Here is a 56,370-nt window from a genome sequence, read left to right as displayed (position 1 = left end):
GCTATTCGATGAGTCAATTGTATAGAATTTACCGCTTTCATCAACCCCAAAATAAAAGGGTTTTAATAATTTCCTGTATCAAGTTGTATATTTTTGTTTGAGGTTTTTTAGAAATCTCTTCCGAACAGTGAAACGCACGAACAGCGGAGCGCACGAACAACGAATTACGAGTAACGTGGTTGGGTTTTATGTTACATTTGTCGCATCACTAATTTCGAACCCAATTCATGTCTAAAGTTACCTCACAATTTCAAGCTGATGGCGTGCTGGCGCGCACCTTGCAGGGCTTTCGACCACGAGCGGCGCAGAGCGAGATGGCAGCGGCTGTCGAGCGTGCCTTAGTCAAAAAATCGCAACTCGTTGTCGAAGCGGAAACGGGAACCGGCAAAACCTTTGCGTATTTGGTGCCAGTATTACTGAATGATGGCAAAGCCATTATTTCCACGGGAACCAAAGCCTTGCAAGAACAGTTGTATCACCGTGATTTGCCGGCGTTGCGTGATGCTTTAGCGCCGAAAAAAATGGTCGCACTATTGAAAGGTCGCGCGAACTATTTATGTTTGCATCGGATGAATCAAGCTGTAGCGCACAGCGGTGAAATGAGTAAAGAGCTGCAAGGTCAGTTAGTCGAAATCCGAAAATGGGCGCAACGTACTGATGATGGTGATGTGGGGACAATTAATATTCTGCAAGAAGACGCACCAATTCTGCCAACTGTAACGAGTACGGTCGACAATTGTTTGGGTCGTGATTGTCCCGATTATGAAGATTGCTATCTTGTGAAGGCGAGAAAGCGCGCGATGGATGCCGATTTAGTGGTGGTGAACCATCATTTGTTTTTTGCCGATATGGCGCTTAAGGATGTTGGTTTCGGAGAGCTGGTACCGCAAGCTGATGCCGTCATTTTTGATGAAGCGCACCAGTTGCCTGATATTGCTAGCCAGTATTTTGGTGAGGCGGTTTCGAGTCGACAACTACAAGAATTAGCCCATGAGCTAAAAGTGCTGTACTTAACTGAATTAAAAGACTTGCGGCAATTAGATAAAGCCGCTGATAAGGTACTTGGTAGTTTAAATGACTGGCGTTTGGTGTTTCCCAAAGATCCGATGCGCGGTAATTGGCGTCAGTTTTCGCAACAGCCCGCAGTGCGATTGGCCGCTGATGTCGTGGCGGAGCATCTCACATTTTTGCGTGAGGTTTGTAAGAGTGCACTTGGGCGCAATCAAGATCTTGATAATGCTTATGAGCGCTGTGTGCAGTTTTTACATAAATGGGAACAACTGCAGGATGTAAGTCGCACGGGTTATAGTTTCTGGTTTGAAACCACGGCTCGACAAGTGACCTTGCATCAAACGCCATTAAGTGTCGCTGAAAAATTTGGTGGCTATCTTGAACGTAGCGAGATGGCGTGGGTATTCACCTCGGCAACGCTAGCAGTTGGTGAAGATTTTCGTCATTTTACTGAACAACTTGGTATTAACCATGCGGAAACGCTGTGTTTAGCAAGCCCGTTTAACTTCGCTGAACAGGCTTTACTGTGCCTACCGCGTTATTTACCGCAGCCGCACGAACGCGAAATGCCGGCAGCGCTACTCGATATTGTTGAACAAGTGATTGACCACAATCAAAGCGGTGGCACTTTTGTGTTATTCACGAGCCACCGTATGCTACAGCTGATTGCAAAACAATTAGAAAATAAAACGGATCGGCCTCTTTTTGTACAAGGAAGCACTAGTAAACGTGAATTATTACAACAGTTTATCGCCGCTGGCAATGGCGTACTGCTTGGTACTGCATCGTTTTGGGAAGGCGTGGACGTACGCGGCGATGCACTGCGTTGCGTTATCATTGATAAATTGCCATTTGCGAGCCCCGACGATCCGTTATTGCAGGCCCGTGTGGAAGACTGTCGGTTACGTGGAGTTGACCCGTTTGCTCAGGTACAATTGCCGCAAGCTATTATCGCACTGAAGCAGGGCGCAGGACGCCTAATAAGGGATGCGGATGATCGCGGGGTATTGATTGTTTGTGATCAGCGATTAGTAACCAAGCCATATGGCGGGGTGTTCTTACAAAGCCTACCAACCATGCGCCGCACACGCGATTTAACGGTAGCGCTTGATTTTTTAGATACGTTGGAGAATTCAGAGTGAATTTGAATGCAGTGCTAGCACTTGATACTTCGACTGAGCAATGCTCGGTTGCGCTTAAGGTGGGCGACGTGATTGTCACCCGTGCCGCAGTGACTCCCCGAGAGCATTCACAGCGCATTTTAGGCTTCGTGCAAGAAGTGCTAGAAGAACAGCAAATTACACTTGCTGACCTTGATGCTTTGGTGGTTGGTAACGGTCCTGGCAGCTTTACTGGCGTGCGTATTGGTGTTTCTGTCGCTCAAGGTTTGGCGTTTAGTCACACTTTACCGATTTTTCCCGTCAGTACATTAACGGCACTTGCGCAGCAAGCTATCCGCAATCATGACGCTCAAGTTGTGATAAGTGCGATTGATGCAAGAATGCAGGAAATTTATGTCGCGCCGTTTCGCAATAATCAGGGTATGGCAGAACAATTAGCGCCTGAGCAAATGGCACCATTAGCGGATATTACGATGCAGTCGTGGTGGCCAGAGATTGCTGTTGGCAATTCGGTTATAGGGGCAGGAACCGGCTGGCAGGCCTATGGTGATGCGCTGAATTCGCAGGGCCTAGTGACGGTGCTTGATGACGTTACGTTACCACTTGCAGAGGATATGCTGCGCTGGGCATTGGTTCACGGTAAACCTGTTGACGCTGCCGATCTGGAGCCGTTGTATGTACGTAATGAAGTTGCTTGGAAAAAGTTACCAGGACGTGAATAAAACGCCGGAACTTACTGAGCAGAAGCTCAATCAAAGTGCTATAACTAACACAGACTTTGCGAGTTTTTAGAAAGTTACTCGTATCCAGTTTGGATGTAGTTAGCATGATTAGAAAAGTCAGTGAGGTACCGATTATGAAACGTATAGTTCCCATTTTTGCAGCGCTGTTATTGACCGCTTGTTCATCAGTACCGGATGCACTACAAGTAGCTGACGAGGACGCTTTAGTTCCGTATAGTGCTGCACTTGAACAACCACAATCAGCGGTTGGCAAGACTGCTCGTTGGGGTGGGGTTGTGGCTGAAGTTCGCAACTCGGATAACGGTACTGTCATTGAAGTAGTGAACTTCGATTTGCACCGTTGGGGACGTCCTTTGACAAGTGATCAAAGCCAAGGCCGTTTTCGCGCAAAATTAAGTGGCTTTGTTGATCCAATGGTATGGAAGCAAGGTAGCTCTGTTACTTTCGTCGGCACCGTAGCCGAACCAGAAACCGGTACAATTGATGAATATACCTACTTGTTTCCGGTATTAAATGTCTCGAGCAAATACCTATGGCCGGTTCGTAAAGAGCCGACTCGTGTAGAAGTGAATTATGATGCGCTATGGTATCGCCATTATTGGTACACGCGCCCAGCCTATCCACGCCCGATTTATTACCCAGGCCCAGTGATGGAAAAAGGCTCTAAGCAGAATAAAGATAACTAAACAGAAGCTGTACGATTCAATGACTGAACAAACATTGGTATATCAACAGGCTCGGCAAGTTGCTGAGCCTGTTTCTTTTGAGTTGCCGTGGGGCGCGGTGCGCGGGCTCTGTTGGGGAAACCCAAAGGGTGAACCGTTACTAGCGCTGCATGGATGGTTAGATAATGCGCATAGTTTTCTGCCACTAGCCGAGGCCTTTTTACAAAGCCCTCTTGCCGAAAACTATCATCTCATTGCGCTCGACTGGGCAGGGCATGGACACAGTGATCATCGTCCGGCAGGCAACTATTACCCATTTATGGATTACGTTTATGACCTTTGGCACATTTGTGAGCAACAACAGTGGCAACGTGTCAGTATTGTCGCTCACTCGATGGGCGCTTATGTCGCCAATATGTTTGCTGGCATTGCACCAGCAAAGGTTTCCTGGCTAGTAGCGATAGAAGCCTTTGGTTTGCTTGCTTCTAAAGCCAGCGACACTACTACCGATTTACGTCAAGGCTTTGAAAGTCGTTGGCAGCAACAATTCAAACATCGCCCACATTACCGTGATCTGCAAACCGCAATCATGGCGCGCAAACATGCTGGTGACTTTAGCCGTGACTTGGCGGCGATATTGGTCGAGCGCGGCATTGAGCAGCTTGGTGACAATGACTTTCGGTTTCGCGCCGATGGACAATTACGTCTAAAATCGCCAGTACGGCTGACTGCCGAACAAATTGCAGATGTACTAAAACATATCCAATGCCCGTTTACAGTCATTCTAGGAAGTACCGGTCATCAACGTCTGAAACAAGCGCTCGAGCAGTGGCAGGCGTTTGTTCCGCAACTTGAAGTTGCAGAAGTTGAAGGCGGTCATCACGTACATATGGAGCAACCAGCTGCGATTATTGGTGCATTATCACAGATGGTTCGTGCACACAACGGCTAGGCAACACTGGTCGGATATGCGATGATTGCGAGTTATTAACATATAAAAATGACATAAATTGTTCAGGAGCATGAAGCGCGTGGATAAAATTTGGCTTAAACGTTATCCAGCTGGCGTACCGGAGACTATTGATCCGGACCACTTTAATTCGCTGGTCGACATTTTCGAGCAAAGTATCCAAAACTATGGTGACAAAGTTGCCTATGTGAATATGGATACAGAACTAACTTTCAACGAACTTGACGTACTTTCTCGTCAATTCGCTGCATATTTGCAACAACAGGGCCTTAAAAAGGGCGATGCATTGGCAATTATGATGCCAAACTTGTTGCAGTATCCGATTGCGTTATTTGGTGCTTTGCGCGCAGGTCTTGTGGTTGTTAACGTAAACCCGCTTTATACGCCGCGTGAATTAAAGCATCAGCTATCTGATTCAAATGCAAAAGCAATTGTTATTCTCGATAACTTCGCACATACACTTGAAAAAGTTGAAGCTGACGTGCCGGTTGAGAAAGTTATCTTAACCGCTATTGGTGACATGCTGCCGGCACCGAAACGTTGGATTGTGAATGCTGTCGTCAAATATGTGAAGAAAATGGTACCGAGCTATACGCTCAAAAATACCGTGAACTTCCGTAGTGCATTGAGTCAAGGCGAGAAGGCAAATTATGAACGTCCACAGCTCAACGGCGACGATCTTGCGTTTTTACAATACACCGGCGGCACCACTGGTTTAGCCAAAGGCGCGATGTTGTCGCACCGCAACATGGTGGCGAACTTAGAGATGGTTTCAGCAATTGTTGCACCGTTGGTGAACGACGGCGAAGAGACCATAGTTACAGCACTTCCGCTCTATCATATCTTTGCCTTAACGGCGAATTGCTTAACCTTCATGAAGCACGGTGGTCGTAATATTTTGATCACGAATCCGCGTGACATGAAAGGGTTCGTCAAAGAACTGCAGAAGTACCCGTTCTCAATGATCTCTGGTGTGAATACCCTGTTTAACGGTTTACTTCATGCCGAGGGCTTTAAAGACTTAGATTTCTCGCACCTAAAAATTGCTCTTGGTGGCGGTATGGCGGTGCAGCGCTCAGTGGCTGAACAGTGGGAGCGCGTGACGAAATCACGTCTGCTAGAAGGTTACGGATTAACTGAATGTTCGCCGGTTGTTACGGTGAATCCAACGGACATCGAGCATTACAATGGCACCATAGGTATTCCGTTACCGTCTACTGATGTTCGTATTGTTGATACCGAAACCGGTGAAGAAGTTGCTCAAGGTGAACCGGGTGAAATTCAGGTTCGCGGGCCGCAAGTCATGGTCGGCTATTTGAACCGTCCTGAAGAAACCGAGAAAGTGATGAAAGAAGGCGGTTGGTTCGCGACTGGTGATATCGGTGTGATGGATGAAAATGGCTTTTTCAAAATTGTCGATCGTAAAAAAGACATGATTTTGGTTTCGGGCTTTAACGTATATCCAAATGAAATTGAAGATGTGATTGCCGATCATCCAAAAGTTCTCGAAGTTGCTGCCATTGGCGTACCTCATGAAGCATCAGGTGAGCAGGTTAAGGTATTTGTCGTGCGTAAAGACAACAGCTTAAGCGAAAAAGAGCTGATTAATTATGCGCGAGAAAATATGACTGGCTACAAAGTTCCTAAGTTAGTTGAGTTTCGTGACGAATTGCCAAAAAGTAACGTCGGCAAAATACTCCGTCGCGAGCTTCGCGACGAAGAAGAGGCAAAGTCGAACTAACACATGCTGCCATTTCAGCTTATTACTCGCCATGCTGACTTGCTTGCTTTTTGCGAGCAAGCTCGGCAAGCACCGTATCTAGCTCTTGATACTGAATTCGTTCGTACGCGTACTTATTATGCCCGTTTGGGTTTACTGCAGGTGCGCGCGGCCGATCAGTTAGTGCTGATTGATCCTACTTCAGGCGTAGATTTGGAGCCTTTTTGGCAATTGCTAAAAGATCCCAATGTTCATGTTGTCATACATGCTGGCGGTGAAGATTACGAAATCTTAGCGCAAAACATGGGGCAAATTCCTACCCATATTTTCGATACCCAGATTGCTTTAGCTTTTGCGGGGCATGGTGAGGCGATGGGGTATGCGGCGATGGTGAAACATTACAACGATGTTGAACTGGATAAATCACAATCGCGAACGGATTGGTTGCAGCGACCATTGTCTGCAGAACAACTTGATTATGCCGCAGCTGACGTTTTCTATTTGCATGATATCTATCCGCGCTTACGAGCTGAACTCAGCGATGAGAAGATTGCGCTAGTGGAAGCAGAAAGTGCTGAGCAAGTGATTCGTCGCGCGCAGCCGGTGCCACCGCAATGGCTGTATCTATTTTTTGGTAATGCTTGGCAATGTAATCAACAGCAACTTGCTGTATTACGTGAGTTAATGGCGTGGCGATTAGAACGTGCGAAGAAATCGGATATTCCGCTTGGTTTCGTGGCGAAAGATCATACGTTACTTGAGCTGGCGCGTCGTATGCCACAAAATCTTGGGCAATTACGAGGTATTATCGATTTATCGCCAGTAACGATTCGTTATGCCGGTGAATCATTGCTGACGGCCATTCGAGCTGGACAGGCAGCAGATAGCTTACCAGCGCCACTTGAGCGTTTGACTGATATGCGTGGTTATAAGCCGGTATTCAATGCGATTAAACAAGCGGTAGCGGCCCTAGCCAAAGAGTTAGGTGTCGAGCCTGGATTAATTGCATCGCGACGCCAAATCAATGATGTGATTCATTGGGCGTGGCAAGTACCTGAGGCAGCCAAGTCAGACCTGTCACTCCCTGACTTGTACCGAAGCTGGCGAGGGGCTAAGCTGAGAGCATCTTTGGAAGCGATATTACAGCGAGATCGTTAATCATGTTGTGTGCGATTTATCGCAGCCCGCGACGGGCTGATACCTATCTTTACATGCCGCATCCGGCGGACTTTACAAAAATCCCTGAACCTTTGCAGAAAAGCTTTGGTCAACCTATACACGTGATGACAATTGCGCTTAAAGCAGATCGCAAGTTAGCACGGTTAAGTGTTGAGGAGTTGACCAAGCACCTCAATGAAGCGGGATTTTATTTGCAGATGCCACCGAAAGAAGAAAATTTATTGGCTACGCATAAGCAACAACACCAGGAGTCTGCGTCATGATTCAAGTCGTCCGTAATCTAACTTTAGCGGTAATATTTATGGCGGTGCCCGGGATAGCAGTAGCTGAAGAAAAGGGCGAAGAGGGTTTTGCTACCTATGTTGAGCAGCTCAAGCAAGAGGCACTTGCTGATGGTTACAGCCAACAAACCTTAGAAACGGCATTTGCCAACGTTCAGTTTTACCAACGCTCAGTGAAAGCTGATCGTAATCAACCTGAATTCAAACTGACGCTTGATACCTATTTGCCGCGAGCAGTACCAGAGTGGAAGGCTAAAAAAGCAGTAGGAATGTACGAGCAGCATCGAGATTTACTCGAAAAGATTGGTGCCGAATACGGCGTGCAACCACGTTTTATTGTGGCGCTGTGGGGTATTGAAACGAATTTTGGTGCCTTTACAGGTGGTATGGATGTTATCTCTGCCTTAACTACCATGGCTTATGAAGGTCGTCGCGAGGAGTTTTTCAAGAAAGAACTTTGGCACGCACTGACGATTGTTGAAGAAGGTCATATTCCGATTGAGCAAATGAAGGGATCTTGGGCTGGCGCAATGGGGCAAGCGCAGTTTATGCCGAGTTCATTTATGTCATATGCGGTTGATTACGATGGCGACGGTCGTAAAGATATTTGGGGTTCGCAAGGCGACGTATTTGCCTCAGCGGCAAATTACCTGAAATCGGTTGGCTGGCGTGACGACGTTACTTGGGGCCGCCAGGTACAACTGCCTGAAGAATTTGATACTGAATTAGCTTCGTTGAAGGTGAAAAAGTCGTTGTCAGAATGGCAGGAACTCGGTGTCCGTCGCTACGATGGCGGCGATTTACCCAAGCGCGACGACATTGAAGCATCGGTGGTGATACCCGATGATAAACAAGGCCGTGTATTTTTAGCGTACAACAACTACGATGCGTTGATGCGTTGGAACCGCTCGCATTATTTTGTGGCGGCGGTAGGGTATTTGTCCGACCGTATTCGTTTCCCGAGGTAATCACGTATGGGATTACAACCGCCAAGTAAAATTGTCTGTGTAGGCCGTAACTATGTTGACCATGCCGCTGAACTAAATAATCCCGTGCCGACTCGGCCATTGTTATTTATGAAGCCGCCATCATCAATTACCCGCCTTCCTGAAGTGCGCATTCCAACCGACCAAGGCGAATGCCAACATGAAATTGAATTGGCTGTTTATATTGGCATTCCATTACGTAAAGCGACGCCAGAACAAGCAATAAAAGCCGTTGCAGGTTACGGTGTCGCGCTTGATTTAACGTTACGCCAAGTGCAAAGCGAACTAAAAGCACAAGGGCAACCGTGGGAGCGGGCGAAGGCATTCGATGGCTCATGTGTGCTCGGACCGATGGTTGAGCGTGTTGAATTTAATGCCGATGCAGATTTTGATATTGCGTTGTCGGTGAATGGTGAACTTCGACAGCACGGCAAATCAAGCGAAATGATTTTTGCTATTGCCGATTTGCTGGCGGATATTTCACAACAGTTTACGTTAGTGCCGGGTGATGTCGTTTTGACTGGAACGCCGGCTGGCGTCGCCGCGCTGGGTTTAGGCGATAAGCTTGAGTTAACCCTTAAAAATGACGGGCAGCAGTGGCGATGGTCTGGTGATGTGCGAGCAGCCGAGTAAACTGTGAGCGGTCAATTTTGGAAAGATAAAGCGTTAAACGAATTAACCCACGAGGAGTGGGAAAGTCTTTGTGATGGGTGCGGTAAGTGTTGCTTGCATAAGCTCATTGACGAATCTGACAACGACGAAGTGATTCACTATACCGATGTCAGTTGTCGATTACTCAATACCAAAACGGCGCAATGCTCAGATTACGCTAACCGTAAGCAGCATGTGCCGGACTGTGTTGTCATTACGCCAGACAACGTTTATGACTTAGACTACATGCCGACCAGCTGTGCTTATCGTCGTTTAGCCGAGGGGCGTGGGTTGGCCTCTTGGCACCCGTTGTATCATGCCGGTTCAAGGGTGCCAATGATTGCCGCTGGTATGAGCGCAGCAGGCTTAGTCGACAGCGAAGATGCAGTGGAAGAAGATCTCGAACTTCGTATTGTGACTTGGCCGCTACGCGATACCAATTAAACGGTTTTGAATTTCACCAAGCGCGCAAGAATAACGGCAATGGCGATAATCGTATAGGTTGCAAAGATCACCTGCATCCAGCCGGGCATACTTAAACCGGCAAATTGCCAGTCAATTTCCCCACATTGCCCAGGGGCAGCAAAGAAATTTGGAAACCATTCATGCAACGGCATCCAGCTAGGGAAGTTAGGGAAGGTGTCGCAAACAATAAACCACGAGTTTTCTGAATTTTGAATTTCGAGATGTTCACGGGCAATTAGCCAACCCCAAATAGCGGCAACTAGCCATCCGGCAAAACCCAGTAAACGAGTCACTAGGAGCTGCGGCGCGAACAGTGGAATTAATGCGGCTATACCAATGCCAAGTATGGCGGTGCGCTGATAAATACATTTCACACAGGGCTCTAAGCCAAGCTGGTATTGGAAAAACAACGCCGCTGCTAACAATGCAAAGCAGGATGCAGAAAGAATTGCCCAAGCGTTACGCTGTGCTGGAAGTTTGGCCAAAAAAGTTAGCATAAAATCACCGCCTTATAATTATTTGCCAAGAACCATACCTGAGCCTAAATTGATTGTCGATAAGATTGGGTTAAGAAGCTTTACAAAACTTGTCCGACCATTGAAAAGACTGATAGAATCAGGCAATGGATTATAACAAATAGTAACCCTACATTAGGTAACGTTATTCAAAATACAGGCCACTTCATGATTATTAAGGCACAAAGTCCAGCAGGTTTTGCCGAGGAATACATCGTAAAATCAATCTGGAACGGGCATTTTGCACCCGGCACTATCTTACCAGCAGAGCGTGAGTTGTCCGAGCTGATTGGTGTTACCCGTACGACCTTGCGCGAAGTGTTGCAGCGTTTGGCCCGTGATGGTTGGTTGACTATCCAGCATGGCAAGCCAACGCGGGTCAATAATTTTTGGGAAACGTCGGGGCTTAATATCCTTGAGACGCTAGCGCGACTTGATGAAGATGGCATGCCTGAGTTAGTCGATCAGTTACTATCTGCTCGCACCAACATTAGTGCTATCTATATTCGCCAAGCAGTTCGCAATGCACCAGAAAAGGTTGTCGAACTATTAAAAGAAGCTGAGTCGCTTGAAGATTCAGCTGAAGCCTTTAGCCAATATGATTATCGTTTGAATCATGATCTTGCGATGGCATCTGGCAATCCAATTTACGTATTGGTATTGAATGGCTTTAAAGGATTATATTCACGCATTGGTAATTTCTATTTCTCAAACGATGATGCACGTAAGTTGGCTCGCAAGTACTACGCTGACTTAAGAGAAATGGCGGCTGACTCGCGCCGTGATGACGCGGTCTTACTGGTTCGTGAATATGGTTACCAATCAGGCCGTATCTGGCACAGCATGCGTGGTGATATCCCAGATAATCTAGTCGAATAAAGATGTTGTCGAGTAACCGCTGTTACTCGACAAAGCTTCAGTCTGATTTACTCGACGCCTTGCTCGGCGCGCCATTTCCACTCGTTCTCTAACGTGGCCTTTGGCAATAACATTTGAAAATCTAGATCCACCAATGTATCACCTGCTTTAAAACGCTCTGGGAAGTCTGGGTTCGCTAATGCTTTTTTACCTAAGGCAAGTAAAGCATTTGGGAATTTCGCGGCATAGTCCGCGTAATTCGTCTCATCAATTCCGCCATTGATTATCAAACCAACGTTCGTTTCAGCCGCAACAATGTCAGCCAGTGTTTTGTCACTGCCATCAGCAAAAGGCTTACGGGCAACTGATGTGTCGGTGGTATGAATAAAATCGACGCCGGCGTCAGCTAAAATACGCACTAATTTTACCGCTGCGGCTTCACCTTCAGGCCATTGATAGTCATTGTCGGTAACAGTAATCTGGCCGATTCGAATGCCAACCGCAAAGTTGTCACTGACGGCGCTACGGACAGCGCGAACGACGCGTTCAACAAACGCAATACGCTTATCGAGTGAGCCGCCAAATTCATCCTCACGTTGATTAAAGTGAGTACTCAAAAATTCATTCAACAAATACCCATTCGCAGCATGCAACTCAACGCCATCAAAGCCAATTTCCTCGGCTCTTTTTGCGGAAGCGACAAAACCATTTAGTGCATGTTCAAGGTCGCTCAGCGAAGCTTCTTTCGGCTCCAACCAACCTGGCACATCGCCGTATAAACTTAATGGCTCACCTTTTGGCTGCACAGTGCTTGGTGCTATTGGTTGATCAACGAAATTGCTGTGTTGCATTTGTGCGCCAGCGTGCATCAGTTGCATGATGGCTTTACTACCGGACGCATGAATGCGCTCAACAATATTTCGCCAAGCGTCAGCTTGCGCAGCATTAATGATACCAGGTTGATTCACATAGCCTTGTGAGGCGCGAACATCGGTGTAAACACCTTCGGTAATTACCAAACCGAAGCCGCCTTTGGCAAAGCGTTCGTAATAATCACCCATGATGGCGGTTGGAACACCATGCTCATCCGCACTGGTGCGCGTCATTGGTGCGACGGTAAAACGATTGGGTACATCAATAAACATAAGCCCTCACTTCAAATTAAGTTATATAACTTTAGTGGGGATGATTACGTGATTTACAAGGAAATTGATCAGGGCGGGAGGAATTAAAAAACGGCCAACCCCTTATGGGCATTGGCCGTTTGAATAAATCAGACTTAAGCGAAGTTTTTCGCTACGAAGTCCCAGTTTACCAAGTTCCAGAACGCGTTTAAGTAGTTAGGACGCGCATTACGGTAATCGATGTAGTAAGCGTGCTCCCAAACATCAACGGTCAGGATAGGCGTTACTGACGAATCAGTTAATGGGGTTTCAGCGTTGCTGGTGTTCACGATTGCAACTGAACCGTCTGCTTTTTTCACCAACCAAGTCCAGCCAGAACCGAAGTTGCCAGCTGCTTGTGCGCTGAACTCTTCTTTGAACTTATCGAACGAACCGAATGCTGCGTTAATTGCATCAGCAACAGCGCCAGTTGGCTTACCGCCGCCATTTGGGCTTAAACAATGCCAATAGAACGTGTGGTTCCAAACTTGAGCTGCGTTGTTAAATACGCCGCCTTTTGAAGTTTTGATAATATCTTCGAGTGACTTGCCTTCCATATCGGTGCCTTTTACCGCATCGTTCAGCTTAGTCACGTAAGTTTGGTGATGTTTACCATAGTGATATTCAATGGTTTCTGCTGAAATATGTGGCTCAAGTGCATTTTTCTCGTAAGGCAATGCTGGTAATTCAAATGCCATGTCGACTCTCCGTTGTTGTTGAGAAATGAATGTGTTGTACGTTTGATTGTTTGTTCTGAATTCCGGCTATTTTACCATTGAATTCAAAACTTGCCGTCACTATATAGTTAAATTGTGGCACAAAAGTTTATTTCAAGGGTTAACTTTACCCTAAAGTATAACTTCTTTATGACGGTTTCGCGTACTGAATGTGTTTTCTGAACATGGTATAATGCGCGCCGTTAGAAACGCTCATTACCTGAGGTAGTCATGGAAACTGTTGAAAAAATTAAGCAACAGATCGCAGAAAACCCGATTCTGTTGTACATGAAAGGTTCACCGAAGTTACCAAGCTGTGGCTTCTCATCGCAAGCTTCACAAGCTCTCATGAGCTGTGGTCAAGCTTTTGCGTATGTGGATATATTGCAAAACCCAGATATCCGCGCTGAATTGCCGAAATTTGCTGATTGGCCAACGTTCCCGCAATTGTGGGTTGAAGGCGAGTTAGTTGGTGGTTGTGACATTATTTTGGAAATGTTCCAAAAAGGCGAATTACAAGAATTAATTAACGAAGTTGCTGCGCGTCATCCGGCGCCAGAAGCTGAATAAACTTAAACAACTAAATGGAGATAAACCATGGGTGTATTAGTAGGTCGTAAGGCTCCTAACTTCACTGCAGCTGCCGTACTAGGTACTGGCGAAATTGTTGAAAACTTTAACTTGCACGAGCAAATTAAAGGCAAGAAAGCGGTTGTTTTCTTCTATCCACTCGACTTCACTTTCGTTTGCCCTTCTGAGTTGATCGCATTTGATCACCGTTTAGAAGAGTTCAAAAAGCGTGGCGTTGAAGTTATTGGTGTTTCTATCGATTCACAATTCACGCACAACGCATGGCGTAACACCGCTGAAGCAGACGGCGGTATCGGCCAAGTGAAATATCCATTGGTTGCAGACGTAAAACACTCAATTTGCCGTGCTTATGACGTTGAGCATCCAGAAGCGGGCGTTGCTTTCCGTGCATCCTTCTTAATTGACGAAGACGGTTTAGTTCGTCACCAAATCGTAAACGACTTGCCATTAGGTCGTAACATTGATGAAATGATTCGTTTAGTTGACGCGTTGAACTTCCACCAGAAGCATGGCGATGTATGTCCAGCTGGTTGGAAAGAAGGTGATGAAGGTATGAAGGCTGATCCTAAGGGTGTTGCTGATTACCTTTCTAAGAACGCTAGCAAGCTGTAAAACAAAAAGCGTTATTGGTTATTCGTTATTCGTTATTCGTTATTCGGAAAACGAAAGACTAAAGAACAAGAGGTCGCCTTCGGGCGGCCTTTTTTATTTTGCAAGATTGGTAACCATGATGGTTGTTTGAATACCCATATGCTCTGCGGTGTGAAGTTGCTTAAAATTGTGACTTTCGTAAAGGCTGATATTTTTGGGTTCGGTTTGCAGATATAACTGTTTCACGTTCAGTTCTTCTGCGACAGCTTTTGCTTTGTTGATGAGTTTGGATGCGAGACCTATGCCACGATATTGAGGGGGAACAAAAATACCACCAAGCCAATGGGTATATTCTGGGAAGTTCTTATTCTCGTGAAATTTTAATTCTGCCACGCCAGCAATATCGTCGTCGACAAACACAACTAAACTCAATGGAATCTGATCTTTATTTGCGATCTTCTTTCGCACTACATCATGCATATATTCGAGCGTAATCGATTCATCGAGAGCTCCCCATTCATCGAAATACCATTTAGCTATGACATGAGATGATTCAGGCACTTCCGCAAGAAATTTGATAATGGTCTGTTTGTTATTCTTCATAGTGTTTTTATTTTAAGGCGAATTTGACGGCTTGGTCGGCGTGAATTTCGGTTGTGTCGTATAGTTTTATTGATGTATCCGCCTGATCGATGAGTAACCCGATTTCCGTGCAGCCTAAAATGATGGCATCTGCGCCATATTCACCAAGCTTGTTGATAATATTTAAGTAATCTGCTTTTGATTGCGGTTCAGTTTTGCCCAGGCAAAGCTCTTTGAAAATCACTTCGTGAATACGGTTTCGTTCTCTTATTTCTGGAACAACAACGCAAATACCGTGCGACTCGAGGCGGTCACGGTAGAAATCTTGTTCCATGGTGAATTTGGTGCCGAGGAGTCCTACGGTGGTAATATTATCCGCTTGTAGTGCAGCCGCTGTTGCATCAGCAATGTGGAGTAGGGGGATGTTCACAGCAAGCTCAATTTCGGGTGATACTTTATGCATCGTATTGGTCGCAAGTACAATAAAGTCGGCGCCGGCCGTTTCGAGAGCTTGTGCAGCTTCAGCCAATATATCGGCCGTACCTGCCCAATCTCCGGCGTGTTGTAAGGGTTCTATTTCGGCGAAATCGACACTGTAAAGAATGACTTTGGCTGAATGTAAACCGCCAAGCTGTTCGCGCACCTTTTGGTTAATCAACCGATAGTACGTTTGAGTCGATTCCCAACTCATACCGCCGATGATTCCGATTGTTTTCATGCGTCCTTACCCCCTTATACTTGTGCGCTTATTGATGAAGCGTTACATTCAATCAAGCACTAAGGAATTTATAGCATGAAATTATATGACTTTGCTGATGTTTTAAATTTTTGGTTTCACGAACTGACGCCTCAACAGTGGTTTGCTAAAAGTGACGTCTTAGACGAAACGATAAAGCGGCGATTTGGTACAACGCTTGAAGCGGCCTCTCAGGGTGAACTCTGGCAGTGGCGAGAGTCGGTTAAGGGGCGTCTCGCAGAAATTATCGTGTTGGACCAATTTTCGCGAAATGTTTACCGAGATACGCCAGCTTCGTTCGCGCAAGACGCGATGGCATTAGTACTGGCGCAAGAAGCTGTAGCATTAAAGGTAGATGCCGATTTTAATGCTGCCGAAAAGGCCTTCTTATATATGCCTTATATGCATAGTGAATCGGCATTGATTCATCAGCAAGCCGTTCAATTATTTAATCAACCCGGTTTAGAAACCAATTACGACTTCGAATTAAAACACAAAGAAATTATTGATAAGTACGGCCGCTATCCGCATCGTAACGCAATACTCGGGCGCGAATCTACAAATGAAGAATTGACGTTTTTACAGCAACCGGGTTCGTCGTTCTAATGTCTCGTTCGGTGTTTATTGGGGTTGATGTTTCGTGCGCGGTGAAAAAGCGCATTCCGATTGTATTTGTTGAAAAACGGGAAGGGCGATTAATTCCGTTGCCGGTGAAAGAACTTCCCTTCGCAGCGCCATATGGGCATGGCAACAAACTCGTTGTAGAGCACGAATATAATTTGAATTATGCGCGGCAGATTCGTGAATATATTATCGATGTTTGTCATTTTTATGGAGCAACGCCCGAGCGAATCGGTATTGATTCACCGTTGCGTCCACGCTCAAGCGCGTTGGATTACCGCATTGCGGAGCGCGAACTCAACCAAGCCGGTATTCGGTGTTATAAAACGCCGTCAAAGCCCGAATTTGATGAAATAACCAACAAGGTGCGTCGCCATTTGGCGTTAGGCGGTGAGGTGGCTCGGGTTCCGCATGCCATGCAACTTTGGATGCTTGCGGGCTTTGAGATTTCCCGCGAATTAGCGACGATAGCACCTGTGTTAGAGGTATTCCCGCAAGCTAACATCCGTCGGTTAATGCCTAATGTCCCGCACAAGACCGGTAAAGGTGTGCCGAAATTACAATTAGAAGCCATAGCGCAATACACCGGTTGGCCAGCGACGCCGCGAGATTGGAAATTATTAAAGAGAATTAGTGCTGGTAGCATGCATGACCAAGTGGATGCTTACAGCGCAGCCTGGGTTGCTAGCCTAGACGAAGCAGAATTAGAAGTGTTCGGAGATGTCGAGAGCCAAGATGTTGTTTGGGTGCCATCTAAAAAATTACTATCAACACATCCAAGGTTAAACGAATACAGAAAGGTTTGTCCGGCGTGTCACGAGCATAAATTTAAACGTTGGCCGTGGGGATGGGATGCTCACGCGGCACATCGTTGTAAAGGCTTATCGAAGGGAACGCAAGAACAACGTAAAGCTGAATTTCGTCGTCGCTTTCTGTGAGACGAATTCGTAATATTGCGAAAGAGTTATCCGCAGAGTGTTTCGTTATAAGGACATAAAAGCATGCGACACAATGGCGTTTTGGTGAAATGGAATGAGGATAAAGGCTTTGGGTTTGTGCAAATGGCGAGCTCGCAGCAGCAAACGTTTGCGCATATAAAGGAATTTGAAAATCGACGCCGCAAGCCAAAAGTAGGTGACGAAGTTACCTTTAAATTACAGCAACAACCCGACGGTAAGCTTCGAGCGGTTGAGGTTACCTATGTTCGTGAGAGAACAGATTGGCTGATGTTACCCATTTTACTTATCGCGATGGGGTATATTGGCGCGACCGGCTACGCAAGTTTACTAACTGATTTTCCGGTTGAAGTCTCTTGGATTTTTGCTTTGTTAAGTGCCGTTACCTATTTCTTTTATGCAATCGATAAACGAGCCGCTCAAAACGGCGATCAACGCACGCCGGAGAATGTTTTGCATTGGCTTTCATTTCTTGGTGGCTGGCCTGGTGCCTTAATTGCACAACAACAATTTCGCCATAAAACACGCAAAACTTCGTTTCGTGCGGTGTTTTACATGACGGTTATTCTGAATATTGCTGCCGTTTGTTATCTCGTTTCCTACGGTGACGAACTGGGACTTCTTGGATGGGTGTCGTGAAGGATCTTGTGTATCAACTTATATTGCCGACGGCGAAATTGAAAGCGAGCTATGACGCGTATATCACTGAGCTTGGTAGCGAGGAGCGGTATCCGTTTCCGCTGGATTTTGATCACCGTGATTTTGAAGCTATGTTGGCTCGCATCGAAGGTATTCGCGACGGAACCAAGGTGCCTGATGGATTTGTGCAAAGCTCGACATTTTGGATGGTAGCGGACCATGAAATCATCGGCTGCACAAATATTCGGCATCGGTTAAATGCTCAAATTGAGCACTGTGGCGGGCATATCGGTTTAAGTATTCGCCCATCCTTTCGCCGGCAAGGTTTGGGAATTAAATTACTCCAATTAAGCCTTGAGCAAGCTCGCGAACTTGGCATTCAAACGGCCCATATCCACTGTCATACACATAACGTTGCCTCACGCGCAATGATTGAAGCGTGTGGTGGAGTTTTCCATTCTGAGATTAATGATAACGGAAGTTTGGTTAGCCGTTACCTAATAGAACTAACTTAAAGTGAAATTAACTGCGGTGTGAGCTGTAATCGGTTAGAATGCAACTTCTTATCACAATTGAGTTGCACATTTATACATGACTTTTTCTGAACTCGGACTTTGCCCTGAAATTTTATCTGCCCTGACACGCCAAGGTTATACTGAACCAACCCCTATTCAAGCTCAAGCAATACCAGCCGTGTTAGCTGGTAAAGACGTGATGGCTGCAGCACAAACCGGCACCGGTAAAACCGCTGGCTTTACCTTACCGATTCTTGAAATGTTAAAAGATAATGAGCGTGCGAAAGCAAATACTGCACGTGTACTCATTTTGACGCCGACCCGTGAATTAGCTGCGCAAGTTGGTGAAAGCGTGATGAATTACGGCGCTGGGTTACCGCTCAATTACGCCGTGGTATTCGGTGGCGTGAAAATTAATCCGCAGATGATGAAACTGCGCAAGGGCGTCGATATTTTGGTGGCAACGCCGGGGCGATTGCTCGACCTCTACCAGCAAAACGCCATTCGCTTTCCAAAACTTGAAATGCTGGTTCTTGATGAAGCTGACCGTATGCTCGATATGGGCTTCATTCATGACATTAAAAAAATCATCAAGTTACTGCCAGCCAAGCGCCAAACGTTGATGTTTTCAGCAACGTTCTCAGATGAGATTCGTACGCTTGCAAAAAGCCTAGTGAATAACCCAGTTGAAATTAGTGTTGCGCCGCCAAATGCGACTGCTGAGCGTATTGATCAAATCATGTATGCCGCACAAAAGAGTCAGAAGCCGCGCATGCTAATGCAAATTCTGCGCAACCTCAATTTGCCGCAAGTGATTGTGTTTTCGCGCACCAAACATGGCGCTAATCGCTTAGTAAAACAGTTGGATGGCGACGGATTTTTAGCTGCTGCAATTCATGGCAATAAAAGCCAAGGCGCACGTACTAAAGCTTTAGCTGACTTTAAGGCCGGCAAGGTACAAGTGTTGGTTGCGACGGACATTGCCGCCCGTGGCTTAGATATTGAAAAATTGCCGTATGTAATCAACTTTGATTTGCCGCAGGTGGCCGAAGATTACGTGCACCGTATTGGTCGTACTGGCCGCGCAGGGCAGGTTGGACACGCCATTTCGCTGGTCATGGACGAAGAGTTTAAAACACTCAAAGCCATCGAGAAACTGATTGGCCAACCAATTGAGCGTCACAAGCTCGAAGGCTTTGCTGATGTTGAGCTGAACGGCAAAACACCGGTGCCTAAGAAAGCGCCGCGCCCGCCGCGTCGAGCTGGAAAGCCACAAGGTGGTGGTGATAAAAATTCTGGTGGCGGTAAAAAGCCATCGCGTGACCGCAAGCGTCGAACTTAACCAAGCCGGTAACCATTGTGAATAGCAAATACTTTGTTGTTATCGCTGCAGTTTTTATTCTTTCAGCTTGCACCACCGGCAAGCTGTTTTATATGAATGAGGCAGGCAATCGTACTCTCGGCTGCGAGGTAGAGTTCGTAGGCATGCCCAGCGTCGATAAATTTGCCGTTGAGTATGCTTTAAGCCATTGCGCCAAACATGCCGTCGAGGCAGGTCATCGTCTCGAGCAAGAACAAAAGTATTTGTTAGAACTGGATACGACAATTCCTCCAGCGCCTTGCGGCAAGGCTTGGGATCATGAACTTGCTGAAGGTGAGTTCGACAGTGGCAACCTTTCAAAGAAAGAATATGGCTATATTGTGGCGCATATCGATATGGGGTTAGCGGTTGTTAACGATTGTTCACCTAATATATGAATGCTCTAAAATACAATAGGTTAGAATTTTTGAGTAATTAGTTCTCAAGTCTACCGTGCCGGAATATATGATCACCTGTGTTAGTTCGAACTATTGTCTTTAACTCTTCTTTTTCGACGTCGGATGAGAAGTATCTCGCAGGAATAATTAATGCTATTAATTTATCTACAAAGAGATAAATGTCACCATTATTCTCTTCTAGTGATCCAATGCTTTCCCATTTATAAAAACATTTGCTAAGTGAACCTATTTCTATAATTCCTTCCGACTTAAATTCTATCGTTTTTTCTCCGAGTATCATCCCATTCTCATTAGGAATGCTCGATTTTTGAAGTTTATGCATGTTGACAAAATAAACGATAATGAAAGCCATAAAAGGTAATGTTGTTAATGCAGCAGACGGCCAGTGAAAACTAGATAGCGATATTGAGTTAATTCGAAACATAAACATAAACGCGATCGCTAATATGCACCAAATAGCCACAGTTTTGATAAACGCAGCTCCTTTCTGCTGTTGCGAACCTGATAGACGCTTAAATGCATATGTGGTGTAGGCGAGATAATCTTTCTCATTGATATTTATGGTTTTAACCATGATATAAATCTTCCATGTACATATTTGGATATTTGAAATCTATAATGATTATTTGTGAATCAATCTATGACTTCGAGCGACATAAAAGGAAATCGTCATAGGTTGTTGAAAAATCAACCGTTCGACAACGGTACACACTATTGCATGAACCTTTTTAATAAACAAAAATAATCGAACTTTACATAACATCAGACCAAACAGCATATTCATTGCCGCTAGGGCAGGTGAAATGGAAGCGGCGCCCGCCAGGGAACTCAAAAATTGGCTTTATAATTGTGCCGCCAGCCTGTTCAACGCGTGTTTGACTAGCTTCAAGCTCTTTACTGTACAGCACGACTAGCGCGCTACCAGTGCTAGTCGATGCCACTAAGTCTGAGCGATAAAACCCACCATCAAGTCCAGCATGTTGTATGGCCGCGTAATCAGGGCCATAGTCGACAAAACCCCAACCGAAAGCCTTCGCGAAGAAGTCTTTTGTGCCTTCAATGTCGCGAGCTGGCAATTCAATGTAATTAATCTTCTCGTTATTGAAGTTTTTATTGTTCATTAAATATCCAGATCATCGTTTGGCGGTACGTTTCGCCCACAGTAGCAGCATGGGTACCATTTTCGATAATAAAGTGTTTGGATTGCCATGGCGGATTCGGCTGTTCATTCCAATAACTGGTCCAACGATTTGCAAATACCATTCGAGTTTCGCGGTCACGTGTGCCTGTAGCGACAGCGACTAAACCTTGGGAGTTTGGCGCTAAACTAGGTGCCTCAAAAAAGCGCGTTTGCCCCGGTGTAATTGTTGGGTTGCTCGCAATGCGCGCATAGAACAAATCAGGGTCGGCTAGAGCTGACCACAGTGTGAAATATCCGCCACGTGATTGTCCAAATAAAATTCTTCTATCGGAATCGGCTCGATAGCTGTGTTCAATTCGCGGTATAAGTTCGGTTTTCAAGAATTTTAAGAACTTCGGTGCACCGTCTATTTCTAGTTTTCCGTCTGCGGCTGGCGCAGTAAAATCAATATCACGTTTGTTGATGTCGCCGAAGCCGCCGTATGCAATCCCGACTATGATTGCTTCAGGCAAATTTTCATCATAGGTCAAAAATAGGTGGGTAGGTGAAAGTAATGGAAAAAGGCTATCACCGTCCAGTAGGTAAACCACCGGATATTGTTTTGTGTTGGCATCGTACCCTTCAGGCAAGCGAACAAAGATGTGATAAGGGCGTCCAACGGCAGTTGACTGTAGTTTGAAATAATCTCCGGCGAGCGCAGGAAGGTATTCAATGGGTGATATTTTATGTACTTGTTCAGAATCCTGAGTAATTGCTGAATTTTTAGGTGGCGTGGAAGAGCAGGCCGCTAGAAGGCAAGTCATTGCTCCAATAAAAATAAGTGAGAATCGAAAGTTCATAGACTATCTCGTTGACTCTTTCAGTGCGCCGAATACTTGTCCGATAATTTTGTAGAGATCTTGCTGATCGAACTCGTACTCGGTTTCGGTTTGTACTCTATGCACAAACACTAGATCAGAGTCGGGATAAACGCCAAGCATGTGAACGCCCATTCCCGTATGATAAAAGGAGCGGTTGGGGCGTTCGTCATTGGGGTTGATGACAAACCAAAGAAGACCGTAGCCGAAATCCATGTAGGTATTTGTTACCGAGTACGAGGTGGTACTCTGTTCTATCCATTCCCTCGATAAAATCTGCTCACCGTTCCATACGCCATAATTCTCATAAAGCTGACCAAACAGTGCCATATCATAAGCGGACATACGGAAGTGATACGCGGGGTACTGCGATTTTTCAGGTTCATACTGATAAAAGCCATCAACGGTAAGTTTCGAAATATCGGTGTTATCGTCAATCGTGATGAACTCACCCTTAAAATCTTGCATTCCCAATGGTTGAGCCACTTCATGATAAAACGCGTCGTATATTGACTCACCCGTTAGCTTTTCGAAAATCGCGCCGGCGACATTGAAATCCCAATTGTTGTAAACATAACGTTCGCCAGGGTCGAACGCACCGCGCTCGGGCATTCCGGCCAACATGCCTTCAGATGTTGCTGCCGAGGGCAAATAAATGCCCGAACGTGATTGTAATAATTGTCGAACGGTCGCTTGCTTCTCAACGTTTGTTAGCGGCGTAATATCATCAATATTCAGTTCTTCTAATGTCGCATCAAGATGAATGATACCGCGGTCAACATAGATGCCGTAAAGCGCGTTGAGCATTGGCTTGCGGATAGAATGTATGGTGTGCTTCTGATGGATATCACCAAATTCGAAAACGACTTTACCGGCGCGCATCAAAACCACTGACGACGAGTTTGTCGTGGTTAATAGCTCAGATAGTTGAGTTAATTTATTAGGGTCAAAATTCGCCTGACTGTCATAGCAAACGGGGCTTTTAATGGCCTCGACGGTGCGCTTGAGAATATCGTCTTGCGCGGCTTTGTTCGCTGTTGTGTCACCGCCTAATATGAGCGTTCTGTTGCCATTTAATTTTGCTTCGGTCATGTCGCTCGGGGCACCAGGGGCTATGACATGCCCTGCGTTTGAATAAATAGAAGCAAAGATACGAGAGCTTTGCTTAGCTTGCTCTGCCTGTGTGAGCAAATGCTCGGTCATCAGATCCGCAGGCCACAACAGATCGTTATCGCCTGCAAATAACAGCACTTGCACGTTGATATTCGAAATATCAATTTCAGCTTGTTTCGCATCGTCATGTTGTAAATCACGAATGAAATAATCACGACCGAAAAATTCATCGACGGTGTAGTCAGGGTTTGAATGACGAGGCACAAAAGGTAAAGGTTGACCGTTTAAAGTCCATGCTGATTGCTCAACATTGCCTACGGCGCCCCAAACGTGTGAACTAGGCGATATCGCGATGACTGGCCCGTAATGGTCGAAGTGACTGCCAAGCACGAGTGCAAGTTCAGCGCCGCGCGAGTGGCCAATTACGGGAATTCGTTGGCACTGATTGCGATTTAATCGAGGTGAATCGTCAATGTATTTCACAGCAGCGTTAAAATATTCTAGCGGGATATTCTCAAGCGATGTCGGCAAGCCAGACATGCCAAAGTAACCAACCGCTAAAGCCGCCACGCCATTTTCAGCTAAAATCTGAGCAGTTCGCTGCGCGCCACGAATACCACCTTCAGAACCGCCCAGTACAATAGCGGTTGGCATTGGGCCGGTGTGCGTTTTAGGACTTATTAGCACAGCTTGTAGGTCAGGTTGGTTAATTCGTCGTGCGTCTAAGTGCTCGGGAAAACCTGGTTCATTGCACCCGCACAACAACCAAATGACGACGGCTGATAATGTAGTTTTTAGGCTAATGTTCATGATTTATCTCGTTTTTGTTTATTAAACGCGCAATAGCGGCAGTTCGCAAATACCATTTGTAAATGGATATTTCGCGTGCGATATTTCTGAATAATTAGGAGCAATAAGGAATAAAAAAATGGATAAATTTATGCAGGCCGCCATTGAGGAAGCCAAGAAAGGGATGGAAGAGGGCGGTGTGCCGATTGGTTCGGTCATTGTGCACAACGGTAAAATCATCGGTCGAGGGCATAACCGCCGTGTGCAAAGCGGCAGCCCGATTTTACACGGGGAAATGGATGCGTTTGAAAATGCTGGGCGTCAGCCTGCTAAGGTTTACCGTGAGTGCACCATTTATACCACGCTATCACCATGCTGCATGTGTTCGGGCGCTATCGAACTGTACGGTATTCCGCATGTGGTGGTCGGCGAAAACCAAACCTTTATGGGTGCCGAGGATCGTTTGCGTCAAGCCGGTGTGAAGGTTGACGTACTGCAAGATGCTACGTGTATCGAGTTGATGAATACGTTCATAGCTAACAACCCAGAACTCTGGAACGAAGATATCGGCGAATAGAGTTTTGATACAACGAAATATTTGCTAACGCAAAATTTGGTGATTTGTATTCCCTAATTGGCACGCCTTGTGCTCTAATTTGTACATGTTTCAAACTTGGCAAGGCAAATCACCTGATGAAAAACAGTGTATTAACGTATTTTTCAAACGCTGCTTTAATAGTTTTTGGCAGCGTTTCAATACCTGCTTTGGCTTCATATGATGCGACAAATTGGGCTGAATTAGCCCGTCAAGATATCCTCGAAGCCTATAACCAAACCGCAGCGAACCATCCTGGAATGGTTGATATAAACAATCCGAGCTTTCCCGAACTATTAATCGAAGCAAAAAATTCTGCACTTTCGCTCGCGGAGCAGGCTAAATCTGCACAGGGGCTGATGGCAGCTGTAGGGCGGTTCAATACAGTGTTGCAAGACGGTCATGCTGGCGCTTTCACCCGAATACCTGAGGAGTTACAGGTGCCAGTAAAATGGCCCGGATTTACAGCGGTATGGCGTGGCGAAGACTTAGTGATTAACTATACGGAACGAGAGTTAGCTGAGGTTGGTTCTCGTCTTATTCGTTGTGATGGTGTTGAAATTAAAACGTTGTTGCGCGATCAAGTTTTTCAATTCCGTGGTCAAGTCGAACAGCCAGGTCACTGGTGGCGGTATGGACACGAGCTATTGATTGACCGTGGTAATCCGTTTGTTCAATCGCCATCAACGTGTCAGTTCGTCAATAACCAGGGTGCCACGCATTCGTTGAAATTGACATGGTCGGAAATGCCTGAGCAAGCGACTCAGGCCATTACATTCGCATTAAATGGAGACCGTATTCCGGTTGGATTAGCTTGGCGAGGCTCGTTGGCGTGGATTGCAATGCCGACATTTGGACCTGAGGCGGAAGATGTTGCCCGCTATGAGCAACTATTTAAAGATTTACAGGAACAGCAGGATAAACTCGCTGGCGCAACCGCCGTAATACTTGATCTTCGGCACAACCAAGGAGGCTCTTCCTATTGGAGTCGCAAAGTTGCCGAGGGGTTGTGGGGGGAAGCGCCGGTCAATCAACTTCGCCAAGAAAAATTTTCAAGTACCGAAGTATGGTGGCGGGCTTCTGCTGGTAACACAGCCTACATGGCTGATTTGATCAATATTTTATCAAGCCGTGGTCAGCAGGAGTTAGTAAGTTGGATTCAAGGTGTACAAAGTGGTATGCAGCATGCGATTGACGCTGGCGACGATTTTTATGTTGAAGCGAACGCTGAAATGACAAACGAGAATGGCATGACTACACCTAGTACATTTACTACACCAGTTTATGTCATTGTGCCGGGACAGTGCGCAAGTGCCTGTTTGGACGCAATTGATATCTTTAAATTATTTGATAACACCAAGCTTGTTGGCGCCCCAAGTAGTTCAGATTCGACTTATATGGAAGTGCGTTTAGCAGACCTACCATCGGGCTACGGCAAAATTGTTATCCCGAATAAAGTTTATGTGAATCGTCCTCGCGGTAACGGCGAGTATTATTCACCGGACTATCCGTATGACGGACTTGAATGGACAACCGAAGCGTTTAATAACTTTATTCAAGACATTATAAAAGGGCAGTGATTCTAGCTGGTGACGTGGCGGTATTTGGAGAACCAGAATAGCACCAATGCCGCCAATGCACCTAGCGTATCAGCGAGCATATCTTGTTGGGCGTCCCATTCATCACCTTGTGAGCCGAGAAATTCAATGCCGGCGTCGCCACCTTCAATGACTGCAAATTGCCACTCGATAATCTCGTATCCAGCGGCGACGGCCATAATAAAAAACAGTCCAAACAGCATGGCAGTGATAGGGCGGGCCCAATTTTTTCGTACGAGTAATTCTGCGGCTGCATAGGCATAGAAACCGACAGTAAAATGTGCAATTCGGTCGTAATGATTACGTTCGAAATCAAAGAACTCAGTGACCCACTCAAACGGTACACGCGCAAACGTGTAGTGTGCGCCAATGGTGTGCAAGATGAGTAAAACACTCATCAAAACATAGCTGGTGTTACTGAACTGGAATTGACGATAGGTGGCAACAAGGCCGATAAATATGGCTAAAATCGGCGTCATTTCAGCCCACCATACGCGCATATCGTACGGATTAATAAACGACCACACCATGGTGGCAACAATCACTACCGCAAGCATATGAGGAATTCTTTGTTGCCAAGCCATGAGCGCGTCCTTTTTAATTATTTTCGTTGAGCGTTATAAGTGAATTTTCACCAATAAATTTAGGTTACGTTCATCAACACCGTCAATGCCAAATTTATTATTCCAGTGCGCGTACTCAACACCAACATACAAACGGCTGTCGTAGCCAACCATTGGACCAATGTCATATTTCAGCTGTGAGGTGAAGTTCATTTCAGCGGCATGGCCTTCGCTGGCTGATGACCAGTCTAAGAATCCGTCGTAATAGAAGTTTTCCGCAAACGGAATGCCCCAAACTGCAGTTAGCTGGTAGTTGCTCTCATAAAATTCGTTGCTACGGCGATAGGCGTTGAGTTGTAAGTAATCAAAACCGGTTACATTCAGGTCAGTCCCCACGCCCACTAAGTAGTTATCGAATCCTTGCCCGACTTCCCATGTGGTTGCAATGTATGCCGCTTTAACCAAGCTGCCTTCCGCAAAATCGTACACTTTAAAACGCGGTGAAATTTCAGCGTAGGTTTCAGTAAAACCATCGTCTGATTTCAAGCGGTCAACGAATAAGAACGAGTCGCCCCAGCTATAACCGCCGGCATGTTCAAAGGTAAATACTTGACGATCGGTGTCACCAACTTCGTAGTTGGAGCCATTCAAGTAGGTTGCGCTAATGTCTTGCCAGAAGATTTCAGCGTTCGCGGTTGCGGAAAATAGGAGGCTGCCAGCAATGGCGGCATTAAGTAAGGTCTTGTTCATTGTCATCTCGTTTTTAAAAATTGGATACTAGCTATTGGATATTAGATATTAGAAAAACCTGAAACATCAGCGCTAATATCTAATATCCAATAGCTAATATCGTTCTTGTTATTTAAGTGGCCAGCCGCCGAGGGCTTGGTAGCGATTGACCATAAAACAAAACAGCTCAGCCGTACGCTCCGTGTCGTATACCGCTGAGTGCGCTTGCTTATTGTCAAACTCAATGCCCGCCGCTTGGCAGGCTTTAATCAACACAGTTTGGCCTAAGAACACGGCGGCGAGGGCTGCGGTGTCGAAGGTAACAAACGGATGAAACGGGTTGCGTTTTAGATTCGCGCGCTCAGCGGCAGCCATGACGAAGCCATGATCAAAGGTGGCGTTGTGGCCAACTAAGATGGAACGTTGACAACCGGCGTCTTTTTGCGCTTTACGAATCGGTTTGAACATTTCTTTGAGAGCGCTGCCTTCTTCCACCGCTCCGCGTAAGGGCGAGTGCGGATCAATACCGTTGAAGTCTATGGCGGCTTGCTCAATGTTCGCGCCTTCAAACGGCTCAATGTGGTAATGCAAGGTCTGGTCAGGTACCAACAAGCCGTCATCATTGAATTTCAAGGTGACGGCGGCAATTTCCAAAAGTGCATCGGTTTTGGCGTTGAAACCGGCGGTTTCAACGTCAATAACTACCGGCATGTAGCCGCGAAAGCGCTGTTGCATTAACGCATTGGCGTTGTCGTTACTCATAAATCCCCAGGATTCTTGGCACTGCGCTCAATTAATTCAATGGCATAGCCGTCCGGATCGCGAACGAATGCAATAATGGTTTTACCGCCTTTAACCGGGCCTGGCTCGCGGTAAACATCGGCACCAGCTTCTTTCAATTTGTCACAGGTAGCATAAATATCTTCAACACCAATCGCGATGTGACCAAATGCGCCGCCATGCTCATAGTCGCTGACACCCCAGTTGTAGGTGAGCTCTAACACGGTATGATCAGCTTCATCGCCATAACCCACAAAAGCCAAGGAATACTTGTATTCTTCGTTGTCGGCAGTGCGGAGCAATTTCATGCCTAAGGCTTTGGTGTAAAAATCAATTGAGCGCTGCATATCGCCAACGCGTAACATGGTATGTAATAAACGCATGTGATGCTCCTATTCGTCCGAGGTTTTGTCTTTAAATTCGCATAAATCTTCAATAATGCAGCTGCCGCAACGTGGTTTGCGTGCAATGCACGTGTAACGACCGTGCAAGATGAACCAGTGGTGTGCATCCACTTTAAATTCTGTAGGAATAACTTTCTCTAAACGATCTTCGACGGCGCGTACTGTTTTGCCAGGGGCAAACTTGGTGCGGTTTGAGACGCGGAAAATATGGGTGTCGACCGCAATGGTTGGCCAACCGAAAGCAGTATTTAACACCACGTTGGCAGTTTTACGACCGACACCCGGCAGCGCTTCAAGGGCTGCGCGATCTTCAGGCACTTCACCATTGTAGTGATTCACCAGAATTTCGCAGGTTTTGATGACATTCTCAGCCTTGGCGTTAAATAGGCCGATGGTTTTGATGTGATCTTTGACGCCATCCACGCCTAAATCCAACATTGCCTGTGGCGTTGGAGCAGCGGGGAATAATTTACGTGTCGCTTTATTCACGCCCACATCGGTTGCTTGTGCTGAAAGCAGTACAGCAATCAGCAACTCAAAGGTTGAGTTGTATTCCAACTCTGTTGTTGGATTAGGATTATTTGCGCGTAAGCGCTCTAATATTTCAACGCGTTTTTGTTTGTTCATAGCTCTTATTGTGACGTCACTCGAGCACGAGTCACCTGTTTCTCCGGTTTCTCCGCATGGGCAGCACGATAATTATCAATCCAGTTCTTGCCGGCTATAATGAAGCCCATCACAATGAAGGCCCCTGGTGGCAATATGGCAAGCAGTAGCGGGTAGTCGACGCTAAACAACTCAACCCGTAGGTTGGCTGCCCATTCGCCGAGTAATAAGTTCGCACCATCAAATAGCGTACCGTTACCGAGTACCTCGCGAATACCGCCTAACAATACCAATATCAAGGTAAATCCAAGCCCCATCATCAAACCATCAAATGCCGCGTGATGCCATGGATTTTTCGAAGCGTAGGCTTCGGCACGCCCAATAATGGCACAGTTGGTAACAATCAGTGGAATGAAAATGCCAAGTGCTTGGTATAAACCGTACACGTATGCGTTCATGAGCAACTGAATGACCGTTACAAAGGTTGCGATAACCATAACAAACACAGGAATACGGATTTCTTTCGGTACAAATTCACGTACCAAGCTTACGGTAATGTTAGAACCAACCAGCACTAATAACGTGGCTAAACCAAGGCCAAGTGCGTTGGTCACCGTTGCGGTGACTGCCAACAGCGGACATAGCCCTAATAATTGCACTAGCGCTGGGTTATTGTTCCACAAACCTTGCCATGTGAGTTCTTTGTATGTGTTTACTTCGTTGCTCATGATGATGCTCCTGAGCTATCGGCATAACAGTTTGCTGGTGCAGCGAACCATTGCTGCTGGTTTTTTTCAAATATCAGGGCTGTACGTTTCACCGCTTGAACCACTGCGCGGGGAGTAATGGTTGCGCCGGTGAATTGGTCGAACATGCCGCCATCACGTTTGACAGCCCAGCGCGGGTCGTCTTCACCATTCACGCGCTGACCATTAAAGCTGGTGATCCAATCACTTTTTCGAATTTCGATTTTGTCGCCGAGTCCCGGAGTTTCTTGGTGCTGCAGAGTGCGTACGCCAGCAATTGATGCATCAGCGTTCAGTGCCACTAACAAATGAATAGCCCCGCTATAACCGTTAGGCGCTGTTACTTCTACAGCAACTGCTGTGGGCTCATTATTCACATAAGCGCGATAAACACGACGCGGTGCTGAGCCAAGATCAGGATGACGAATAACGGTACAACTTTGATACAAGTCGTTGTCATGCAGATTAGGTGGAATGATTTGATTTAATACCCGTAGTAACTCTTGTTCTTGTTGACGTGAAATCGGCTCTTTGGTCACGAGCGAGGTCATGATCACTAAAAACGTCGCGACAATGGCAAAGCCGGCCAAAATCAGTCCGTTGCGTCCCATACTTTTGAAAATCATGAGCGACCTCCGTGACCATAGGCAATCGGCTGGGTGTATTTATCAATCACCGGCACGGTCATATTTGCTAACAACACGGCAAACGCAACCGCGTCAGGATAGCCACCCCACGTACGAATCACGAATACCAAGAAGCCAACCAATAACCCAAATACCCAACGCCCTTTGTTCGAGGTGGCCGCAGTAACGGGATCCGTCGCAATAAAGAACGCGCCGAGCATGGTGGCGCCACTTAAAGCGTGTAACATGGGTGTTATCGCTTGGTCTGGGTTAAATAGCCAGTAAATAGCTGCCGGTACCAACAGGCCAACGAGCATACCACCAGGAATATGCCAACTAATGATCTTTTGTTTGATGAGTACAAGGCCACCAAGTAAAAAGGCGATGTTGATCCATGCCCAACCTATGCCCGCAAGGTCATCAAATATTGGTTTAGTTAATGCTTCGCTTAGCGTCAACTGATGGTTCAAATCGTTGCGCAGGCTATCTAATGGAGTTGCCATAGTGATGCCGTCTGCACCCATACGCAGCTGTTCAAGATTGTAACCAGCTTGCGTATAACCGCTGAAAATTAGACTCACAGTGTCGTTCAACGAGACTTGCAGTTGGGCAAGTTCATTCGGTATTGGCCAACTGGTCATTTGAACGGGGAATGAAATAAGCAGCAACACGTAGCCAGCCATTGCCGGATTAAACAGGTTTTGTCCCACGCCACCGTATACGTGCTTCACCACGATGACGGCAAAGGCGGTACCCATCACAATAATCCACCACGGGGCAAGGGCAGGAATGCTAATGGCAAGCAGTACGGCGGTGACAATGGCCGTATGATCTTGCCATGCATGGGCAACCGGGCGACCTCGCATGCGCATGGCAAGCCCTTCAGCAACCCAAGCGGTTAACAATGCCAACGCCAGTTGCACATAAACCCCAAAACCGAAGAAATAGGTTTGTACCAGAACCCCAGGAATTAACGCCAAGTAGACCCAACGCATCACTTGTTGCGTGGTTCTGCGTTGATGTGCATGGGGTGAGGCCGCTATTTTAAAGGTCATGCGTCGTCACCTTCTTTATTCTTTTGTTGAGCCGCCGCAGCTTGTGCCGCTTTTCGTGCTTTAGCTCGGGCAATAGCTGCTTGTACCGCTTCTTGCGGGTTATCGCCGCCTTGCGCCACAGCTTCAGCTTGGGCTTTCTTACGCGCTTCGGCGGCTTTACGATGACGCTCGAGACGCTCTTGCTTTTCGCGCTCAAGGCGTTCTTGACGCGCTTCAAAACGTTCGCGTGCAACTTCTGCTTTGGCCTTTTCACGAGCGATATTGCGAATTTCCGCTTTCGCTTTACGGTAGTAATGGACCAGCGGAATTTCGCTTGGACACACATAAGCACAGGCACCGCATTCAATACAGTCGAATAGGTTCTGCTGCTCTAAACCGTCATAGTCTTTCGCTTTTGCTAACCATTGCAATTGTTGTGGAAGTAGCTGAGCAGGGCACACGTCCGCGCAGGCACCACAACGAATACAAGCCATTTCATCTTGTGCGGGTGCAAGTTCTTGACTGCTTGGCACTAAAATACAGTTAGTAATTTTGACTACGGGCACAGACAAATCAGCGAGGGTAAAGCCCATCATCGGGCCGCCCATGATGACTCGTTGCTCTGGTTCAGGTTTAAAACCACATTGTGCCAATAAGTATGCAACTGGCGTACCTAAACGAACCCAGTAGTTTCCTGGCTTTTCAACATTTTCGCCGGTGACGGTAACCACTCGTTCTATCAACGGTTTGCCTTGCAGTACTGCTTGCGCAACGGCAAACGCCGTACCGACGTTTTGCATGACTAAGCCAACATCAATTGGCAAGCCGCGGCTTGGTACCTGACGACCGGTTAGCAGTTGAATCAGTTGCTTTTCGCCGCCTGATGGGTATTTCACAGGCACAACGCGCAGTGCGAGTTGTGGGTGTTTATCTAACAAAGCTTCGAATGCCGCGATTGCTTCAGGTTTGTTGGCTTCAATGGCGATTAAGGCTTTTTCACAGCCGGCAATGTGCAGCAGAATTTCAGTCCCATCGATGATTGTTTGCGCATGCTCACGCATGAGACGGTCATCGGCACTTATATAAGGCTCGCACTCCACACCGTTTATAATCAGGTAATCTAAAGGACGTTGTAACGCCAATTTTTGCGCGGTTGGAAAGCCAGCGCCGCCTAAACCGGCAATGCCTGCATTTTTAATTCGATCAAGTAATTCAGCGCGACTGAGTTGCGTGTAATCAGTTAATGGTTCGAGAGCAACGTGCTCATCGTTGCCATCGGCACGAATGGTAATCACCGTATCAGCTAAACCAGATGGGTGTGCGATGATGCCTGGGCCAATGGCCGCAATGGTCCCGGAAGTCGGGGCATGCACTGGCAAGCCGTTATTCGCTCCAACTTGAGTCAATACCTGGCCAGCTTTGACGTAATCACCCACCTGCACCAATAATTCTCCGGGTGCACCTGAGTGTTGCTTCACCGGCAAATAATATTCTTGTGCTAGGGCTAGGGGCGCTATTGGGGTTTGATTAGAAATCTCTTTTCGCTCCGGCGGATGAATACCGCCAGGAAACGTCCAAATATGGCCGGCTTCGATAGCTTTGGTTGCTACTGACATTAGTTTGACGACTCCACAACTCGAACAGGGATCTGTTGAAGATCCCACTGCCAATTATCCGGTCGCACTGGCACCGGAACCATGTCAATACAATCAACTGGGCATGGCTCAACGCAAAGGTCGCAGCCCGTGCATTCGTGCGCAATCACAGTATGCATTTGTTTTGCTGCACCGAGGATGGCATCAACTGGGCAGGCCTGAATACATTTCGTACAACCGATACATTCGTCTTCGCGAATGACGGCGACTTTCTTCACATCTTCTTCGCCGTGGGCAGAATCCAGCGGTTTCGCTTCGACACCCATCAAGTCGGCGAGTGCATTGATGGTCGATTGACCACCGGGTGGGCACTTATTTATTTCATCGCCATTGGCAATGGCTTCAGCATACGGGCGACAGCCCGGATAACCACATTGACCGCACTGTGTTTGCGGCAAAATAGCGTCAATTTGGTCAACAATTGGATCGCTTTCCACACGGAATCGTACCGCGGCGAAACCGAGAATAAGACCAAAAATAAGCGCAAGAACGCCAAATACAATGAGAGCGGTTACAACGGTCATGAGGTGGTCACCAAGCCGCTAAAGCCCATAAATGCGAGAGACATTAAGCCTGCGGTTATCATTGCCACAGCCGCGCCTTTAAAAGGAATGGGAACATCAGCCGCAGCTAAGCGCTCACGTAACGCTGAGAATAAAATGAGAACAAGGGAGAAGCCAAGAGCGGCACCAAAGCCATAAACGATTGATTCGATAAAATTATGCTGTTCATTAATGTTTAATAAGGCCACGCCAAGTACCGCACAGTTCGTGGTGATAAGTGGTAAAAATATACCTAGCAGGCGATATAACGTCGGGCTGGTTTTGTGCACGACCATTTCGGTGAATTGCACAACAACTGCAATCACTAAAATAAAACTCAACGTTTGCAACGCCATCAAATCGAGTGGCGCCAAAATATATTGATTCACCAAATAGCTCGAGACCGATGCTAATGTCAGTACAAACGTGGTTGCAGCGGACATACCGATAGCGGTTTCGAGCTTATTGGAAACTCCCATAAACGGGCATAAGCCGAGGAATTTAACCAATACGAAATTGTTGACTAGTACCGTTGCTACCAACAGCAGCAAGTAGTCACCCATGCGAAAATCCGTCCCATTACTTTGAATAGTGCCTATTATCGAATTTTTAGCGCTCTGAAACAACCGATGAACTGTAGTGTTATTCAAGTTTGTCATTGAATATTCATAAAACTGTCATGGTGCTGTTACGACAACTGTCTAAATTTCAACCAAGCCAGTAACGGCAAGCCACTTGAGGCCTTGAATATGACCACATTAATGGCTCGATGGATTGATAAGTTTAGTCAGTTTGATCAACGCAGTTTTCGTTGGTTAAACCTTCGACTAGAAAGATGGTGTCGCCATCAACTCGTACGTTGGATTTCTCGCTCAGGTGATGGTTATGTGTACGCACTGATTGCCTTGATTATGGCTATTTATCTTGAGGCCGACAGTGTGATTCCGATCACGGCTTTGATAATCGGTTTTGCGATTGAAGTGCCGTTATTTTCATTGATTAAACGTATATTAAAGCGTCAGCGCCCATACCAAAAGAACCCGCAGTTTTCCTCAGTTATATTAGCGCATGATCAGTTCAGTTTCCCGTCAGGGCATACAACCGCTGCATTTTTGTTTGCGGGTGTCATGAGCTCATTCTTTCCAACATGGTCGTGGCTTCTTTATATCTGGGCAAGCGCCATAGGTGCTTCACGCGTACTACTTGGAGTGCACTATCCGGGGGATATTCTAGCTGGTGCCGTGCTTGGTTATGTCATTAGTGGTTACGCAATTAGTCTGGCAGTTTAACGTCGTCATAAAATTCATGGAGGTAGTATGCGAATTTTAATTGGTGTTCAAGGAACCGGGAACGGCCATTTAAGTCGATGCTCTGCATTGGCTGAGGCGCTTAGTAACTATCCTGATATTCAAGTGCAGTTTTTAATTTCAGGTCGTGAAAAAAGTCAATTATTTGATATGGACGCTTTTGGGGATTGGCAATGGCGGCAGGGCCTTTCGTTTGTGGTTGAGCACGGCAAAGTAAATTTGTTTGAAACTGTGCGGCGCAATCAATGGCAACAGTTCTGGAAAGACGCACGTGAGCTGGATTTAAGTGATTATGATTTGGTCGTCAGTGATTATGAACCGATAACGGCATGGGCTGGACGCTTACAACGCAAAAAAGTGATTGGTTTAGGACGTCAGTATGCCTTCTACAAACCAACGCCAAGCTTACCTATTGCAGCGGCACATCGACAAATGTTGCGCTGGTTTGCGCCGGCAGATATTGCCGTAGGAATGCATTGGTTTGATGATGCGACACACGTACTTCCGCCAATTATTCATCATCGGGGTCGCGATGCCGTTGTTCGACCGCGGCATTATGTTGTGTACTTGCCGTTTGAACCACTGGCAGCTGTACATAAGTTATTACAACCTTTTGAGAATGCGACATTTGATGTATTTCATCCGCAAGCTGAGCAACGAGAAGTCGGGCATATTCGGTATTTTGCGCCATCGCGCATTGGTTTTGCAGAGGCTGTAGCACGCGCAGAGGGAATTATCAGCAATGCCGGCTTTGAAACGTCTAGCGAAGCGCTGGCGACTGGCAAAAAGCTACTGGTTAAACCGTTAGCAGGCCAATTTGAGCAGGTAGCTAATGCTGAATGCTTGGAACGTTCGCGTTTAGCGCAGGTAATGTGGTCATTAGATACTGATGCAGTATCACAGTTCTTACAGTTGCAAAAAGGCAATTATTGTCGCTGGCCGAATGTGGCTCAAGCTGTTGCGGAGTGGTTAAGCGATGGCGCTGAAGAGCCAGTTCACCAATTAAGTGCACGACTTTGGCAACGTACAGAATTTGAAGACTACATGGAATGTTTGAAGAGTTATTAAGTGGCTCCCCAGGTTGGATTCGAACCAACGACACATGGATTAACAGTCCACCGCTCTAACCAACTGAGCTACTGGGGAATACTTAAGGGGTATTCGGGGGTGTTGTAAGATGTCTTGGCTCCCCAGGTTGGATTCGAACCAACGACACATGGATTAACAGTCCACCGCTCTAACCAACTGAGCTACTGGGGAACACATCTGACAACGGGTGCGAATGTTAAAGGCGGTTGCGGCCTCTGTCAATACTAAAAAATGCTGTTTGCTTGTTTTGTGCGCAAACCCTATGAAAAAATTAAAGTCAAGTAGTCACAATCCTTGTCTATATACCAAATGATATATGTTTGAGTTGTCCTTGGTTATCCACATGGAAGCCGATCGCACGTGTTTCAAAGGCTAGACAATCTTATCCACTAAATCTGTGGATAACCTTGTGGGAAACTGTGTGAGTTGCTTTTAACGGTGGGCTTTTCGGGCTGATTTAGCGATTGCTTAAAAATTGACTATGAAATTAAAAGCGTATATAAAACAAATATTTATATGCGACCTTTACAGAGCCTTTAAAGTTTTTTAAGGCGACATGTCGTCCGTCGCATTTTGACGCAACGATTGTGTATTTCTTACCTGATTTGTACACAAAAGCGACGCTAATAGGGCGCTTATAAACCAGTGTTTTTGCGAAGATTAATTTTTTGTGACGAATATATTTTAAACAGGTGTTTTAGCAACGCTGTCATCGTCATGTCACATGAATATTTCATGTAAAAAGCCGCATTTTTGAGATGCGGCTTTCGTTGGTATGGTTTGATACTGACTCTAAGCGTTTTCGGCAAACGCTTTAATACGTTTTACTGCCTCTTTTAACGTGTCGAGACTACAGGCGAATGAGAAGCGGCAGTGGCCTGGCGCACCAAAGGCGGTACCTGGTACTAATGCCACTTTGGCTTCATTCAAAATCATCTCGCACAATTCAACGTCTGAACTGGCGCCTTTTTGGCTGATTAGCTCATCAATATTAGCAAATGTATAGAAGGTGCCGTCACCAGCAATGCATTTCATGCCAGGAACTTCATTAAGGGCTTCTACGAGATAATCGTGGCGCTGTTTAAACGCCTTAACCATATCGGTGATACAGCTCTGGTCACCTTCCAGTGCCGCAAGCGCAGCCCATTGGCTGATGCTGGCTGGGTTTGAGGTGCTTTGCGATTGAATCTTCTTCATCGCGGCAATCAGTGGTTTTGGACCAGCCGCGTAACCAATTCGCCAACCGGTCATGGCGTACGCTTTCGATACGCCTGATAAAATCACAATGCGGTCTTTCAAATCTGGCGCAACCATCGCAATGTTATGGAAGCTCTCGTCACTCCATAAAATGTGCTCGTACATATCGTCGGTGGCGATCAGAACTTGCGGATGTTGACGCAATACTTCGGCAAGGCTTTCTAATTCAGCTTTGGTATAAGCTGTTCCGGTCGGGTTTGACGGGCTATTCAAAAACATTAAACGTGTTTTCGGGGTAATTGCTGCAGCTAATTGCTCGGCAGTAATTTTATAGCGTTGCTCAATACCTGCCTCAATGAATTTCGGCACGGCGCCCACTAAGATGGACATATCCGGGTACGAAACCCAATACGGCGCTGGAATGAGTACTTCGTCACCAGGATTAAGCCAAGCGCTCAATAAATTAAAAATACTGTGCTTACCGCCAGCGGAAATGAGAATTTCGCTGGTTTCATAGGTTAAGCCGTTATCGCGCTTAAATTTATCGACCACGGCTTGCTTGAGTTGCGGTATACCGTCAACAGCAGTGTATTTCGTATGGCCAGCATCAATCGCAGCTTTTGCTGCTGTTTTGACAAATTCGGGGGTATCGAAATCAGGTTCACCCACACCCAAACCAATCACATCATGGCCAGCAGCTTTGAGTTCGGCAGCTTTTTGCGAGACAGCAAGCGTTGGCGATGGTTGAATAGCGTTAACACGGTCAGATAGTTGGTATTTCACAGTGCGATCCTAAACATAGATGGGGTGAAAATGTTGCGGCTACTATATCGTTTTCGCGGAATTTTGTCTATTGAGGCGCTGCTTATAACATAGCGAAAAAGCGCAAAATTCGTTACACTACGGCTTCTTTTTTCAATACCGGTATTAGATACACATGAGCCAAGCTGTAGCGGCAAAATCATTACTGCACGATCCTATTCAGCCCACTCTCTGGCGGATGACTTGGCCGGTGATCATTGGTGTGTTGACGCTAATTAGCTTTAACGTGGTTGATACTTTTTTCGTCGGTATGTTGGGCACAGACCCGTTGGCAGCCGTCAGTTTTACTTTTCCAGTCACCTTCACCATTGTGAGTTTAGCCATTGGTTTAGGAATTGGTACGTCCGCTGTTATCGCGCGCAAGCGGGGCTCGGGTCGAGAGGAACATGCCAAATTCGATGGCGCAACGGCGTTATCCGTGTCGGCACTATTAGTCATTATCTTGTCGGTCATTGGCTACCTCACCATGGATCCAATCTTCGCTGCGCTACGCGCCCAAGAGCGCTTGTTACCGTACATTCATGACTACATGACAATCTGGTTTTTAGGTGCTGTATTGTTGGTGACCCCAATGGTTGGCAATGCTGTATTGCGCGCCGCAGGTGATACCCGAACACCGTCGTTGATCATGGCATCTGGCGGGCTACTTAACGCTATTTTTGACCCAATATTGATATTCGGTATAGGGCCGATTCCGGCGATGGGCGTGCAAGGCGCAGCGCTCGCAAGTTTAATTTCCTGGATTATTGGTTCGGCATTGGTGCTGTGGTATCTCAGCTACAAAGAGTTGTTATCACTCAAAGCGCCGGCTGATGCTAGTTGGTTGCGCTCAGCGCGGCAAATTTTGAATATCGGGATACCAGCGGCTGGTGCCAACATGCTAACCCCATTGGCTATGGCGGTTATTACTGCAATTATTGCGGCTTACGGGGCTCCGGCGGTTGCTGCATTTGGTGTCGGTACCCGACTTGAATCACTAGCAAGCGTGATAATTCTGGCGCTATCTATGTCGTTACCACCGTTGATTAGTCAAAATTTTGGTGCACACTCGTTTGATCGCGTTGGTGCTGCTTATCGGGTGGCGGTGCGCAGTGTGCTCATTGTTCAGCTATTTATTTATGGAGTGTTGGTTGCAACGGCTCCATGGATTGCGGCTGCGTTTACGGATGATCCAGAAGTGGCACGACTGATTCGGTTGTTTATCTACATCATGCCACTTGGCTACGGCGTGCAGGGCGTGATTATTTTAACTAACTCGAGTTTGAATGCGCTGCACCGTCCGATGAATGCATTGGCATTGAGTATTGTCCGCTTATTTGTGATGTTTGTGCCGCTGAGTTGGTTAGGTGCCATTATTTATGACATTCCTGGGTTATTCGTTGGTGGCGTGATCGCTAACGTGATCACCGGCGTTATTGCATGGTTCTGGTTCCATCGTGGTTTACGCATAGAGACAATGCGTGAACGGAAAGAACATGCACATGATGCGCCAAAAGGCGTGGCAGACGGTGCGGCAGAAGGAGCAACCAAATGAGTCGAGCATTTGAACTCAAGTCTGATTATCAGCCAGCCGGCGATCAGCCTGCAGCCATCGAGCGCTTGGTTGATAACTTGGATGCGGGGTTAGCCCATCAAACCTTATTAGGCGTTACTGGCTCTGGTAAAACTTTCACCATGGCCAATGTGATTCAAAGAATCCAACGACCAACGCTCATTCTTGCGCATAACAAAACACTTGCTGCGCAGTTATATGGCGAGATGAAAGAATTCTTTCCAAATAATGCGGTTGAGTATTTCGTGTCTTATTACGATTACTATCAACCAGAAGCGTACGTTCCCACCACGGATACATTTATTGAGAAAGATGCGTCAATTAACGATCACATTGAGCAAATGCGGTTGTCGGCGACAAAAGCATTAATGGAGCGTCGTGATGTTGTGTTGGTGGCTTCGGTGTCGTGTATTTATGGCTTAGGTGACCCTGAGTCATACATGAAAATGATGCTGCATTTGCGGCGCGGCGATTTGATTGATCAGCGGGATATTCTTCGACGCTTGGCACAATTGCAATATAAGCGTAACGATGCTGCGTTTGAGCGTGGTACGTATCGTGTGCGTGGTGAAGTGATTGATATATTCCCTGCTGAATCAGAGCAGTTAGCCATTCGCGTTGAATTGTTTGACGATGAAATTGATCGTATTAGCTTTTTTGAACCGTTGACAGGGCAGGTGACCGAAGCCGATGTTGCACGTGCAACCGTATATCCTAAAACGCATTACGTTACGCCGCGCGAAACCATCTTAAATGCCATTGAGCGTATTAAAGAAGAGTTGAAAGAGCGTAAGCAACAGCTTCTGGATTCTAATAAATTGGTAGAAGAGCAGCGATTAAGTCAACGCACTCAATATGATATTGAAATGATGCTAGAGCTTGGTTATTGCTCGGGCATCGAAAACTATTCACGCTATTTATCAGGGCGTGCGCCGGGCGAGCCACCACCAACGCTCTTAGATTACTTGCCAGACGACGCGTTGCTCATTATAGATGAGTCACACGTGACCGTGTCGCAAATTGGTGCGATGTACAAAGGCGACCGTTCGCGCAAAGAAAACTTGGTCAATTATGGTTTCCGTTTACCGTCGGCCTTAGATAACCGACCGTTAAAGTTTGAAGAATTTGAAGCCATTGCACCGCAAACCATCTATGTTTCAGCGACACCAGGCAAGTATGAGATTGAAAAATCGGCAGGCGAAGTGGTGGAACAAGTTGTTCGCCCAACTGGACTGATTGACCCCGAAATCGAGATTCGTCCGGTTGCTACACAGGTTGATGACTTAATGTCGGAAGTGCGTTTGCGTGTCGAACGTAACGAACGTGTTCTTGCCACGACTTTAACCAAAAAAATGGCAGAAGATCTTTCTGATTACTTGGACGAACATGGCATTCGTGTGCGTTATTTGCATTCAGACATCGATACGGTCGAGCGCATGGAAATTATTCGAGATTTGCGTTTGGGTGAGTTCGATGTATTAATCGGCATTAACTTACTACGTGAGGGCTTGGATATGCCTGAAGTGTCTCTCGTCGCTATTCTTGATGCCGACAAAGAGGGCTTCCTTCGCTCGGATCGCTCATTGATTCAAACCATTGGTCGCGCCGCTCGTAATCTCAACGGTCGCGCCATACTTTATGCGGATCGCATCACGGGCTCGATGCAGCGAGCCATTGACGAAACCGATCGCCGCCGCGCCAAGCAAGTTGCATATAACGAAGAGCACGGTATCACCCCGAAAGGCTTGAACAAACGTGTGACCGACGTAATGGACCTCGGTGGTGGCATTCGGGCACCGCGTCGCGAGAAACAGCGCGTATCTGAGCCCGACGTGGCTTACGATCCAGCTATGTATGATCCAAAAGCGTTGGTTCAAAAGATTGAGCAAACTGAAAAGGCGATGTATCAGGCGGCAAAAGATCTGGAATTCGAGAAAGCGGCGGCGTTGCGAGATGATGTAGCGAAACTCCGCGAACAACTTAAACTGCTTTAAGAGCAAGTACGATATTTGCTATTAGATATTGGATATTAGACCGGATGTTTCGGCTTTTACCAATATCCAATATCTAATAGCGAATATCGCTTTTGTATTTTACGCTCATCGGTTATTTCGGTTAGATAAATACATAGTAATTGATATTATCTATCCATGAACGAATTCATGGGGGATACCGATATGGCAAAAACAGTTTCTTTTGGTGTGATGCACGTTAGCGTAGCGTTCACCCTAGTATGGTTGATGACTGGGGATATTGTATTGGGTGGCGCCGTGGCATTGATCGAGCCAGTGGTGAACACTGTGGCCTATTATTTTCATGAAAAATTTTGGGCTGCACGGCAAAAGCGTCGGCAGAGTCGACAAATTGATGCGGTGCACGTAGCATAGCGACACTTTTGGTTTGAGTTAGAGATGAGACGTGCAATTACTGCCTGGTGATGAACGCTATGTAACGCCAGACGGCAAATTAAAAATGCCGTTGAGCCTGCTTTTTATCTTGCTATTTTTTCTACGTGGCTATGCTGCGTGGATTATTTCGTTAACGTTCATGGAAGATCGTTCGCGGCTTCTTAAGTTCTTCTATACCAGCACTGAACAATTTGGTTTAGCCTTGCTCGTCGGCTTACCTGCTCTTTTTGTATTTATACTGCTCACGCAATTAAAGGCGGACATTCCGGAGTGGGTGGCTCGCTCATTTGCGGTTGTGCCAATTTTATTATGGGCTAGCTGGCTCATTGATGGCGTGTTGTTACTAAGCTTGATCAGTAATCTCTGGCCGACGTTTTCGTTGGTAAAGGCATTCTTATTATTTGGTTGGCTTGCAGCCGGCTGGATGTTGCTATTTTCACGTCACCTGAAGCGCTTCACAGCGTTAATCGTTAATCGTTAATCGAAGAGCAACGACGATATTAGATATTGGATATTGGATATTGGATATTGGATATTGGATATTAGGAAACGCTTGGGCTATCAGAACTAATATCTAATATCCAATTGCTAATATCGCTTTTGCATTTCTAAGAAGTGGTGGATGGTACTGGGCTCGAACCAGTGACCCCCGCCTTGTAAGGGCGGTGCTCTCCCAGCTGAGCTAACCATCCATCAGGGAGACAGAGAAAATGAAGAAGTGGTGGATGGTACTGGGTTCGAACCAGTGACCCCCGCCTTGTAAGGGCGGTGCTCTCCCAGCTGAGCTAACCATCCTTTTCTCTGCGTTGCGGGGCGTATTATAGGGTGCTTAACGATACTGTCAACAGGAAATCTCACTTGATTTGTTCGACTGCTGATTTTTTCCCCGCTTTGCCGTAAAAATCAACATCCTGCTTTGTACCTACTTGCTAAAAACACAATAATCTATGCTTTCGTCTAATGCGCCTGCCGCTGCTTCTTGGTAGAATACACACCTAACGAAACTGCAAAATAACCCGAATAATGCGGAGAAAGCAAGAATTATGACAGTGGTCACCCGATTTGCCCCAAGTCCTACTGGTTACCTTCACGTTGGTGGTGCTCGCACCGCTTTGTATTCTTGGTTGGTCGCTAAAGCGGCTGGCGGGAAGTTTGTGCTGCGTATTGAAGATACAGACCGTGAGCGCTCAACTCAACCAGCCATTGATGCCATTTTGGAAGGTATGGAGTGGTTGGGATTGAACTGGGATGAAGGTCCGTACTATCAAACCAAGCGTTTTGATCGCTACGAGCATTACATCGATAAACTGTTAGAAGAAGATAAAGCATACAAGTGTTATTGCTCAACTGAGCGGTTGGAAAAAATGCGCGAAGACCAAATGGCTCGTGGCGAAAAGCCTCGTTACGATGGTCACTGCCGCGATAACCCGAATGTATCTGGCGACAAATATGTGGTGCGCTTCCGTAACCCGCAACAAGGTAGTGTGAAGTTTCATGATCATATTCGCGGGCCAATTGAATTTGCGAACACCGAACTGGATGACTTAATTATTGCGCGTAGCGACGGTACGCCTACGTACAACTTCTGTGTGGTTATCGATGATTGGGAAATGAATATTACGCACGTGGTGCGTGGTGAAGATCACATTAATAATACGCCGCGTCAGATTAATATTTTACAAGCGCTTGGCGCACCGGTGCCAGAGTATGCGCATGTATCGATGATCTTAGGTGATGATGGTAAGAAATTATCAAAGCGTCATGGTGCGGTTAGCGTCATGCAATATCGCGATGACGGCTATTTGCCTGAAGCGGTATTGAACTATTTAGTACGCTTAGGCTGGTCGCACGGTGACCAAGAGATTTTTAGTGTTGATGAAATGGTGAAGCTATTTAGCCTTGATGATGTGAATAAAGCGGCATCGGCATTTAACACTGAGAAACTGAATTGGTTGAACCAGCATTATATGAAGTCGCTGCCTGTTGAGCGCGTTGTTCCTTATTTACAATGGCACTTTACCGATCAAGCAATTGATGTGAGCCGCGGTCCAGCTCTTGAGAAGCTAATTCCGTTGATGGCCGATCGTGTGAAAACGCTAAAAGAAATGGCCGAGCAAAGCCGTTACTTCTATGAAGAGTATGAGGAATTTGACGAAGCCGCCGCCAAGAAGCATTTGCGTCCGGTAGCGCGCGAAGCTCTTGAAGCTGTCCAAGATCGTCTTGCATGCGTTGATAGTTGGAACGCGGCGACTATTCAGGCTGCTATTCAGCAAACGGCCGATGACCTCGGCGTTGGCATGGGTAAAGTCGGCATGCCATTGCGTGTAGCGGTAACCGGTTCGGGTAATTCACCATCACTTGATGTGACGTTAGAATTATTGTCGCAAGAACAAGTGGTAGGACGTATTGCTCGTGCTATTTCGTTTATTATTGAACGTGAGCAAGCGCAGTAACTCGGAAAAGGCGCCAACTTGGCGCCTTTTTTCTATATCTCTCAGAGAATTAAAGCATGCTAGAAATTGATAAGTTGTTGGCTAACAACCAAGCTTGGGCGAAACGGATGCTCGAGCAAGATCCCACGTTTTTTAATAATTTGGTCGCGCAACAGACGCCGGAATATTTGTGGATTGGTTGTTCAGATAGCCGAGTTCCTGCCAATCAAGTTGTTGGCATGGCACCGGGTGAACTGTTTGTGCACCGTAACGTGGCAAATCAAGTCATTCAAACGGATTTTAACTGCTTGTCGGTGGTGCAATATGCGGTTGAAACACTCTTTGTAAAGCACATCTTAGTTGTTGGACATTATGGTTGTGGTGGCGTGCGAGCAGCCACGGAGAGTTGTAGCCACGGTTTAGTTGACCATTGGTTGTTTCCAATTAAAGATATTTATCGTATTCACCATGACGAACTTGAAAGCATTGTCGGTGACAAAGAGCGTTTGGATAGACTTTGCGAACTGAACGTGATTGAACAGGTGCGAAATTTGGCAAAGACGACAATTGTCCAACAGGCATGGGATCGTGGCCAAGAGTTAGCTATTCATGGCTGGGTTTATAGTATTGAGGACGGCTTAGTGCGAGACATGGAAGTGACGGTGCGTGACCGTGCATCATTAGAGCGAATTTATCACTTCGATGAGTAACACATAGGCGACATACCATATGGCAGATAATCATTGGGAAGACGTTTATAAAACAAAGGCAGTGGATCGTGTTAGTTGGTACCAGTCAAGGGCTGAAACTTCGCTGCGACTGATTACCGATACCGGTATGAGTCACGAAGCCGCGATTATTGATGTGGGGAGCGGGGCGTCGCGGTTAATCGATAACCTACTGGCCGCAGGCTTTGCCAATATCACCGCGCTTGATTTATCAGCAAGTGCATTAGCGACTTCGAAAAAACGCTTAAAAGCGAAAGCAGAGAATGTAACGTGGTTGGTGGGCGATGTACTCACCACGGCATTTGCTAAAGCGCAATTTTCAATTTGGCATGATCGCGCGGTGTTTCATTTTTTAATGACTCCAGAACAACAACAGTCTTATGTTACTCAAGCAGCAAAAGCTGTAGAGCGGGGCGGTTATGCGATTATTGCAACATTCGCTGAAGATGGCCCAGAAAAATGTAGTGGGCTACCCGTACAGCGCTATTCGGCGCAACAATTGGCTGAAGTTTTTGCTGAACACTTCACCTTAGTGCATACCGAGCGTGAAATTCACAAAACCCCGAACGGGTCTGAACAAAAGTTTAATTACTGCGTACTTAGACGAAATTGATCGGGATTTGTTCGAACTGACGCAAAATTCGGCAAACAAACAAAATTACCAAAAAAAAGGTTGACGGTAGTGCGCCAATTACCCTAGAATTCGCCCCGCTGTCAGGGTACTGATGCAGCACACGAATTTCAGTGTTGGTGTGGGGCTATAGCTCAGCTGGGAGAGCGCTTGCATGGCATGCAAGAGGTCAGCGGTTCGATCCCGCTTAGCTCCACCAAAGCTGCGCTTTACAGTAGTGAAAACTTGATAGTGATTTGTTCTGGTGCGTCCCCTTCGTCTAGAGGCCTAGGACACCGCCCTTTCACGGCGGTAACAGGGGTTCGAATCCCCTAGGGGACGCCACTCAATAGAACGTTAGTCGTTATTCGTTTTTCGTTACTCGAAAGAGCAAAACGAAGGTCAATAACGAATAACCAGTAACGAGTAACCAGAATGTTTGTCCGGGGTCCCCTTCGTCTAGAGGCCTAGGACACCGCCCTTTCACGGCGGTAACAGGGGTTCGAATCCCCTAGGGGACGCCACTTCTTTAAAAGCAAAAGCGTTATTCGTTATTCGAACGTTTGCTTCGCTCACTCTTCGTCCGTGCTTCGCACTGTTCGATGTAGACTGCAATTTAGATTTATGAGTCCTTGTCCCCTTCGTCTAGAGGCCTAGGACACCGCCCTTTCACGGCGGTAACAGGGGTTCGAATCCCCTAGGGGACGCCACTTCTTAAAAGCAAAAGCGTTATTCGTTATTCGTTATTCGAACGTTCGCTTCGCTCACTCTTCGAAAAACCAAAACCAAAACCAAAACCAAAACCAAAACCAAAACCAAAACCTAAGTCGTTAGTGCTTCTTTCTATCTTTAACGAATAACCAATAACCAATAACGAATAACGAATAACGAATAACGAATAACGAATAACGAATAACTAGTAACGTCTTTCCGAACAGCGAAGCGTACGAACAGCGTAGCGCACGAACAACGATCAACGCTTGTCAATCAATTCCAGTAGATGCGGTTCCATAATATCGGCAATGAGCGGCTGTGCCTCGCGATTCGGATGAATACCATCACCCTGCATCAAATCTTCATTCTCAATAATTTGTTCCATAAAGAAAGGAATGAGTGGGACTTGATGCTGCTCAGCTAAGTTTGGGAAAATGTCAGCGAACATTTCGCTGTAGCGCTGGCCGTAGTTCGGCGGAATTCTCACCTGACTTAACGCAACTTTAGCGTCCTGCTGTTGCAATTGCATGATAATCTGTACCAAATTGTCTGAAATAGTGGCTGGGTTAAAACCACGAAGACCGTCATTACCGCCAAGTTCGACGAATACGGCATCGGGTTGATGACGCTCAATAACCCCAGCTAAACGATTTAATGCACCTTGGGTGGTGTCACCGCTAATACTGGCATTAATGAGCGTAATGTCGGGATATTTTTCGGCCCAGCGTTGTTGCAATACACCCACCCAGGACTCGCTTTGCGCCATGCCATAACCGGCACTTAGGCTATCACCTAAAACAACAAGTGAGACATTTGCCGAAACTGGACGTATAACAACGAACAATGCGACGATTACTAACAATTTAGCTAGGAAGTTTTTCATAAATGCTTATTCAAACCACTCAATTAGAAAAAAAAGTTACGACTCAAGACGGTATTCTACACATTTTACAGCCAATTGACCTGTCTATTGAAGCGGGCCAAACCGTTGCTATCGTGGGCGCATCAGGCTCAGGTAAATCGACCTTACTGTCTTTACTTGCGGGGTTAGACCTTGCAAGTGGCGGTGATGTTTCCATAGATAACGTAAATTTGGGAGATTTGGATGAGGAGCAACGTGCAAAAGTGCGCGCTGACAAAATTGGCTTCATTTTCCAGTCGTTTTTATTAATCCCGAGTTTGACTGCTCTCGAAAATGTGATGTTACCAGCTGAACTAGCCGGACATAAAAATGCTGAGCAACAGGCGCGAGAGCTGTTAACCAAAGTTGGATTAGGAGAGCGTTTAAAGCACTACCCAAACCAATTATCTGGCGGTGAACAACAACGGGTCGCGATTGCGCGCGCTTTCATCGGTACGCCGAAAATATTGTTCGCTGATGAGCCAACAGGAAATTTAGATGCTACTACCGGGCATAAAGTTGAAGATTTATTGTTTGAAATGAACAAGGAATCAGGCACAACGCTGGTTATGGTCACGCATGACCCTGAGTTAGCGAAGCGTTGTCAGCGTATTTTGAAGATGGATGCGGGGCGATTAACCGAGGTAAGCAACGATGTGGCATAAGATTTCATGGCGATTATTACGCCACGAGCTTAAGCGCGGCGAGTTGACAATTATGGCTGCGGCTATCGTGCTGTCAGTGACTGCGGTGTTGTCGTTGTCGTTATTCACCGAGCGTTTGCAATCGGGTTTGTTGGCTCGCAGCGCCGAGTTTCTCGCAGCTGACAGGGTATTAAGTTCGCGCCGACCAATCTCGGATGAGTGGTTGGAGCAAGCTCAGCAACGCGGATTAGATACCGCAAATCGGGTTGTATTCAATAGTATGGCTTTTGCCGACGATAATTTGGCACTCGTAGATATTAAAGCCGTGAGTGATGGCTATCCGTTGCGGGGTAGTTTACGCACAGCCTCTGAACCCTTTGGTGACGAAACGACAGTCATTAATCAGTTGCCAGGCGAGGGCGAGGCTTGGGTTGCTGCCGCCTTGTTTCAAGAGTTGGATCTCGAAGTTGGTGATACGCTTGAAATTGGGCAAAGTAAATTTAAGGTTTCTCGAGTGCTGACGTATGAGCCAGACGTCGGTTTCTCGGTATTTACGGATAGTCCCAATGTGCTCATTCATTATGATCAGCTCGAACAAACGGGCTTGATACAGCCGGGTTCACGGGTGCGTTATAACGTGCTGTTTGCCGGTACCGCTGAGCAACTCGATGGTTATTACGAGTGGTTGGCACCGCAACTTAATGATGACACGCATAACTGGCGAAGTATCGAGGATGGTGACAGCCCACTGGCTCGCAGTTTGCAGCGCGCTGAGCGGTTTATGTTGCTGGCAAGTTTATTGGGAGTGGTATTGGCCGCCACCGCGGTGGCTGTGGCCGCTCAACGTTACTGCCAGCGGAACTACGATGTGGTCGCTATTTTCAAAACCCTTGGTGCTGAACGTCGACAAATTCAGCGGATTTTTATTCTGCATTTGTTACTACTGACTTTCATCAGTATTGGCGTCGGCTTGTTGCTTGGGTGGGTAATCCAAGCGCAAGTGATTGAGTTTGTTGCCGCGCAGTTGGGTGCGGAGCTACCTGCGGCAGGCCTGAAACCTTACGTGTTAGCATCGGCAACAGGTCTGGTTAGTGCGGTCATGTTTACCCTCTATCCATTGCTACGTTTGATCGCCATTCCACCGCTACGGGTATTAAATCGAGAGCTTACCGGCACGGATAAACTACGCTGGTTGCATTGGATTGCATCGGCAGGAACCATCTATGCGTTATTGCTGATTTACAGTCAACAATGGTTACTTTCAACAGCGCTATTTGCCGGTGGTGCAGTGGCTGCCGTTTTGCTATTGGCCGTAGGTCGCCTATTTATTCGGGCGAGCCGACAGGCTGGTATGCAAGCTGGTAGTGCATGGCGTTTAGCGATGGCTGGCTTGCAGCGACGTGCGCAGGCCAATAGCGTGCAAATGTTAAGCTTCTCGACCGCAATCATGTTGCTGCTATTAGTATTAGCGCTACGCAATGAATTATTGGCCGATTGGGAACGCCAACTTCCTGATGATGCGCCAAACTATTTTATTGTGAATGTTGCGCCAGGTGATGTGGCGCAATTGGAACAGCGTTTTGCCGCACGCGATATCGAATCAAAAGATATGTATCCGGTGGTGCCGGGAAGGATGACAGCAGTTAATGGTGTTCCAGTTCGTGATGAGGTGACCAAAGAGGCCGGCGGCGATGAAGCAGATACGCAAACCAATAATGCCGAGCAACGCGAAGGCTTTGGGCGCGAACTTTCGCTGACCTGGCGAGATGATCTACCACCGAACAATACCATTGTTGCTGGTGAGTGGTGGGGTGACAATCCTCAGCCACAAGTATCTATTGAAGAAGAAGTTGCTGAGCGGATGCGTTTGTCGATTGGCGACGAGCTGGAATTTAATATCGGCGGCAATACATTCACGGTGCCGGTAACCAGCATCCGTAAGGTGAACTGGGGATCGTTGCAGCCGAATTTCTTCATGATATTTAACACCAGCACGTTAGAAGATTTCCCAGCGACGTTTATTTCGAGCTTTAATCTACCGAAAGAACGCCAAAGTGAACTTTATGAGCTGTTTAAGCCGTTCCCTGAAGTTTCATTAATTGATCTCGATGCGATTATGGAGCAATTACGTGAGGTGATTGACCAAGTCAGCATTGCCATTGCGTTTGTACTCGTACTGGTATTGATTGCTGGGATATTAGTGTTGTTGGCTCAGGTACAGGCGTCGATGGAAGAACGCCAGCAAGAATTAGTGATTTTGCGCACATTAGGGGCACCGGCGAAGCTACTTAGCCGTAGTGTTACTTACGAGTTTCTGATCCTCGGTGCAATTAGCGGCTTAATCGCAACCCTTGCAATGGAATTGTCGTTGTGGATTTTACAAACACAAGTATTTGAAATGGCGGCAACCATTCACTGGCGTTTCTGGTTAGTTGGTCCGCTGGCTGGTGCTATTGTCGTTGGAACATTAGGGCGATTGGCTTGTGCTCGATTAGTACGACGTAACACTGCGCAGTTAATTCGCAAGCTCGCGTAACTTTAACGCGAGCTTGTGACATTAAGAGTCGATCGCTTGGTCAATGTATTTTCCGAAAAGCTGCTGCCAATATGGTTGGTAGTCTTTTCGGAACACCGCAAAATGCCCAATACGTTTTAGCTGTAGGTTATTGGGGGAAATAACATGTCTTTGTTGAGGTGCATTGGCGTAAAAATCGTGCATGGCACGAATGTTGTGCGCGGTTAGCATTTCATCATCAGTAAAGCTTATTGATGTGATCGGTGTACGAATATTGGCATAGTGATCATATAGCTGTTCTGCACCCACCAAATAATCGGGATGCAAACACCAGCGACGCCATTGTTGCATGGCTGCGGCTGGCACATCTCCTACAATCCCCAGTTTTCGGCCTGGGAAATAACCACTCAGCGGTATTAACCATGGCGTAATCGCTCGCCATAATATCCATGATTTGTATTTCAGTTGTGGCTTTGTGTCTCGCCAAAAACCGGTTCCGGTAGCGACGGTGAGCATTTGTCGAACGTTTTGATTATTTGGGATCATGCCAAACAATTGACCACTAATGCTATGTGCGAACCAGAGTAAGGGTAACGACGGTTGTTGAGCGATTGCGTAGTCGATAACAGCGGCGGCATCGTAGGTGGCCCAATCGGTTACCGTGGTTTGGACGTGCCCTAGCGGCTTATCAATTGATGCGCCTATTCCGTAATAATCGAAACTGATGACATCAAATTGCTGTTCATTGAGCCACTGACAAAAATGTTGATAGAACGCCTGTGGTACCGCCATCGCTGGCGCCATGATGATGACACCCCGCGGATTTCGGGCGTGCCAATGGTAGGCAATAATCGTTCGTGCGGGCGCCGACTGAATACTGACGCGTCGTGGATTTTCCATAGGGTGCTAAGGTAATGCTTTGATGTAGGGTTTTACGGTAACTTTGGCGTATACACCAGCAGCAAAATAAGGGTCGGCATCAGCCCAGCGTTTTGCTTCTTCTAATGAATCGAATTCCGCGACAACCATCGAGCCGGTGAATCCAGCATCACCCGGGTCACTCGAGGCAATGGCAGGGCATGGGCCCGCAACAAGCAGTCGACCATCGGCTTGAAGTCGTTGCAGACGTTCTAAATGCGCAGGACGGGTTGCACGTCGCGCATCTAACGAGTTTGGCGCATCTTCAGCCCAAATAACAAACCACATTATTCAATTTCCTCTGCATCTTTTTCACGGTCAGTGTGATGTTTAAACATATAGGCGCCAGAGAACACACTAAAAATAAGTGTCGCTCCGAGTGTGCCGAATACTTTGAAATTTACCCACGCATCTAGACTCATCATTTCAGCAATATAAACGTTGATAATCGCCAGCGAGAGAGAAAATATGACCCATGCGTAAGTCAGCCGTCGCCACGCAAATAGCGGCAAATTAATCTCGCTATCTAGCATGCTCTGGAGTGGACTACGTTTTTTCCACCACATGCCAATGAGCAAAAATAGAGCAATAGCAACGTAAATGACGGTGACTTTGATCTTCACAAACCATTCATCACGTAGAAACAAAGTAATACTGCCGAAAATAAGCACTGCCCACATGACTATCCAGTGGCGCATGGTTACTGGCTCACGCATAAATTTCATCACGACAATTTGCATGACCGTACCGACCATCAACACACCGGTCGCGATAAAAATATCGCCAAGTAGGTAAAATAGAAAAAACAAAATGATTGGTAAGTATTCAAGTACTAACAACATGATGATGCCCGTTTTATTCTTATTCCCGCAGTGTGCCAGAAAAGTTTGTTAGGTACTAGATTCAAAGACTACACTTAAGCTAAGTAAGCAACGTACAGTATAGTTTTTCCGCAGCGAGAGGCCAGCATGAAAATTTTGATTACAGGTGGCACCGGTTTAATCGGCTCAGCGTTAATTTCGCACTTATTGACGGATTATCAGGTTACCGTCATTAGTCGTAATCCGCAGCGCGCCATTCAACGTCTAGGCTCGCAAGTTCATGTGATCCGAAGCTTGGATGAAGTAACGGATATCAGTGATTATTTTGCGGTGATCAATTTGCAAGGTGAGGGGATTGCGGACAAACGTTGGAGCTCTCGACAAAAACTGCGAATTGAGCAAAGTCGTTGGAATATCACTCGGCAATTGACCGAAGCGATTCAAGCAGCAGCGCAACCGCCGCAAGTTTTTATCAGTGGCTCCGCAATTGGCTATTACGGAGCCCAAGGAAATACGCCTGTTACCGAGGCAACCAAAGTAGAGAAAGATGACTTTGCTCATCATTTATGTGCTGAATGGGAGCGGCTAGCGTTAGCCGCTGAATCAGAACAAACCCGTGTTTGTATTGTGCGAACAGGCGTCGTGTTAGCGCCAAAAGGCGGTGCGCTACAAAAGATGTTACCACCCTATTTACTTGGGCTTGGCGGTCCTTTAGGAGACGGCAAACAAGGGTTTAGTTGGATTCAGTTAGACGATATGGTGGGAATTATTTTATTATTGCTCGCCAACGAAAATACGCGTGGTATCTATAATGCAACTGCGCCACATCCGGTTGAGCAAAGAGAGTTCAGTAAAACCGTGGCAAAAGTGTTACGAAAATCACACTTTATGCGGGTGCCTGCGTGGGCTTTAAAGCTAATGCTTGGCGAGATGTCACACATGCTATTAACCGGCCAGTTGGTTATTCCTGAGCGTCTGCAACAGGCCGGTTATCAATTTAAATATCCAAACGTTGAGGCTGCACTCAAACGATGCTTGTTGCCGCCTTCATAGTTTGAACAAACTGAGTGAGTTCATGAACGAGTTGGCTCTCATCGTTTTGGTACCGTTCAATGATTTTCACGATGGCTGAGCCACAAATCGCGCCAGCGGCACCTGCGTTTAATGCAGCCTGAACATGTTCAGGTTTAGCGATACCAAACCCCAGCAACGGCGGTGCACTGCGATTGTTTCGTAATTGCTCGATGACAGCGCTGGCTGGCGCTTGCATTTGTGTTTCAGCGCCTGTGACACCAGCGCGACTTAGCAAGTAAACATAGCCTTCGCTGTGCTTCGCAACATTAACTAATGTTTGCTCAGACGCATCGGGGGGCGCGATATAGATAGGCGCCACACCATGCTGCTTGGCGGCATCGGCAAATTTCAGGCCTTCGCGGACTGGAACATCGGCAATGAGCACTGAGTCAACGCCGGCCTCTGCGCAACGTTGATAAAATGATTCGGTGCCTTTACTCACCACAAGGTTCGCGTAAACCAATAAACCGATAGGTAGTTCAGGGTAGTTTGAACGAACTTGTTGAATGATCGCAAAAGCATCAGATATGCGCGTACCCGCAGCAAGCGCGCGAATGTTCGCTTTTTGAATGGTGGGGCCATCGGCCACTGGATCAGAAAACGGTAATCCCAACTCGAGTGCATCGGCGCCGCCGTCAATAAGAGCTTCGATAACTTTGAGGCTTAACTCAGGTGTTGGATCGCCCAAGGTCACAAATGGGACAAACGCGCCTTGCTGTTTCGATTTTAACTGCTCAAACATATGTTGGTAGCGATTCATGCCTGCGCTCCTTGTTGGAAAATACGGCGTACATGGTCAATATCTTTATCGCCACGACCAGAGAGGTTAATCAATAGCACTTTTGGCGCATCAGGTTCTGCCGCACGACGCAGTGCATAGGCAAGCGCATGGGCTGATTCAAGCGCTGGGATAATGCCTTCATGTTGCGCAAGAATTTGGAATGCATCCAATGCCTCTTGATCGGTCACTGACTCATAACGTGCACGTCCAATCTCCCGCAAATACGCATGTTGTGGACCGACGCCAGGATAATCGAGACCCGCCGATACCGAATAACTTTCCTCAATTTGACCTTCGTCGGTTTGCATCAGGAATGATCGGCAGCCATGCAGAATGCCAGGTTTACCAGCGGTTAGTGTTGCGCCATGATGTGCTGTTTCAACGCCTTTGCCGGCCGGTTCAACACCAACTAAAGCCACATCGGATTCGTCGATAAACTCGGCGAACATACCAATGGCATTGGAGCCACCGCCAACACAGGCAATGACTTCGTCAGGTAGGCGGCCAATGCGTTCTAGCATTTGTGCTTTGGCTTCGGCACCAATCATGCGGTGAAACTCACGCACAATGGTTGGGAATGGATGCGGACCAGCCGCGGTTCCGAGCAAATAGTGAGTGGTGCTATAACTAGCTGTCCAGTCACGCATGGCTTCGTTCACGGCGTCTTTTAAGGTGCCGCTGCCGGTATCGACTGGCACCACTTTGGCACCCATGAGTTCCATCCGAAATACATTCGGTTGTTGGCGCGCAACGTCTTTAGCGCCCATGTAAATAATACACTCGAGGTCTAATAGCGCACATGCAAGCGCGGTTGCTGTGCCATGCTGACCTGCGCCGGTTTCGGCGATGATGCGTTTTTTGCCCATACGCTTTGCCAGCAAGGCTTGGCCCAATACCTGGTTCGTCTTGTGGGCACCGCCGTGCAGCAAATCTTCGCGTTTCAGATAAATTTGCGTGCCATTGGGCGAATGCAACGGCAAATTGCGACAAAGCGACACAGGAGTAGGACGCCCTAGGTAATTCTTTAATAGATCGGCGAATTCGGCCTGAAACTCAGGGTCTTGCTGAGCATCAATGAAAGCTTGTTCGAGCTGATCCAAGGCCGGCAACAAAATTTCAGGTACAAATTGGCCACCAAAGTCGCCAAAGTAAGCGGATAGTTTCTCAGTTGATTGGGTCATGATACTGCCTCCTGATCCGGCTGGATCTGGTTTTCTGATTTACCGTAAGTACGAATGTGTTCGAAAAATTTTAAGATTTTACCGGCGTCTTTGCGGCCTTTGGCGTACTCAACGCCCGAATTGACATCGAGTTGCGAAATTCCTGTTGTTTGGGCCTCGCTCAAGTTCGCAAGGCTTAACCCACCGGCCAATATACACTGACTTAATTGTTGTTCACTTAATCCTTTGAGCAGTGACCAATCAAACGGCTGGCCGCTACCACCAAAGCGATTATCGAGTAAAAATGCATCCACTTCGAGGTGTGGCAAGATGAGTGGCTCATCCACACCAATGGCTTTCCAAATCTTTGTAGTTGGCAGCGCTTTGCGTAACTCGCTAATGTAATCAATGTCTTCTTGACCGTGTAACTGCACAATCGCTAATTCTATGGATTGAGCTATTTCGATGACTTGCGCCAGCGGTTGATCGGCAAACACGCCAACAAAATTCAAGAGCGGCTCTGCGTGCACAATAGTCTGAGCTTGTTTTAAGCTGACATAGCGCGGTGAGTGTTCAACAAAAATTAATCCACCATACGCTGCACCAGCAGCACGGACGACGGTCGCATCGGCCGGCTCGGTTAGGCCGCAAACTTTGTGCTTTCCGTAAATTAGCTCACGGCAGGCTTGATCGACATTGTCGCACTGTGACAATGCGCTTCCAATCAAAAAGCCGTCGACATGGGCGGCCGCTTGTTGAATTTGCGCATGATTCGAATACCCCGATTCAGCCACAACTAAAACACCTTCGGGAATACGTTGACTCATATCAATACTGCGCTGCGGATTGATGGTTAAGTCATGCA

At 46.8% G+C, this 56,370-nt stretch carries 61 protein-coding genes and 8 tRNA genes (1 of these 69 only partly in view); 37 read left to right on the top strand and 32 right to left on the bottom strand.

Features of this window, described 5'->3' with window-relative positions:
• Positions 1–227 precede the first annotated feature (227 nt).
• From LG272_RS09345 to LG272_RS09300, 10 genes are all read left to right on the top strand, one after another.
• On the top strand, positions 228–2,153 hold the full coding sequence (locus LG272_RS09345) for an ATP-dependent DNA helicase (protein ID WP_126759063.1): 1,926 nt from the start codon (positions 228–230) through the stop codon (positions 2,151–2,153).
• Entirely contained in the window at positions 2,150–2,854 is a 705-nt protein-coding gene (gene tsaB, locus LG272_RS09340) for a tRNA (adenosine(37)-N6)-threonylcarbamoyltransferase complex dimerization subunit type 1 TsaB (RefSeq protein ID WP_404408148.1), read from the top strand. Before LG272_RS09345 ends, tsaB begins: the two co-directional genes overlap by 4 nt.
• A gap of 134 nt (positions 2,855–2,988) precedes the next feature.
• Entirely contained in the window at positions 2,989–3,561 is a 573-nt protein-coding gene (locus LG272_RS09335) for a Slp family lipoprotein (RefSeq protein ID WP_126759062.1), read from the top strand.
• A gap of 19 nt (positions 3,562–3,580) precedes the next feature.
• Positions 3,581–4,492, top strand: a complete 912-nt coding sequence (locus tag LG272_RS09330) for an alpha/beta fold hydrolase (RefSeq protein WP_404408146.1) — start codon at positions 3,581–3,583, stop codon at positions 4,490–4,492.
• Positions 4,493–4,571: 79 nt separating this feature from the next.
• Positions 4,572–6,251, top strand: a complete 1,680-nt coding sequence (gene fadD, locus LG272_RS09325; protein WP_404408144.1) for a long-chain-fatty-acid--CoA ligase FadD — start codon at positions 4,572–4,574, stop codon at positions 6,249–6,251.
• Between the two features lie 3 nt (positions 6,252–6,254).
• On the top strand, positions 6,255–7,388 hold the full coding sequence (gene rnd / locus LG272_RS09320) for a ribonuclease D (protein WP_126759059.1): 1,134 nt from the start codon (positions 6,255–6,257) through the stop codon (positions 7,386–7,388).
• A gap of 2 nt (positions 7,389–7,390) precedes the next feature.
• Positions 7,391–7,672 carry a YcgL domain-containing protein gene (locus LG272_RS09315; RefSeq protein ID WP_126759058.1) on the top strand — a complete coding sequence of 94 codons (282 nt, stop codon included), beginning with the start codon at positions 7,391–7,393 and terminating at the stop codon, positions 7,670–7,672.
• 38 nt (positions 7,673–7,710) lie between these two features.
• A complete protein-coding gene (locus LG272_RS09310; protein WP_404409982.1) occupies positions 7,711–8,658 on the top strand; it encodes a lytic transglycosylase domain-containing protein in 948 nt (315 codons plus the stop codon).
• A 6-nt stretch (positions 8,659–8,664) separates the two neighbouring features.
• Positions 8,665–9,309 carry a fumarylacetoacetate hydrolase family protein gene (locus LG272_RS09305; protein ID WP_126759056.1) on the top strand — a complete coding sequence of 215 codons (645 nt, stop codon included), beginning with the start codon at positions 8,665–8,667 and terminating at the stop codon, positions 9,307–9,309.
• A 3-nt stretch (positions 9,310–9,312) separates the two neighbouring features.
• Positions 9,313–9,771, top strand: coding sequence for a YcgN family cysteine cluster protein (locus LG272_RS09300; protein ID WP_126759055.1), 459 nt, complete (start codon positions 9,313–9,315; stop codon positions 9,769–9,771).
• On the opposite strand, the gene dsbB is transcribed toward LG272_RS09300, so the two are convergent.
• The gene (dsbB, locus tag LG272_RS09295) at positions 9,768–10,289 is read right to left on the bottom strand and encodes a disulfide bond formation protein DsbB (protein ID WP_404408141.1); all 522 of its coding nucleotides are present in this window, start codon (positions 10,287–10,289) and stop codon (positions 9,768–9,770) included. The genes LG272_RS09300 and dsbB overlap by 4 nt on opposite strands.
• Before the next feature lie 186 nt (positions 10,290–10,475).
• Between dsbB and fadR the strand changes: the two genes are divergently transcribed.
• Positions 10,476–11,186, top strand: a complete 711-nt coding sequence (fadR, locus tag LG272_RS09290) for a fatty acid metabolism transcriptional regulator FadR (RefSeq protein WP_404408139.1) — start codon at positions 10,476–10,478, stop codon at positions 11,184–11,186.
• 47 nt (positions 11,187–11,233) lie between these two features.
• Here the strand turns inward: fadR and LG272_RS09285 are convergent, their stop codons facing one another.
• Together LG272_RS09285 and sodB are read right to left on the bottom strand one after the other, a co-directional pair.
• Positions 11,234–12,310 carry an NADH:flavin oxidoreductase gene (locus LG272_RS09285; RefSeq protein WP_404408137.1) on the bottom strand — a complete coding sequence of 359 codons (1,077 nt, stop codon included), beginning with the start codon at positions 12,308–12,310 and terminating at the stop codon, positions 11,234–11,236.
• A gap of 134 nt (positions 12,311–12,444) precedes the next feature.
• Positions 12,445–13,026 (bottom strand): superoxide dismutase [Fe], encoded by a 582-nt coding sequence (sodB, locus tag LG272_RS09280; RefSeq protein ID WP_126759051.1) that lies wholly within the window; start codon positions 13,024–13,026, stop codon positions 12,445–12,447.
• 249 nt (positions 13,027–13,275) lie between these two features.
• Here sodB and LG272_RS09275 point away from each other — a divergent pair, with 249 nt between their 5' ends.
• Positions 13,276–13,614, top strand: coding sequence for a Grx4 family monothiol glutaredoxin (locus LG272_RS09275; RefSeq protein ID WP_126759050.1), 339 nt, complete (start codon positions 13,276–13,278; stop codon positions 13,612–13,614).
• A gap of 27 nt (positions 13,615–13,641) precedes the next feature.
• Positions 13,642–14,247, top strand: a complete 606-nt coding sequence (locus tag LG272_RS09270; protein WP_130202796.1) for a peroxiredoxin — start codon at positions 13,642–13,644, stop codon at positions 14,245–14,247.
• Positions 14,248–14,340: 93 nt separating this feature from the next.
• On the opposite strand, the gene LG272_RS09265 is transcribed toward LG272_RS09270, so the two are convergent.
• Entirely contained in the window at positions 14,341–14,829 is a 489-nt protein-coding gene (locus tag LG272_RS09265; protein WP_404408134.1) for a GNAT family N-acetyltransferase, read from the bottom strand.
• 7 nt (positions 14,830–14,836) lie between these two features.
• Positions 14,837–15,526 (bottom strand): aspartate/glutamate racemase family protein, encoded by a 690-nt coding sequence (locus LG272_RS09260; RefSeq protein WP_404408132.1) that lies wholly within the window; start codon positions 15,524–15,526, stop codon positions 14,837–14,839.
• Positions 15,527–15,601: 75 nt separating this feature from the next.
• On the opposite strand from LG272_RS09260, the gene LG272_RS09255 reads away from it, so the two are divergent.
• The 6 genes from LG272_RS09255 to LG272_RS09230 all read left to right on the top strand — a co-directional run bounded on the left by LG272_RS09255 (position 15,602) and on the right by LG272_RS09230 (position 20,033).
• A complete protein-coding gene (locus LG272_RS09255) occupies positions 15,602–16,150 on the top strand; it encodes a DUF924 family protein (RefSeq protein ID WP_126759047.1) in 549 nt (182 codons plus the stop codon).
• Complete coding sequence (locus LG272_RS09250; protein ID WP_404408130.1) at positions 16,150–17,103, top strand: DUF429 domain-containing protein; 954 nt, start codon at positions 16,150–16,152, stop codon at positions 17,101–17,103. The genes LG272_RS09255 and LG272_RS09250 overlap by 1 nt, the downstream gene beginning before the upstream one ends.
• A gap of 63 nt (positions 17,104–17,166) precedes the next feature.
• Complete coding sequence (locus tag LG272_RS09245) at positions 17,167–17,760, top strand: DUF1294 domain-containing protein (protein ID WP_404408128.1); 594 nt, start codon at positions 17,167–17,169, stop codon at positions 17,758–17,760.
• On the top strand, positions 17,757–18,275 hold the full coding sequence (locus tag LG272_RS09240; protein WP_404408126.1) for a GNAT family N-acetyltransferase: 519 nt from the start codon (positions 17,757–17,759) through the stop codon (positions 18,273–18,275). The genes LG272_RS09245 and LG272_RS09240 overlap by 4 nt, the downstream gene beginning before the upstream one ends.
• Before the next feature lie 76 nt (positions 18,276–18,351).
• Complete coding sequence (locus tag LG272_RS09235; protein ID WP_404408124.1) at positions 18,352–19,617, top strand: DEAD/DEAH box helicase; 1,266 nt, start codon at positions 18,352–18,354, stop codon at positions 19,615–19,617.
• A gap of 17 nt (positions 19,618–19,634) precedes the next feature.
• Complete coding sequence (locus LG272_RS09230; protein ID WP_404408122.1) at positions 19,635–20,033, top strand: hypothetical protein; 399 nt, start codon at positions 19,635–19,637, stop codon at positions 20,031–20,033.
• Between the two features lie 37 nt (positions 20,034–20,070).
• On the opposite strand, the gene LG272_RS09225 is transcribed toward LG272_RS09230, so the two are convergent.
• From LG272_RS09225 to LG272_RS09210, 4 genes are all read right to left on the bottom strand, one after another.
• Positions 20,071–20,628: a YcxB family protein gene (locus LG272_RS09225; protein WP_404408120.1), complete on the bottom strand. Its 558-nt coding sequence runs from the start codon at positions 20,626–20,628 to the stop codon at positions 20,071–20,073.
• 178 nt (positions 20,629–20,806) lie between these two features.
• Complete coding sequence (locus tag LG272_RS09220; RefSeq protein WP_404408118.1) at positions 20,807–21,175, bottom strand: VOC family protein; 369 nt, start codon at positions 21,173–21,175, stop codon at positions 20,807–20,809.
• Positions 21,165–21,998 (bottom strand): alpha/beta hydrolase, encoded by an 834-nt coding sequence (locus tag LG272_RS09215; RefSeq protein WP_404408116.1) that lies wholly within the window; start codon positions 21,996–21,998, stop codon positions 21,165–21,167. Before LG272_RS09215 ends, LG272_RS09220 begins: the two co-directional genes overlap by 11 nt.
• Before the next feature lie 39 nt (positions 21,999–22,037).
• The gene (locus LG272_RS09210) at positions 22,038–23,975 is read right to left on the bottom strand and encodes a serine hydrolase (protein WP_404408114.1); all 1,938 of its coding nucleotides are present in this window, start codon (positions 23,973–23,975) and stop codon (positions 22,038–22,040) included.
• Positions 23,976–24,093: 118 nt separating this feature from the next.
• On the opposite strand from LG272_RS09210, the gene LG272_RS09205 reads away from it, so the two are divergent.
• Both LG272_RS09205 and LG272_RS09200 read left to right on the top strand, forming a co-directional pair.
• Complete coding sequence (locus LG272_RS09205) at positions 24,094–24,531, top strand: nucleoside deaminase (protein WP_404408112.1); 438 nt, start codon at positions 24,094–24,096, stop codon at positions 24,529–24,531.
• A gap of 116 nt (positions 24,532–24,647) precedes the next feature.
• Positions 24,648–26,129: a S41 family peptidase gene (locus tag LG272_RS09200; RefSeq protein WP_404408110.1), complete on the top strand. Its 1,482-nt coding sequence runs from the start codon at positions 24,648–24,650 to the stop codon at positions 26,127–26,129.
• Positions 26,130–26,131: 2 nt separating this feature from the next.
• On the opposite strand, the gene LG272_RS09195 is transcribed toward LG272_RS09200, so the two are convergent.
• From LG272_RS09195 to rsxA, 11 genes are all read right to left on the bottom strand, one after another.
• A complete protein-coding gene (locus LG272_RS09195) occupies positions 26,132–26,731 on the bottom strand; it encodes a DUF2238 domain-containing protein (protein WP_404408108.1) in 600 nt (199 codons plus the stop codon).
• 33 nt (positions 26,732–26,764) lie between these two features.
• Positions 26,765–27,460 (bottom strand): hypothetical protein, encoded by a 696-nt coding sequence (locus LG272_RS09190; RefSeq protein ID WP_241967941.1) that lies wholly within the window; start codon positions 27,458–27,460, stop codon positions 26,765–26,767.
• A gap of 108 nt (positions 27,461–27,568) precedes the next feature.
• Complete coding sequence (gene rnt / locus LG272_RS09185; protein ID WP_126759035.1) at positions 27,569–28,201, bottom strand: ribonuclease T; 633 nt, start codon at positions 28,199–28,201, stop codon at positions 27,569–27,571.
• Positions 28,198–28,602: a lactoylglutathione lyase gene (gene gloA, locus LG272_RS09180; protein ID WP_126759034.1), complete on the bottom strand. Its 405-nt coding sequence runs from the start codon at positions 28,600–28,602 to the stop codon at positions 28,198–28,200. Before gloA ends, rnt begins: the two co-directional genes overlap by 4 nt.
• A 9-nt stretch (positions 28,603–28,611) precedes the next feature.
• Positions 28,612–29,250, bottom strand: coding sequence for an endonuclease III (gene nth / locus LG272_RS09175; protein ID WP_126759033.1), 639 nt, complete (start codon positions 29,248–29,250; stop codon positions 28,612–28,614).
• Positions 29,251–29,255: 5 nt separating this feature from the next.
• Positions 29,256–29,957 carry an electron transport complex subunit E gene (locus tag LG272_RS09170; RefSeq protein WP_404408105.1) on the bottom strand — a complete coding sequence of 234 codons (702 nt, stop codon included), beginning with the start codon at positions 29,955–29,957 and terminating at the stop codon, positions 29,256–29,258.
• Positions 29,954–30,601 carry an electron transport complex subunit RsxG gene (gene rsxG / locus LG272_RS09165; protein WP_126759031.1) on the bottom strand — a complete coding sequence of 216 codons (648 nt, stop codon included), beginning with the start codon at positions 30,599–30,601 and terminating at the stop codon, positions 29,954–29,956. The genes LG272_RS09170 and rsxG overlap by 4 nt, the downstream gene beginning before the upstream one ends.
• On the bottom strand, positions 30,598–31,656 hold the full coding sequence (gene rsxD, locus LG272_RS09160; protein ID WP_126759030.1) for an electron transport complex subunit RsxD: 1,059 nt from the start codon (positions 31,654–31,656) through the stop codon (positions 30,598–30,600). The genes rsxG and rsxD overlap by 4 nt, the downstream gene beginning before the upstream one ends.
• Positions 31,653–33,251: an electron transport complex subunit RsxC gene (gene rsxC / locus LG272_RS09155; RefSeq protein ID WP_404408102.1), complete on the bottom strand. Its 1,599-nt coding sequence runs from the start codon at positions 33,249–33,251 to the stop codon at positions 31,653–31,655. Before rsxC ends, rsxD begins: the two co-directional genes overlap by 4 nt.
• On the bottom strand, positions 33,251–33,814 hold the full coding sequence (gene rsxB / locus LG272_RS09150; protein WP_126759028.1) for an electron transport complex subunit RsxB: 564 nt from the start codon (positions 33,812–33,814) through the stop codon (positions 33,251–33,253). The genes rsxC and rsxB overlap by 1 nt, the downstream gene beginning before the upstream one ends.
• Positions 33,811–34,395 (bottom strand): electron transport complex subunit RsxA, encoded by a 585-nt coding sequence (rsxA, locus tag LG272_RS09145; RefSeq protein WP_126759027.1) that lies wholly within the window; start codon positions 34,393–34,395, stop codon positions 33,811–33,813. Before rsxA ends, rsxB begins: the two co-directional genes overlap by 4 nt.
• Before the next feature lie 186 nt (positions 34,396–34,581).
• On the opposite strand from rsxA, the gene LG272_RS09140 reads away from it, so the two are divergent.
• The gene (locus LG272_RS09140) at positions 34,582–35,121 is read left to right on the top strand and encodes a phosphatase PAP2 family protein (protein WP_404408099.1); all 540 of its coding nucleotides are present in this window, start codon (positions 34,582–34,584) and stop codon (positions 35,119–35,121) included.
• A gap of 27 nt (positions 35,122–35,148) precedes the next feature.
• A complete protein-coding gene (locus LG272_RS09135) occupies positions 35,149–36,207 on the top strand; it encodes a glycosyltransferase family protein (protein ID WP_404408097.1) in 1,059 nt (352 codons plus the stop codon).
• A gap of 1 nt (position 36,208) precedes the next feature.
• Here LG272_RS09135 and LG272_RS09130 read toward each other — a convergent pair.
• From LG272_RS09130 to LG272_RS09120, 3 genes are all read right to left on the bottom strand, one after another.
• A tRNA-Asn gene (locus tag LG272_RS09130) sits at positions 36,209–36,285 on the bottom strand.
• 37 nt (positions 36,286–36,322) lie between these two features.
• Positions 36,323–36,399: transfer RNA gene (locus LG272_RS09125), tRNA-Asn, on the bottom strand.
• A 621-nt stretch (positions 36,400–37,020) separates the two neighbouring features.
• On the bottom strand, positions 37,021–38,208 hold the full coding sequence (locus LG272_RS09120; protein ID WP_404408095.1) for a pyridoxal phosphate-dependent aminotransferase: 1,188 nt from the start codon (positions 38,206–38,208) through the stop codon (positions 37,021–37,023).
• Positions 38,209–38,362: 154 nt separating this feature from the next.
• Between LG272_RS09120 and LG272_RS09115 the strand changes: the two genes are divergently transcribed.
• From LG272_RS09115 to LG272_RS09100, 4 genes are all read left to right on the top strand, one after another.
• Positions 38,363–39,781 carry an MATE family efflux transporter gene (locus LG272_RS09115; RefSeq protein WP_404408093.1) on the top strand — a complete coding sequence of 473 codons (1,419 nt, stop codon included), beginning with the start codon at positions 38,363–38,365 and terminating at the stop codon, positions 39,779–39,781.
• Positions 39,778–41,793 (top strand): excinuclease ABC subunit UvrB, encoded by a 2,016-nt coding sequence (uvrB, locus tag LG272_RS09110; protein WP_404408091.1) that lies wholly within the window; start codon positions 39,778–39,780, stop codon positions 41,791–41,793. Before LG272_RS09115 ends, uvrB begins: the two co-directional genes overlap by 4 nt.
• Positions 41,794–41,976: 183 nt before the next feature.
• Positions 41,977–42,186 carry a DUF2061 domain-containing protein gene (locus tag LG272_RS09105; protein WP_404408089.1) on the top strand — a complete coding sequence of 70 codons (210 nt, stop codon included), beginning with the start codon at positions 41,977–41,979 and terminating at the stop codon, positions 42,184–42,186.
• 31 nt (positions 42,187–42,217) lie between these two features.
• Entirely contained in the window at positions 42,218–42,688 is a 471-nt protein-coding gene (locus LG272_RS09100) for a DUF2919 family protein (protein WP_404408087.1), read from the top strand.
• Positions 42,689–42,823: 135 nt separating this feature from the next.
• Here LG272_RS09100 and LG272_RS09095 read toward each other — a convergent pair.
• Positions 42,824–42,899 (bottom strand) — tRNA-Val (locus tag LG272_RS09095).
• Positions 42,900–42,926: 27 nt separating this feature from the next.
• Positions 42,927–43,002, bottom strand: a tRNA-Val gene (locus LG272_RS09090).
• Between the two features lie 248 nt (positions 43,003–43,250).
• Here LG272_RS09090 and gltX point away from each other — a divergent pair.
• From gltX to LG272_RS09055, 7 genes are all read left to right on the top strand, one after another.
• Entirely contained in the window at positions 43,251–44,660 is a 1,410-nt protein-coding gene (gltX, locus tag LG272_RS09085) for a glutamate--tRNA ligase (RefSeq protein WP_404408085.1), read from the top strand.
• Between the two features lie 56 nt (positions 44,661–44,716).
• Complete coding sequence (can, locus tag LG272_RS09080) at positions 44,717–45,349, top strand: carbonate dehydratase (RefSeq protein ID WP_126759019.1); 633 nt, start codon at positions 44,717–44,719, stop codon at positions 45,347–45,349.
• 19 nt (positions 45,350–45,368) lie between these two features.
• The gene (locus tag LG272_RS09075; RefSeq protein ID WP_404408083.1) at positions 45,369–45,980 is read left to right on the top strand and encodes a class I SAM-dependent methyltransferase; all 612 of its coding nucleotides are present in this window, start codon (positions 45,369–45,371) and stop codon (positions 45,978–45,980) included.
• 141 nt (positions 45,981–46,121) lie between these two features.
• Positions 46,122–46,197 (top strand) — tRNA-Ala (locus tag LG272_RS09070).
• 49 nt (positions 46,198–46,246) lie between these two features.
• Positions 46,247–46,322, top strand: a tRNA-Glu gene (locus tag LG272_RS09065).
• 103 nt (positions 46,323–46,425) lie between these two features.
• Positions 46,426–46,501 (top strand) — tRNA-Glu (locus tag LG272_RS09060).
• Positions 46,502–46,611: 110 nt separating this feature from the next.
• Positions 46,612–46,687, top strand: a tRNA-Glu gene (locus tag LG272_RS09055).
• 263 nt (positions 46,688–46,950) lie between these two features.
• Here the strand turns inward: LG272_RS09055 and LG272_RS09050 are convergent.
• The gene (locus tag LG272_RS09050; protein WP_126759017.1) at positions 46,951–47,574 is read right to left on the bottom strand and encodes an arylesterase; all 624 of its coding nucleotides are present in this window, start codon (positions 47,572–47,574) and stop codon (positions 46,951–46,953) included.
• A gap of 2 nt (positions 47,575–47,576) precedes the next feature.
• On the opposite strand from LG272_RS09050, the gene LG272_RS09045 reads away from it, so the two are divergent.
• Positions 47,577–48,257: an ABC transporter ATP-binding protein gene (locus LG272_RS09045; protein ID WP_126759016.1), complete on the top strand. Its 681-nt coding sequence runs from the start codon at positions 47,577–47,579 to the stop codon at positions 48,255–48,257.
• Positions 48,247–50,772 carry an ABC transporter permease gene (locus tag LG272_RS09040; RefSeq protein WP_404408080.1) on the top strand — a complete coding sequence of 842 codons (2,526 nt, stop codon included), beginning with the start codon at positions 48,247–48,249 and terminating at the stop codon, positions 50,770–50,772. The genes LG272_RS09045 and LG272_RS09040 overlap by 11 nt, the downstream gene beginning before the upstream one ends.
• Positions 50,773–50,793: 21 nt before the next feature.
• On the opposite strand, the gene LG272_RS09035 is transcribed toward LG272_RS09040, so the two are convergent.
• The 3 genes from LG272_RS09035 to LG272_RS09025 are packed head-to-tail and all read right to left on the bottom strand — an operon-like array spanning position 50,794 to position 52,511.
• A complete protein-coding gene (locus LG272_RS09035; protein WP_126759014.1) occupies positions 50,794–51,651 on the bottom strand; it encodes a serine aminopeptidase domain-containing protein in 858 nt (285 codons plus the stop codon).
• A 6-nt stretch (positions 51,652–51,657) separates the two neighbouring features.
• A complete protein-coding gene (locus LG272_RS09030) occupies positions 51,658–51,957 on the bottom strand; it encodes a YciI family protein (RefSeq protein ID WP_404408077.1) in 300 nt (99 codons plus the stop codon).
• Positions 51,957–52,511 (bottom strand): inner membrane-spanning protein YciB, encoded by a 555-nt coding sequence (locus tag LG272_RS09025; protein ID WP_404408075.1) that lies wholly within the window; start codon positions 52,509–52,511, stop codon positions 51,957–51,959. Before LG272_RS09025 ends, LG272_RS09030 begins: the two co-directional genes overlap by 1 nt.
• 126 nt (positions 52,512–52,637) lie before the next feature.
• On the opposite strand from LG272_RS09025, the gene LG272_RS09020 reads away from it, so the two are divergent.
• Positions 52,638–53,543 (top strand): TIGR01777 family oxidoreductase, encoded by a 906-nt coding sequence (locus LG272_RS09020; RefSeq protein WP_404408073.1) that lies wholly within the window; start codon positions 52,638–52,640, stop codon positions 53,541–53,543.
• Here the strand turns inward: LG272_RS09020 and trpA are convergent.
• The 3 genes in view from trpA to trpCF are tightly spaced (each overlapping or abutting the next) and all read right to left on the bottom strand, a layout consistent with a single transcriptional unit that may run on beyond the window.
• Entirely contained in the window at positions 53,515–54,324 is an 810-nt protein-coding gene (trpA, locus tag LG272_RS09015; RefSeq protein ID WP_404408071.1) for a tryptophan synthase subunit alpha, read from the bottom strand. The genes LG272_RS09020 and trpA overlap by 29 nt on opposite strands.
• The gene (trpB, locus tag LG272_RS09010) at positions 54,321–55,526 is read right to left on the bottom strand and encodes a tryptophan synthase subunit beta (RefSeq protein WP_404408069.1); all 1,206 of its coding nucleotides are present in this window, start codon (positions 55,524–55,526) and stop codon (positions 54,321–54,323) included. Before trpB ends, trpA begins: the two co-directional genes overlap by 4 nt.
• Positions 55,523–56,370, bottom strand: partial view of a bifunctional indole-3-glycerol-phosphate synthase TrpC/phosphoribosylanthranilate isomerase TrpF gene (trpCF, locus tag LG272_RS09005; protein WP_404408067.1) — the 3' portion only. The gene runs 565 nt beyond the window's last position; the window shows 848 of its 1,413 coding nt (coding positions 566–1,413); its start codon lies beyond the right edge, outside the window; its stop codon occupies positions 55,523–55,525. The genes trpB and trpCF overlap by 4 nt, the downstream gene beginning before the upstream one ends.

The organism is Pseudidiomarina marina (assembly GCF_044807045.1).
GTDB lineage: Bacteria > Pseudomonadota > Gammaproteobacteria > Enterobacterales > Alteromonadaceae > Pseudidiomarina > Pseudidiomarina marina.
The sequence above is the reverse complement of the archived record's forward strand: the minus strand, read 5'-3'. Positions and strand labels throughout refer to the sequence as shown.

Bases quoted from the DNA above. Each gene is read 5' to 3' on its own strand.
- uvrB (WP_404408091.1), top strand. From the start codon at position 39,778: ATGAGTCGAGCATTTGAACTCAAGTCTGATTATCAGCCAGCCGGCGAT.
- LG272_RS09260 (WP_404408132.1), bottom strand. From the start codon at position 15,526: ATGAAAACAATCGGAATCATCGGCGGTATGAGTTGGGAATCGACTCAA.
- LG272_RS09265 (WP_404408134.1), bottom strand. From the start codon at position 14,829: ATGAAGAATAACAAACAGACCATTATCAAATTTCTTGCGGAAGTGCCT.
- LG272_RS09140 (WP_404408099.1), top strand. From the start codon at position 34,582: ATGACCACATTAATGGCTCGATGGATTGATAAGTTTAGTCAGTTTGAT.
- LG272_RS09345 (WP_126759063.1), top strand. From the start codon at position 228: ATGTCTAAAGTTACCTCACAATTTCAAGCTGATGGCGTGCTGGCGCGC.
- LG272_RS09200 (WP_404408110.1), top strand. From the start codon at position 24,648: ATGAAAAACAGTGTATTAACGTATTTTTCAAACGCTGCTTTAATAGTT.
- LG272_RS09025 (WP_404408075.1), bottom strand. From the start codon at position 52,511: ATGTTGTTAGTACTTGAATACTTACCAATCATTTTGTTTTTTCTATTT.
- rnt (WP_126759035.1), bottom strand. From the start codon at position 28,201: ATGAGTAACGACAACGCCAATGCGTTAATGCAACAGCGCTTTCGCGGC.
- LG272_RS09190 (WP_241967941.1), bottom strand. From the start codon at position 27,460: ATGAACAAGACCTTACTTAATGCCGCCATTGCTGGCAGCCTCCTATTT.
- LG272_RS09235 (WP_404408124.1), top strand. From the start codon at position 18,352: ATGACTTTTTCTGAACTCGGACTTTGCCCTGAAATTTTATCTGCCCTG.
- LG272_RS09335 (WP_126759062.1), top strand. From the start codon at position 2,989: ATGAAACGTATAGTTCCCATTTTTGCAGCGCTGTTATTGACCGCTTGT.
- LG272_RS09255 (WP_126759047.1), top strand. From the start codon at position 15,602: ATGAAATTATATGACTTTGCTGATGTTTTAAATTTTTGGTTTCACGAA.
- LG272_RS09210 (WP_404408114.1), bottom strand. From the start codon at position 23,975: ATGAACATTAGCCTAAAAACTACATTATCAGCCGTCGTCATTTGGTTG.
- LG272_RS09220 (WP_404408118.1), bottom strand. From the start codon at position 21,175: ATGAACAATAAAAACTTCAATAACGAGAAGATTAATTACATTGAATTG.
- LG272_RS09030 (WP_404408077.1), bottom strand. From the start codon at position 51,957: ATGTGGTTTGTTATTTGGGCTGAAGATGCGCCAAACTCGTTAGATGCG.
- LG272_RS09040 (WP_404408080.1), top strand. From the start codon at position 48,247: ATGTGGCATAAGATTTCATGGCGATTATTACGCCACGAGCTTAAGCGC.
- LG272_RS09310 (WP_404409982.1), top strand. From the start codon at position 7,711: ATGGCGGTGCCCGGGATAGCAGTAGCTGAAGAAAAGGGCGAAGAGGGT.
- can (WP_126759019.1), top strand. From the start codon at position 44,717: ATGCTAGAAATTGATAAGTTGTTGGCTAACAACCAAGCTTGGGCGAAA.
- gltX (WP_404408085.1), top strand. From the start codon at position 43,251: ATGACAGTGGTCACCCGATTTGCCCCAAGTCCTACTGGTTACCTTCAC.
- rsxC (WP_404408102.1), bottom strand. From the start codon at position 33,251: ATGTCAGTAGCAACCAAAGCTATCGAAGCCGGCCATATTTGGACGTTT.
- sodB (WP_126759051.1), bottom strand. From the start codon at position 13,026: ATGGCATTTGAATTACCAGCATTGCCTTACGAGAAAAATGCACTTGAG.
- LG272_RS09115 (WP_404408093.1), top strand. From the start codon at position 38,363: ATGAGCCAAGCTGTAGCGGCAAAATCATTACTGCACGATCCTATTCAG.
- rnd (WP_126759059.1), top strand. From the start codon at position 6,255: ATGCTGCCATTTCAGCTTATTACTCGCCATGCTGACTTGCTTGCTTTT.
- rsxA (WP_126759027.1), bottom strand. From the start codon at position 34,395: ATGGGTGACTACTTGCTGCTGTTGGTAGCAACGGTACTAGTCAACAAT.
- rsxD (WP_126759030.1), bottom strand. From the start codon at position 31,656: ATGACCTTTAAAATAGCGGCCTCACCCCATGCACATCAACGCAGAACC.
- LG272_RS09170 (WP_404408105.1), bottom strand. From the start codon at position 29,957: ATGAGCAACGAAGTAAACACATACAAAGAACTCACATGGCAAGGTTTG.
- LG272_RS09035 (WP_126759014.1), bottom strand. From the start codon at position 51,651: ATGGAAAATCCACGACGCGTCAGTATTCAGTCGGCGCCCGCACGAACG.
- LG272_RS09315 (WP_126759058.1), top strand. From the start codon at position 7,391: ATGTTGTGTGCGATTTATCGCAGCCCGCGACGGGCTGATACCTATCTT.
- LG272_RS09270 (WP_130202796.1), top strand. From the start codon at position 13,642: ATGGGTGTATTAGTAGGTCGTAAGGCTCCTAACTTCACTGCAGCTGCC.
- LG272_RS09075 (WP_404408083.1), top strand. From the start codon at position 45,369: ATGGCAGATAATCATTGGGAAGACGTTTATAAAACAAAGGCAGTGGAT.
- LG272_RS09330 (WP_404408146.1), top strand. From the start codon at position 3,581: ATGACTGAACAAACATTGGTATATCAACAGGCTCGGCAAGTTGCTGAG.
- nth (WP_126759033.1), bottom strand. From the start codon at position 29,250: ATGAACAAACAAAAACGCGTTGAAATATTAGAGCGCTTACGCGCAAAT.
- fadR (WP_404408139.1), top strand. From the start codon at position 10,476: ATGATTATTAAGGCACAAAGTCCAGCAGGTTTTGCCGAGGAATACATC.
- rsxB (WP_126759028.1), bottom strand. From the start codon at position 33,814: ATGACCGTTGTAACCGCTCTCATTGTATTTGGCGTTCTTGCGCTTATT.
- LG272_RS09305 (WP_126759056.1), top strand. From the start codon at position 8,665: ATGGGATTACAACCGCCAAGTAAAATTGTCTGTGTAGGCCGTAACTAT.
- LG272_RS09285 (WP_404408137.1), bottom strand. From the start codon at position 12,310: ATGTTTATTGATGTACCCAATCGTTTTACCGTCGCACCAATGACGCGC.
- trpA (WP_404408071.1), bottom strand. From the start codon at position 54,324: ATGAATCGCTACCAACATATGTTTGAGCAGTTAAAATCGAAACAGCAA.
- dsbB (WP_404408141.1), bottom strand. From the start codon at position 10,289: ATGCTAACTTTTTTGGCCAAACTTCCAGCACAGCGTAACGCTTGGGCA.
- LG272_RS09250 (WP_404408130.1), top strand. From the start codon at position 16,150: ATGTCTCGTTCGGTGTTTATTGGGGTTGATGTTTCGTGCGCGGTGAAA.
- LG272_RS09205 (WP_404408112.1), top strand. From the start codon at position 24,094: ATGGATAAATTTATGCAGGCCGCCATTGAGGAAGCCAAGAAAGGGATG.
- LG272_RS09050 (WP_126759017.1), bottom strand. From the start codon at position 47,574: ATGAAAAACTTCCTAGCTAAATTGTTAGTAATCGTCGCATTGTTCGTT.
- LG272_RS09225 (WP_404408120.1), bottom strand. From the start codon at position 20,628: ATGGTTAAAACCATAAATATCAATGAGAAAGATTATCTCGCCTACACC.
- gloA (WP_126759034.1), bottom strand. From the start codon at position 28,602: ATGCGTTTATTACATACCATGTTACGCGTTGGCGATATGCAGCGCTCA.
- LG272_RS09275 (WP_126759050.1), top strand. From the start codon at position 13,276: ATGGAAACTGTTGAAAAAATTAAGCAACAGATCGCAGAAAACCCGATT.
- LG272_RS09045 (WP_126759016.1), top strand. From the start codon at position 47,577: ATGCTTATTCAAACCACTCAATTAGAAAAAAAAGTTACGACTCAAGAC.
- LG272_RS09105 (WP_404408089.1), top strand. From the start codon at position 41,977: ATGGCAAAAACAGTTTCTTTTGGTGTGATGCACGTTAGCGTAGCGTTC.
- rsxG (WP_126759031.1), bottom strand. From the start codon at position 30,601: ATGATTTTCAAAAGTATGGGACGCAACGGACTGATTTTGGCCGGCTTT.
- LG272_RS09020 (WP_404408073.1), top strand. From the start codon at position 52,638: ATGAAAATTTTGATTACAGGTGGCACCGGTTTAATCGGCTCAGCGTTA.
- LG272_RS09195 (WP_404408108.1), bottom strand. From the start codon at position 26,731: ATGGCTTGGCAACAAAGAATTCCTCATATGCTTGCGGTAGTGATTGTT.
- trpB (WP_404408069.1), bottom strand. From the start codon at position 55,526: ATGACCCAATCAACTGAGAAACTATCCGCTTACTTTGGCGACTTTGGT.
- LG272_RS09135 (WP_404408097.1), top strand. From the start codon at position 35,149: ATGCGAATTTTAATTGGTGTTCAAGGAACCGGGAACGGCCATTTAAGT.
- LG272_RS09215 (WP_404408116.1), bottom strand. From the start codon at position 21,998: ATGACTTGCCTTCTAGCGGCCTGCTCTTCCACGCCACCTAAAAATTCA.
- LG272_RS09245 (WP_404408128.1), top strand. From the start codon at position 17,167: ATGCGACACAATGGCGTTTTGGTGAAATGGAATGAGGATAAAGGCTTT.